Source organism: Paenibacillus sp. FSL R5-0928 (genome assembly GCF_037970385.1).
Classification (GTDB): Bacteria; Bacillota; Bacilli; order Paenibacillales; family Paenibacillaceae; genus Paenibacillus_AQ; species Paenibacillus_AQ odorifer.
In genome coordinates, this window is sequence record NZ_CP150225.1 from 807,398 (window position 1) to 865,068 (window position 57,671).

43 protein-coding genes and 2 pseudogenes (2 of these 45 running past the window's edge) are annotated in these 57,671 nt (G+C 41.5%); 38 read left to right on the plus strand and 7 right to left on the minus strand.

The window, feature by feature from the left end:
- Together scfB and MKZ16_RS03560 are read left to right on the plus strand one after the other, a co-directional pair.
- A protein-coding gene (scfB, locus tag MKZ16_RS03555; protein WP_076104132.1) for a thioether cross-link-forming SCIFF peptide maturase crosses the window boundary here: on the plus strand, nt 1–648 show its end. It extends 747 nt beyond the left edge of the window; 648 of the gene's 1,395 nt are visible here — the last part of the coding sequence; its start codon lies off the left edge, out of view; the stop codon is at nt 646–648.
- A 578-nt stretch (nt 649–1,226) separates the two neighbouring features.
- Nucleotides 1,227–2,792, plus strand: a complete 1,566-nt coding sequence (locus tag MKZ16_RS03560) for a limonene hydroxylase (RefSeq protein WP_076104131.1) — start codon at nt 1,227–1,229, stop codon at nt 2,790–2,792.
- Between the two features lie 357 nt (nt 2,793–3,149).
- Here the strand turns inward: MKZ16_RS03560 and MKZ16_RS03565 are convergent, their stop codons facing one another.
- Nucleotides 3,150–6,128: an AAA domain-containing protein gene (locus MKZ16_RS03565; protein WP_076104130.1), complete on the minus strand. Its 2,979-nt coding sequence runs from the start codon at nt 6,126–6,128 to the stop codon at nt 3,150–3,152.
- A 484-nt stretch (nt 6,129–6,612) separates the two neighbouring features.
- Here MKZ16_RS03565 and MKZ16_RS03570 point away from each other — a divergent pair, with 484 nt between their 5' ends.
- The 14 genes and pseudogenes from MKZ16_RS03570 to MKZ16_RS03635 all read left to right on the plus strand — a co-directional run bounded on the left by MKZ16_RS03570 (nt 6,613) and on the right by MKZ16_RS03635 (nt 25,580).
- On the plus strand, nt 6,613–7,764 hold the full coding sequence (locus tag MKZ16_RS03570; protein WP_060626947.1) for a DNA cytosine methyltransferase: 1,152 nt from the start codon (nt 6,613–6,615) through the stop codon (nt 7,762–7,764).
- Nucleotides 7,742–8,830, plus strand: a complete 1,089-nt coding sequence (locus MKZ16_RS03575) for a hypothetical protein (protein WP_060626948.1) — start codon at nt 7,742–7,744, stop codon at nt 8,828–8,830. Before MKZ16_RS03570 ends, MKZ16_RS03575 begins: the two co-directional genes overlap by 23 nt.
- Before the next feature lie 83 nt (nt 8,831–8,913).
- Complete coding sequence (locus tag MKZ16_RS03580; protein WP_076104129.1) at nt 8,914–9,342, plus strand: very short patch repair endonuclease; 429 nt, start codon at nt 8,914–8,916, stop codon at nt 9,340–9,342.
- Nucleotides 9,343–9,547: 205 nt separating this feature from the next.
- Entirely contained in the window at nt 9,548–10,648 is a 1,101-nt protein-coding gene (locus MKZ16_RS03585) for a DNA cytosine methyltransferase (protein ID WP_076104171.1), read from the plus strand.
- Nucleotides 10,645–13,182, plus strand: coding sequence for an ATP-binding protein (locus MKZ16_RS03590; protein ID WP_076104128.1), 2,538 nt, complete (start codon nt 10,645–10,647; stop codon nt 13,180–13,182). Before MKZ16_RS03585 ends, MKZ16_RS03590 begins: the two co-directional genes overlap by 4 nt.
- Nucleotides 13,179–14,915 carry a DEAD/DEAH box helicase family protein gene (locus tag MKZ16_RS03595; protein WP_060626952.1) on the plus strand — a complete coding sequence of 579 codons (1,737 nt, stop codon included), beginning with the start codon at nt 13,179–13,181 and terminating at the stop codon, nt 14,913–14,915. Before MKZ16_RS03590 ends, MKZ16_RS03595 begins: the two co-directional genes overlap by 4 nt.
- Nucleotides 14,912–15,622, plus strand: coding sequence for a hypothetical protein (locus MKZ16_RS03600; RefSeq protein ID WP_060626953.1), 711 nt, complete (start codon nt 14,912–14,914; stop codon nt 15,620–15,622). The genes MKZ16_RS03595 and MKZ16_RS03600 overlap by 4 nt, the downstream gene beginning before the upstream one ends.
- 198 nt (nt 15,623–15,820) lie before the next feature.
- Nucleotides 15,821–16,293 (plus strand): annotated as a pseudogene (gene tnpA, locus MKZ16_RS03605) (IS200/IS605 family transposase).
- Nucleotides 16,294–16,686: 393 nt separating this feature from the next.
- Complete coding sequence (locus tag MKZ16_RS03610) at nt 16,687–16,896, plus strand: hypothetical protein (protein ID WP_339815348.1); 210 nt, start codon at nt 16,687–16,689, stop codon at nt 16,894–16,896.
- A 231-nt stretch (nt 16,897–17,127) separates the two neighbouring features.
- Nucleotides 17,128–17,421 (plus strand): hypothetical protein, encoded by a 294-nt coding sequence (locus MKZ16_RS03615; RefSeq protein WP_179089989.1) that lies wholly within the window; start codon nt 17,128–17,130, stop codon nt 17,419–17,421.
- Between the two features lie 251 nt (nt 17,422–17,672).
- Nucleotides 17,673–18,656, plus strand: coding sequence for a hypothetical protein (locus MKZ16_RS03620; protein ID WP_060626956.1), 984 nt, complete (start codon nt 17,673–17,675; stop codon nt 18,654–18,656).
- Complete coding sequence (locus MKZ16_RS03625) at nt 18,653–20,182, plus strand: DrmE family protein (protein ID WP_060626957.1); 1,530 nt, start codon at nt 18,653–18,655, stop codon at nt 20,180–20,182. Before MKZ16_RS03620 ends, MKZ16_RS03625 begins: the two co-directional genes overlap by 4 nt.
- Nucleotides 20,183–20,184: 2 nt before the next feature.
- The gene (locus tag MKZ16_RS03630) at nt 20,185–23,694 is read left to right on the plus strand and encodes a helicase-related protein (protein ID WP_060626958.1); all 3,510 of its coding nucleotides are present in this window, start codon (nt 20,185–20,187) and stop codon (nt 23,692–23,694) included.
- Nucleotides 23,691–25,580, plus strand: a complete 1,890-nt coding sequence (locus MKZ16_RS03635; RefSeq protein WP_339815351.1) for a DUF1998 domain-containing protein — start codon at nt 23,691–23,693, stop codon at nt 25,578–25,580. The genes MKZ16_RS03630 and MKZ16_RS03635 overlap by 4 nt, the downstream gene beginning before the upstream one ends.
- A 102-nt stretch (nt 25,581–25,682) precedes the next feature.
- Here the strand turns inward: MKZ16_RS03635 and MKZ16_RS03640 are convergent, their stop codons facing one another.
- A complete protein-coding gene (locus MKZ16_RS03640) occupies nt 25,683–25,928 on the minus strand; it encodes a helix-turn-helix transcriptional regulator (protein ID WP_060626959.1) in 246 nt (81 codons plus the stop codon).
- 151 nt (nt 25,929–26,079) lie between these two features.
- Here MKZ16_RS03640 and MKZ16_RS03645 point away from each other — a divergent pair, with 151 nt between their 5' ends.
- The 11 genes and pseudogenes from MKZ16_RS03645 (at nt 26,080) to MKZ16_RS03695 (ending at nt 39,537) form a co-directional block, all read left to right on the plus strand.
- Nucleotides 26,080–26,577 carry a hypothetical protein gene (locus tag MKZ16_RS03645; protein ID WP_076104124.1) on the plus strand — a complete coding sequence of 166 codons (498 nt, stop codon included), beginning with the start codon at nt 26,080–26,082 and terminating at the stop codon, nt 26,575–26,577.
- Nucleotides 26,578–26,722: 145 nt separating this feature from the next.
- Nucleotides 26,723–27,418, plus strand: a complete 696-nt coding sequence (locus MKZ16_RS03650; RefSeq protein WP_060626961.1) for a nuclease-related domain-containing protein — start codon at nt 26,723–26,725, stop codon at nt 27,416–27,418.
- Nucleotides 27,419–27,435: 17 nt separating this feature from the next.
- On the plus strand, nt 27,436–29,685 hold the full coding sequence (locus MKZ16_RS03655) for a DUF3578 domain-containing protein (RefSeq protein ID WP_076104123.1): 2,250 nt from the start codon (nt 27,436–27,438) through the stop codon (nt 29,683–29,685).
- Nucleotides 29,657–32,071 carry a restriction endonuclease-like protein gene (locus MKZ16_RS03660; RefSeq protein ID WP_076104122.1) on the plus strand — a complete coding sequence of 805 codons (2,415 nt, stop codon included), beginning with the start codon at nt 29,657–29,659 and terminating at the stop codon, nt 32,069–32,071. Before MKZ16_RS03655 ends, MKZ16_RS03660 begins: the two co-directional genes overlap by 29 nt.
- 675 nt (nt 32,072–32,746) lie before the next feature.
- Nucleotides 32,747–33,325 (plus strand): sigma-70 family RNA polymerase sigma factor, encoded by a 579-nt coding sequence (locus tag MKZ16_RS03665; protein WP_081393336.1) that lies wholly within the window; start codon nt 32,747–32,749, stop codon nt 33,323–33,325.
- A complete protein-coding gene (locus MKZ16_RS03670) occupies nt 33,318–34,175 on the plus strand; it encodes a hypothetical protein (protein ID WP_076104121.1) in 858 nt (285 codons plus the stop codon). Before MKZ16_RS03665 ends, MKZ16_RS03670 begins: the two co-directional genes overlap by 8 nt.
- A 213-nt stretch (nt 34,176–34,388) precedes the next feature.
- On the plus strand, nt 34,389–35,501 hold the full coding sequence (locus tag MKZ16_RS03675; protein WP_076104120.1) for a helix-turn-helix domain-containing protein: 1,113 nt from the start codon (nt 34,389–34,391) through the stop codon (nt 35,499–35,501).
- A 112-nt stretch (nt 35,502–35,613) separates the two neighbouring features.
- A complete protein-coding gene (locus MKZ16_RS03680; protein ID WP_076104119.1) occupies nt 35,614–36,630 on the plus strand; it encodes an ABC transporter substrate-binding protein in 1,017 nt (338 codons plus the stop codon).
- On the plus strand, nt 36,627–37,448 hold the full coding sequence (locus tag MKZ16_RS03685) for an alpha/beta hydrolase-fold protein (protein WP_076104118.1): 822 nt from the start codon (nt 36,627–36,629) through the stop codon (nt 37,446–37,448). The genes MKZ16_RS03680 and MKZ16_RS03685 overlap by 4 nt, the downstream gene beginning before the upstream one ends.
- Nucleotides 37,449–37,595: 147 nt before the next feature.
- Nucleotides 37,596–38,555, plus strand: coding sequence for an iron ABC transporter permease (locus MKZ16_RS03690; protein WP_081393341.1), 960 nt, complete (start codon nt 37,596–37,598; stop codon nt 38,553–38,555).
- Nucleotides 38,555–39,537, plus strand: a pseudogene (locus MKZ16_RS03695) (iron ABC transporter permease). The gene MKZ16_RS03690 and the pseudogene MKZ16_RS03695 overlap by 1 nt, the downstream one beginning before the upstream one ends.
- Before the next feature lie 76 nt (nt 39,538–39,613).
- Here MKZ16_RS03695 and MKZ16_RS03700 read toward each other — a convergent pair.
- Nucleotides 39,614–40,153: a helix-turn-helix transcriptional regulator gene (locus tag MKZ16_RS03700; protein ID WP_076104116.1), complete on the minus strand. Its 540-nt coding sequence runs from the start codon at nt 40,151–40,153 to the stop codon at nt 39,614–39,616.
- A gap of 46 nt (nt 40,154–40,199) precedes the next feature.
- Entirely contained in the window at nt 40,200–41,387 is a 1,188-nt protein-coding gene (locus tag MKZ16_RS03705) for an ABC transporter permease (protein WP_076104115.1), read from the minus strand.
- Between the two features lie 168 nt (nt 41,388–41,555).
- Between MKZ16_RS03705 and MKZ16_RS03710 the strand changes: the two genes are divergently transcribed.
- Nucleotides 41,556–42,677, plus strand: coding sequence for an FAD-binding oxidoreductase (locus MKZ16_RS03710; RefSeq protein WP_076104114.1), 1,122 nt, complete (start codon nt 41,556–41,558; stop codon nt 42,675–42,677).
- Between the two features lie 158 nt (nt 42,678–42,835).
- A complete protein-coding gene (locus MKZ16_RS03715) occupies nt 42,836–44,002 on the plus strand; it encodes a DUF4317 domain-containing protein (RefSeq protein ID WP_076104113.1) in 1,167 nt (388 codons plus the stop codon).
- A gap of 73 nt (nt 44,003–44,075) precedes the next feature.
- Here MKZ16_RS03715 and MKZ16_RS03720 read toward each other — a convergent pair whose 3' ends face one another.
- Nucleotides 44,076–44,609, minus strand: coding sequence for an NAD(P)H-dependent oxidoreductase (locus MKZ16_RS03720; protein WP_076098717.1), 534 nt, complete (start codon nt 44,607–44,609; stop codon nt 44,076–44,078).
- 191 nt (nt 44,610–44,800) lie between these two features.
- On the opposite strand from MKZ16_RS03720, the gene MKZ16_RS03725 reads away from it, so the two are divergent.
- The 4 genes from MKZ16_RS03725 to MKZ16_RS03740 all read left to right on the plus strand — a co-directional run bounded on the left by MKZ16_RS03725 (nt 44,801) and on the right by MKZ16_RS03740 (nt 47,570).
- On the plus strand, nt 44,801–45,166 hold the full coding sequence (locus tag MKZ16_RS03725; protein ID WP_076104112.1) for a helix-turn-helix domain-containing protein: 366 nt from the start codon (nt 44,801–44,803) through the stop codon (nt 45,164–45,166).
- Nucleotides 45,148–45,717, plus strand: a complete 570-nt coding sequence (locus MKZ16_RS03730; protein ID WP_076104111.1) for a hypothetical protein — start codon at nt 45,148–45,150, stop codon at nt 45,715–45,717. The genes MKZ16_RS03725 and MKZ16_RS03730 overlap by 19 nt, the downstream gene beginning before the upstream one ends.
- Before the next feature lie 220 nt (nt 45,718–45,937).
- Nucleotides 45,938–46,558: an MBL fold metallo-hydrolase gene (locus MKZ16_RS03735; protein ID WP_179089987.1), complete on the plus strand. Its 621-nt coding sequence runs from the start codon at nt 45,938–45,940 to the stop codon at nt 46,556–46,558.
- A gap of 253 nt (nt 46,559–46,811) precedes the next feature.
- Nucleotides 46,812–47,570, plus strand: coding sequence for a hypothetical protein (locus MKZ16_RS03740; protein WP_076104110.1), 759 nt, complete (start codon nt 46,812–46,814; stop codon nt 47,568–47,570).
- Between the two features lie 22 nt (nt 47,571–47,592).
- On the opposite strand, the gene MKZ16_RS03745 is transcribed toward MKZ16_RS03740, so the two are convergent.
- Entirely contained in the window at nt 47,593–48,534 is a 942-nt protein-coding gene (locus MKZ16_RS03745) for an AraC family transcriptional regulator (protein WP_036684829.1), read from the minus strand.
- 378 nt (nt 48,535–48,912) lie between these two features.
- Between MKZ16_RS03745 and MKZ16_RS03750 the strand changes: the two genes are divergently transcribed.
- Together MKZ16_RS03750 and gnpA are read left to right on the plus strand one after the other, a co-directional pair.
- A complete protein-coding gene (locus tag MKZ16_RS03750) occupies nt 48,913–49,932 on the plus strand; it encodes a glycoside hydrolase family 88 protein (protein ID WP_076104109.1) in 1,020 nt (339 codons plus the stop codon).
- A gap of 12 nt (nt 49,933–49,944) precedes the next feature.
- Nucleotides 49,945–52,107: a 1,3-beta-galactosyl-N-acetylhexosamine phosphorylase gene (gene gnpA / locus MKZ16_RS03755; protein ID WP_076104108.1), complete on the plus strand. Its 2,163-nt coding sequence runs from the start codon at nt 49,945–49,947 to the stop codon at nt 52,105–52,107.
- 83 nt (nt 52,108–52,190) lie between these two features.
- Here gnpA and MKZ16_RS03760 read toward each other — a convergent pair whose 3' ends face one another.
- A complete protein-coding gene (locus tag MKZ16_RS03760) occupies nt 52,191–53,714 on the minus strand; it encodes a flavocytochrome c (protein WP_036684833.1) in 1,524 nt (507 codons plus the stop codon).
- Nucleotides 53,715–54,208: 494 nt separating this feature from the next.
- Between MKZ16_RS03760 and MKZ16_RS03765 the strand changes: the two genes are divergently transcribed.
- From MKZ16_RS03765 to MKZ16_RS03775, 3 genes are all read left to right on the plus strand, one after another.
- Nucleotides 54,209–55,096, plus strand: a complete 888-nt coding sequence (locus MKZ16_RS03765; protein ID WP_256715442.1) for a hypothetical protein — start codon at nt 54,209–54,211, stop codon at nt 55,094–55,096.
- A gap of 99 nt (nt 55,097–55,195) precedes the next feature.
- A complete protein-coding gene (locus MKZ16_RS03770; protein WP_076104168.1) occupies nt 55,196–56,017 on the plus strand; it encodes an aminoglycoside phosphotransferase family protein in 822 nt (273 codons plus the stop codon).
- 293 nt (nt 56,018–56,310) lie between these two features.
- On the plus strand, nt 56,311–57,671 hold the 5' portion of the coding sequence (locus MKZ16_RS03775; protein ID WP_076104107.1) for a glycosyltransferase family 39 protein. The gene runs 196 nt beyond the window's last position; 1,361 of the gene's 1,557 nt are visible here — the first part of the coding sequence; the start codon lies at nt 56,311–56,313; the stop codon falls past the right edge of the window.

Genomic DNA, 57,671 nt, shown 5'->3' on the forward strand with positions numbered 1-57,671 from the left:
CGCGGGGACCAAGAGTACTATGTACGAGGAACCTATACCCGTAACAATGTTGATTTCACCAATGATATATTTCATATCGCAGACCTTGGTTTTGACAAAATCTCGATGGAACCGGTCATCTGTGATCCAAGGGAACCCTATGCACTTACCGAGGAGGACCTCCCGGAGATATATAACCAGTACGAAATTCTCGCGAAGGAAATGATCGGGCGTGGTGAGCAAGGCAAGGGATTTACCTTTTATCATTACATGCTTGACCTCTCGGAAGGACCTTGCATCCAGAAAAGAATCACGGGCTGTGGTTCAGGAACCGAATATCTTGCTGTCACCCCTTGGGGAGAGCTTTTTCCTTGCCACCAGTTCGTAGGGGATGAAGAGTACAGCATGGGAAACCTCTGGGATGGCATCACAAAGCCAGAGCTGCAATGTCAATTCCAAGAGAGCAACTGCTACTCGAAGCCGGAATGCAAGGACTGCTGGGCTAAACTCTACTGCAGCGGCGGTTGTCCTGCCAATGCGCTGCACGCGACAGGTTCCCTGGTCGGAACCTATGACTTCAGCTGTGACGTCTTCCGCAAAAGAGTCGAATGTTCCATGATGGTGAAGGTTGATGAATCTATTAGAGCGATGGAAGGGCAATCTAGCTAGTTAACGTAACGGACGAATAAACTATAACCGAGAAATAGACACTTCAAAATAAGGTGTTATTTCTCGGTTTTTTTGTACGGAGAAGAAGGACTGTAAGACAAGAGAGACTATCAGTTTCTGCAAAGGGCAGATCACTGATTGTCTTTTAATCTGAATCTATGGAATAAATTCTGTGGGTTGCTCGATAAATTTGGAAGCAAGGAGCAGGACGGGCGGAGGAACGTGGAGATTAGGCTGCCAAGTTAGAATAAAGACGTGAAACGATTGAGGATCGGATAAATGGAGAAGGGGCAAACCCGGAGCCAACAAGCCTGTCCTCTGTTTTGTTATGGAAGGTGGAATTACATGTCCTGAAGCAAATTGAAGCAACAACTGGAGAGCTTTCTCAGTCCTGCGCTAGAGGGAATTGGATAAAATGTGAAGAATATATACCCAGTTGTAATACTTTCGCCATGTTCATTACTCCCAAAATAAGCAAATATAGATACAGAAGCTGATACGATTATGCAGCCGCTTAGAAAATTATCGAGCTGCTCCGATTGTTATTGAAGGAATTATAGGATGAGGTGTTGTGAACGATGGTTATTTTCTTCGATAGAGCTAAACGGCCACTTTGGGAGGGCAGACCCTCCATTTACTCCCATATTCAGGGGCAAGGGGAATCCGTGGACGGATCGCTGCCGGATGACGAAGAATTCTGGTCCGGTGATAAAATCAGATGGGTAGCGGGCGGTATGGATGGAGCATTCGGACATCATGCCGAAGCTGCTAAGATGACGGATGAGGCACGAGAGCTGGTTCACCTGCTGGCGAAGCAATCCAGAAAGCCTAAGAATTCAACAAGAAAGGCCCTATATGCTAAGATTGTGAAGACAGATATAGGAGGAATGATGGATGTCGTTCTGGATGAGGTACGCAAGCAGCCCGGGATACAGCCGGACTCCGTATTCCATGAAGCGAAATGGTTAGCGGAGAATGCGGCGCACCGAAATGTCGTCAAATTCGGGATTGCCTTACTGGGCCTTTTTCAAAATGAGCAAGTTAAGGGTTTGCTTCTAACGTTGGGAAGACATGAGGAATTTACGCTTTATGCCGTGGTTGCGATTCATAATGGAATGGAAGACAGCAATCAAGTTCTATTTGAATTGGCTCAACAGGTTCATGGATGGGGGAAAATACATATCGTCGAGAGACTTGACCCTGCTAGTCAGGATATAAAAGATTGGCTGCTGCGGCAAGGATGCCACAACAACGTCATGAACGAATATTTAGCCTGTATTTGTGCTAGAAATGGTGGCTTGAGGGAGGCACTTTCTGCTGACCAGGTAGATAGTGCATTATTGGATGGGGCAGCCGATATCATTGAAGCGCTATTGAATGGCGGGCCTGCTGAGGACATAGATGATTATGAGCATGCTCCACAGGTGTTATTTGATTACGTGAGGCTCACTGGGAAGATAGGGGGAACTGCAAAGCATCTGTCAGCTATATTTAGCATTTACGATTTCCTGGCTGAGGATGAGGAGAAATGGACCGTACGGATGTCTGCAGGCTGGAGCGAGCAGTTAAGAAGCGATATCAGCGATGCTTGCCAATCGATTGTGGCTAACATCAAGTGGATGAGTATCGTTATGGATGCTGTTAACAGCGGTGATTCGCCGGACCGTTACTATGGCGTAGCTTGTGCTGAAAAGCTTGGCATTGATATTTGGGACACTCTCTACAATCAGCTTGCAGCCAACCCGCTACAGGATTTCTATTACTATCAGCTCATGAAATCGAATGATCCAGACCGAATTCATAGGTTCGTACAATTCGCCATCGAACACCTTCCCTTGCAGCAGATCGCCACTGGCCCCGGAAATGAAATGGGATTCGGTGAACAATATGCAGCACATAGGAAGCTGGGCGCAATCTTGCAAAGCTTGGACCGGTTCGAGGGGATAGGGACAGAGTTGATCTTCACTGGCCTGAACAGTCCAGTGACCTCCAACCGGAACATGGCGATTAAGACATTGGAGAGCTGGGACGTTTCATCCTGGGGGGAGAAGCTGGTTCACGCAGTCTCTAATTTATCAGTAGTCGAGCCTGACGACTCGGTAAAAGAACGGCTAGACCAACTCCGTGAGGCAAAAGGGTTGTAAGTATGAGGAATATTCATGATGGAGGAGCTGAATGGTTGTATGGCTTATATAAAAAGAACGTACTATTGTATTGAATATTCTGGCTTTGGTGATCAGAAGAGTTGGTGAGAAGCGGATTTTGAGCATGGCTGAGAAGATAGTGTTGAAGCAACCGGTTGTGTGATGTTTTTATGAGTTGCGGGGTGGGACGTTAAGCAATAAGAGTGAAGTTAAGGACGTGGTATGCTTTCACGCCCTTTTTATTTTAGAGTGAGTATGTTAAACGAAATTGAATAGACGATGTGGTTTTCTTATTTTCGGTAATACAACTTTAACCTACTGTGGTATTCAGATTAAATTAAACACAAGGCGATTATGTCAGCCAATAGATTGTAAATACCCCTTTAGTTCCTCCCATCCCCCGGTTTCATCATTAGATTTGATGCGGATCAACTTGAATTCAGTGTATGAACATAAATCATCTTTCATTTTGTCATTCAAAATTGTTTTTGGATCCCGGCGATGATAACTTCCGTCGTATTCAATAGAGCAGAGCGGCTGCAAAGATTCCCTTTCGTAAATAACAAAGTCCATGTGACTCGAAAAGTAGAAGTTTTTTAAAGAATAGTCTAATGGTAGATTGATTGATAATACATCTTTTATGGGGACTTTAGGAAAGACAAGCAAAGGCATACCGCCAAGGAATATTAGCAGTTTATTATAAATCATCCGCTCACCTTCATGCATGAGCTTAATACGGTTTTCTTGCCGGATAATCTGGTTAAATGCAATGGATAATTCAATTGAGGGGCGATGAAAATTGCTTGCTTCAATTGTATAAATATAACGGCTCAATTTCGTTAAATAACCTTGCCCGTTATCAATTTGTGCAAGATTTCCGACAAGCATGAAATAATCAAGTGCACGGGTAAGGGCTACATTAATTAACCGGTAGCTGTTCTGTACAAAGTTAATCTGAAAAGATGTTGAACCTTGTGAAATCACTGTGCTGAAAATAATAGCCTTACATTCACCGCCTTGAAACGTATGAACAGTTCCTATTTTTATATTAGGTTTTCCGCTGAACATTTTTATGAGATGTTCTTTCTGAGCTGAGAAAGGTGTTACGATACCGATCTGATCAATGCCATTTTGTTCAAGTTTATTCACGATTGTATGGATTTCATTTAATTCATGATGATTGATCGTTCCTGATACAGAACCGTATACATTAGTAGAATATATTCCGGCTGTATAGGGTTGTCTCTCTGGTTCATGACGCATCATCCGTAAGCGGTTATGGTAAAATTGCTGATTGCTGAAGGACGCAATGGATGGAATGCAGCGATAGTGATAGTTGAGGAGGTGTGTACCCCCTTCGCTTAGTTGGCACGCCTGTTCAGCTCTTTCGAATGCAGAATTATTCAGATAACAATAAGGTTCAGGGTCTATTCCTGGCGCATGTGTTTCAAACAAGTTTCTGCTAAAAGTATCCTCAATCGAAACAATATGACTCAATTGATTGGTATCCCCGAATAAACAGGCCTTACGTGCAGACTGGAGCAAGCAAAAAATACTTGGAATCGAACACTGGGATGATTCATCTATGATAGCAAGATCTAAGGACATTCCGGCTGGAATACAGTTGCGTGCAGATAGACTGCTAACGAGGAGTACAGGGAACAGTTTAAGGAAAGAAGGAAAAGCAGACGAGCTGTTTCTAATATTTCCTTTCTCACGCAGCTCTTGAATAAGCCCTTTGATTTTTTGGAGCTCTTTCATATCTTTGAGAACAGGACTGGCACTGTGAAGCCACTGGTACTGCAAAAGGTGCAGGTCAATTTCATTTTTCTTCTTATATAAATTCTTCAGGTCAACTGAGGCATCCTGTTGTTGTTTCTTTATCGAAGCCAGCTCTTCTACAAGTTGAGAGCAGCGTAATTCAAGGTTGATAACTTTGATAATCTCCTCACAGAAGGCCAGGGATTGAACCGGGGTGCTGCTGTCAATATGCTCCCAGAGCTGTATTGCACCAATGGACCTTAGCTGCTTTTTCATACGGAATTTCAAATAGGTATGTATTCTTCCGGCTATGTATGAACGAAACCTTCTGAATATATCATTGCCGTACAGTTGCAGCGGTTTATCTAACAGTTCACGTAAACGAAACTCTATTTTTTCATTGGCGATTGAAATGGACTTTAAATCATTTTTCATAGGGATCAAGTGATTCAGACGTAATCTGTCATTTAGAACATTAATTAGGTCTTGAAGCTGATTAATTGTGCTGGTCATATCAATAATTTGGTTCTCTATTTGTTCAGCACGAGTTATTTCATCCATTAAGGCTTGGCTCTTATTTTTATAATCTGAGTAAGTCTCTGCAGAAAGCACATTATATTGATTGTTGTTCACTATCTCTATCATACGGTCTAAAGCAGACTGAAGCGGTACTGCAGCTTCTTTGTTTTTTGCAATATTTCCTAAACGGACGTAGCCAAAGAAATACTTGCTTATTCCGTTAGCATCGAGTTTCTCCACAATATTATCTACGGCCTGGTTATTTGTACTTGCAATGACACAAGTTTCTTGATGATTGACCTGATTGGCGATTAAGTTCAGAATAGTCTGTGTTTTGCCGGTGCCTGGAGGTCCTTTAACAATATTAATCGTATGATTTATATCATGCAGAACAGTATTTTGAGGGAGATTACCAGGTACAATATGAATTAGCATTTGATCGTCAGACATATTTGGTACAGCATAGCTATGGTTTAGATAACTCTTTAAAACGGGACTCGGTTCAAACTTATCGTTCAAGATCCCCTGAATCTCTTGTGAGATATGGTAATTACTAAAGTCAGAATTCTTTGCCTGGAATACAGTATAGGCTGTTACGATTCTTGTTTCTTCGAGATCTGCAATCTCAAGCAGTTGTGTAATCATAGTATTGTCATCCAAAAAACAGGTAGGATTTGAGGAGAATTGTTCTTTTAGGTTAGTGAGGATGTTTAGAGACTGCTTATCAGCCAATGATTTATACACTTCCTGATGAAATCCGCATTGATCAGCTTTATAAAGATTATGATCTGATAGGAATGTTGAATTACTCCACAGAATTAATGGGAGATAAATAAAGCCGCCTTTCTTATTTACTCTCAATAGAGGGTAGCCAAACATAATTGTTTGATCGTCTTTTAAATCATGGCTTAGTTTTTCATACCGTTCAACGACAAACTCTATGTTTAATGGATCTATTTGAGCCTGGTTTAGATCGGAAGGTTTGAGTTGGGTTGAATAATAGCTTTCATATTTTAAGCATTCTAAATAATACTGGAGCAGGTTCTTGGTAATCATTTAGTTCTCCTTATGGGAAATAAAGTATTTATATTTATATTATCCTATAAAAGTAATGAATTTGATATGCGGTAATCAACATACAGATTAGGAGTTGCGTGTACTACAGGTGATTTTAGAGATAATTGGCGGGAGTTGCCCAGTACGTTATTCTGATAATCTGATGATACCTGTGCCGATATAAAAAGCTGGTGAGTAGCGGGAACAGGATAGTGGAAATTATTCCGATAAAGACCTTCCTGGATTATATTATAGGTGAGGTGAGCTTAGCTTAGCGTAAGCGATTGAAATACAATAATGGGCGTTACTCCTAAAATGTGCAGTTATCTTTTTTGGTACTTTGATAGTAATACAACAGGTGGAAAAGCTTTATAGAACAGCGTAACTTATTCATGCTGGTTAACGCTGTTCTATTTTGTTATTATAAATATACGAACATTAGTTTTTATTAAGGTTAAAATTTGATTGAGGCAGGGTAACAATAATGAATAAAGCACCAACTATTTTTTCATTTTTTTCGGGAGCGGGATTTTTGGATCTTGGCTTTGAAAAAAGTGGATTTAATGTTGCATTTGTGAACGAATATCATCTGCCATTTATGGAGACATATCAGTATTCCCGTAATCACATGGGGATGTCACAGCCGGAGTACGGGTATCACTTAGGAGATATCACCGAGTTTGAGCGTAATCCTAAAAGTGAGCTCTTGTCAAAATTGATTAACCAAACCAAAAGTGAGGATCGGCTTGTTGGATTCATTGGCGGACCTCCATGCCCCGACTTTTCAGTAGGCGGTAAGAACAAAGGGCATGAAGGGGAGAATGGGAAGCTGTCTGCAACTTATATTGACTTAATTTGTAAACAATCCCCTGACTTTTTTTTATTTGAGAATGTTAAAGGGTTATGGCGTACCAAAAAACATAGGGCTTTCTATGAACTGATGAAAGATAAGCTACATTCCCACGACTATGTTACAACTGAACGGTTAATTAATTCCATTGAATATGGTGCACCTCAACTCAGGGAACGTATTATATTAATCGGCTTTAAGAAAAGCTTGTTGAATAAGCTCGGGATTGAGTTAGAAGCAGGTCAGACACTCACTGATGTGTTCCCATGGGAAGATCATCTTAAGTATCACATTGAAGAAATTAATGCAATGCCATGGCCGGGAATGGAACCGTTCGCTGAGAATGGAAAACGTGAAAGACCAGCCGGCATCAGTGAAGAATTAACCGTTGATTTCTGGTTTGAGAAAAATGATGTCGGGAATCATCCTAATGCCCACCAGCATTTTACCCCACAGGCTGGATTGGCCAGGTTTTTAACCATTCCGGAAGGGGATGATTTGAAGAAGTCTTATAAGCGGCTGCATAGATGGAGACCTTCTCCGACTGTGGCTTACGGTAATAATGAAGTACACCTTCATCCCTATAAAGCCCGCAGATTATCTGTTGCTGAAGCATTGGCACTGCAAAGTTTACCAAAGGAATTTCAATTACCTCAAAACATCACGTTATCCAACGCATTCAAAACAGTAGGTAATGGGGTTCCTTATGAAGCATCTAAAGGAATTGCTGTAACTATTCTGGATTTTTTGAAGGTGGGAGAGTATGGAGAAGCTAACCGCAGCTAATCTTGTACATGAAATTGGTATGTTACCAAGGGATGGTATTTTTAATTATATTAATAGCAAAACACCAACTTTGGTTAAGATCATTAATATTGTAAGACCGCAAGGGCCGATTAAAATTCAAAGAATTAGGCCTAACAAAGGTGAAACTTGGGAAAAGGCGAAAGTTCAGTCTATATCTGTTCCAATGATTTGGAGACTAGCTAATGCCTTAATGCCAGATCATCCGATAAATGTAGACAGGATATTTGGCGGCAGCTACAATACCCGGTCTGCTCTAGAAGCTCTACTGGTGCATACACCGCAATTTTATTATTGTTATCCTGGACGCATAGAGAGTATTAGTTCAAAAAATAAGATCAAACCTGGTCATAAACACTTGATGTGGTGTCCGGATCACCCTCATGCTCCCAATATGCTGGTAAAAGCAGAAGTTGAGATGGTTATCTCGGAGGTACCAAGTACTGAGATTGTTTATGATGCTCTAGTTCTTCCGGATGAATATCATAGTCCCGGACTAGACATAGAACTGAAACGCAGACACTCCCAAATGCAAATTGCACTTATAGAAATCGGGCAGCACCTTGGCTTTAAAACATGGGTTGCCCAGAACGATAAAGGAATAATATATAAAAATCAGAAGCTTGGTGAAATGGAAGGCGTAATTGGATCATTGAGAAGAGAAGAAAATTTGATGTCGTCTTTTAATGAAGCTCAAAAAGCGGCTTTACTTATTGATTGTATCTGGTTTAAAAATGGCAGACTAATGCCAGCGGTAATGGAAGTTGAGCATAGTACAGGCGTGACGAGCGGCTTAACCCGTATGAAGGGGTTACAGGATGCACTTCCGCCGTTTCCTACCCGTTATGTTATCATTGCACCGGACGAGGACAGGGAGAAGGTTTTTAGAGAAGCATCACGCCCGCAGTTCCAGTCACTAAATGCAAGGTTCTTTCCTTACAGCGCAGTTGAAGAGATGTATGCCCTTTTTAAACGGCGTAATATTAAAGGTGTTACAGAAGAATTCCTGGATAGTTACATGGAGCCAATTCTGGTCCAGTTAGCTTGATATTGAACAAGCAATGTAAATACTCAGTAAAGTTTTCCCGGGTTTAAGTTTGGATCCATATCCATCATGATGGAAGTGATATTATGGCTGACAAAATAAGCAAGGAAAAACGAAGTGAAAATATGAGGGCAATCCGCTCTGTGTCAATGCTGGAAAATTTGGTTACAAGAGCAGTTTGGGCAAAAGGGTTACGCTTCAGGAAAAATGTTAAAGGTATGCCTGGGAAACCGGATATTGTTATAAAAAAGTATAAAACAGTTATTTTCATAGACTCGTGTTTTTGGCATAACTGTCCTATACATGGAACGATACCTAAGAGCAATACTGAGTTCTGGATTGAAAAATTTATGAAGAATAAACAAAGGGATATTAATATTAGTAACTATTACACTGGAGAAGGCTGGAGTATTCTTCGTGTGTGGGAACATGAAATCAGATCTGATTTTAACACGGCTATAGAAAAAATTACAGACTTTATAAACTTGGCTAAATCAAAGGAGTCCTTTCTGTAGGGACTCTTTTTTATTTATAAAAGAACATGAATTTTAATGTCGATAGAGAACTTATGTTCCTGTATAATCGAATTATTAATAATATCTAATTCATGTATTTAACATGTATTAATAGTAATTAGAGGGAAAACCCAAAAAAATGTCGAAGAATAAATATGGGATTTATGAAAGGGAGCACAAGAATATGCGGATAGATTTTACAATCATGAAACCGGAAATTCCGGTGTTATCCTTTTTTAGCGGTGCAGGCTTTTTAGATATCGGCTTCATGCAAGCTGGCTTTAAGACTGTCTGGTCTAATGAATATGACCGCAATTTTGTGAAGGGATTCGAATATGGTCTTAGCTCTATGACGGGACAACATCACAGAATAATAAATAATACATCAATTATCGGAATTGGGCCCAATCAAATTATGCGGGAAGCATTTCATAATACTGCAGTTCCTGATATTTTTGGAATAATAGGCGGTCCACCTTGCCCGGATTTTTCAATAGGAGGAAAGAACAAAGGGCGTACCGGAGAGAATGGTGTTCTTTCTAAGATCTATGTTGATAAAATAATGGATCTTCAGCCAACCTTTTTTTTATTTGAAAATGTGAAAGGGCTCTTTAAGACAGCAAGGCACCGTGAATTTTTCGATGATTTGAGAAAGCAGTTTTCGGAACACTATATGACTGATGTACGTATTTTGAATGCTCTGGATTTTGGAGTACCGCAGGACAGGGAACGTGTATTTATGGTGGGGTTAAAAAAGAAATGGTTAAAGAAAAAACTTGGTGTCAGAAATATTCCCAAGGATTATGAGTGGTTTCAATGGCCCGAGGATAAACATTTTGCAGGTGCAAAACAGCGGTTTGCATGGCCGCGGGAAGTGCCGTTTGGAATTACTCCTGAGAAGCCTGCCAATATTCCGGAACAATTAATGGTGGGGCCAATTATATGTAATCTGGATGAAACGGCTCTTTTACCCAATGGTCTTGAAGGCCTAAGGCCTATGAGCGATAAATATCATGTTATACATGAAGGTGACGTATCACGGAAAAGTTTTAAACGGCTGCACCGCTGGCGCTATAGCCCCACTGCAGCTTATGGGCATAATGAGGTTCATTTGCATCCGACACAACCGAGAAGGCTGACAGTCCGGGAAGCTCTCCGGATTCAAAGTGTTCCTGATACGTACATATTGCCTGCGGAAATGCCTCTAACATATAAGTTCAAAACAATTAGTAACGGTGTACCTGTAAAACTGGCTCATGCAATGGCGGTTGCGATCAGAAGAATGATAGAGGAGGAACCTAGATGACGCCAACAGTTAAGTTTTTTGATTTTACACCAGATCCCAAAGTGCTGATAGCTCTGACTCATACTCCAATGCTTCCATTAGATGCATTATGCGAATTAATTGATAATGCGATAGATTCATTTCAGGCTGCCAGACTCACAGGTATAAGGATAGAAAATCCTCTAATTTCCATTGAGCTGCCAAGAAATTCAGATCTTAATAAAAATACCGGAATAATACGTATCCGTGACAACGGACCGGGCATGACGGCTGAAATGGCTGAAAAGTCAATCAGGGCGGGATTCTCCGGTAATAATTCATATGATAGTCTCGGGTTATTTGGTATGGGTTTTAATATTTCTACAGGTAAGTTCGGCAGAGTAACCAGGCTGCTGACAGTCCGGGAAAATGAAGAGCAGGCTATAGAGGTGGTAATTGATCTTGAAAGTATTAATCAGTCTAAAAATTATCAGCTGCCTGTAAATCCCGTTGATAAACCAAGGGGAATTAGTCACGGGACAGTTATTGAAATAAGCCAATGGTGGCCTGAGGGAAATGCAAACAGCCAGTTTGTCAAACGTCTCATTCATTACGGACTTCCAAAAGTGCGTTCTGAGCTCGGCCGGCGCTATGCCACAGTATTATCCAAGCGGGAAATCAGAATAATGGTAAACGGAGAACCCTGCGAAGCATTTGAGCATTGTGTCTGGGGCTCTAACAGATATGTTGAACGGAAAGGGCATGGACAGATTCATGCCAGATATGACTTCGACCATATTATTGGGGTGCAGAGAAGATGCGGTAATTGTACAGCTTTAATTCCGGATGAAATGATTGAATGTCCATCATGTAAATCTTCAAACATCCGGAGTGTTGAGGAAAAGGTGAAAGGCTGGGTCGGTATCCAAAGATTCGACGACAGCACTGAATACGGAATTGATTTAATCAGGAATGGCAGGGCGATCCGGATAGCTGAAAAAACAGCTTTTTTTGAATTTGTAGATGAATTTAAGAAAACAATTATGGATTATCCTATTGACGGGCCATTCGGAAGAATATCAGGTGAAGTACATCTAAACCATGTCCCGGTAGACTTTCTAAAACAGGATTTTCAGCGCAGCAGCTCTGAATGGCAACGTGCCATCTCTTATTTAAGAGGGGAGAGCTCATTGCAGCCTAGTCAGCCGGGTGCGGATCAAAACAAAAGCTATATCTACAAACTGTATCAGGGGTACCGCAGAGTCAGAAAGCCGGGGAAGGCCGACTTATATATGGGATATTGGGATAGGGATTCCAATGAACCTAAGCGTATATCAAGGGATGTAGAAAAAGAATATTATCAAAAATTCTTAGAGAAATTGCCCGGATACTATGATGATTCAGAATGGTGGAAGCTGGTAGAACAAGCTGATTCCCCGCCGCTTGAAGAATTGGTTGATTGTCCGGAATGCAGCGCGCAGAATTTGAAGGAACATGATACATGCAATGTTTGCGGCTACATATTAATAGGGAAGCCATGTATTAATCCGGATTGTAAACATGAGATCCCCAAGTCAGCGTATTCTTGCCCGGAGTGTGGCATGTCCCAGGTGCCAAAAATTGAAGAACCATGGACCTGCCATGTTTGCGGTACCAAAAACAGGGCTGCTGAAAAGAGCTGTACATCATGCAGTGAGAAGAAAGGCACTGAGAATACTCTTTCAAAGGAATTCCTCTCACAGAATGCCAACAAATCTGATGATTTATCTATACCAGGCTGTTCAATTATGCTGGCTGACGGTGTTTATAGTTCACCTGTGAATGTAAATGTTTTTATTACTCAATTACCGATAAAGTCAAATCAGCAAACTGACGGGATTCCGCTGATTGTTTTTAAGGAAGAAGAAATAGATGTCTACCTGGACAAAACCCACAAATTGTTTAAATCGTTCCAGATCCGGCCTGAACAGATGATAGCTGCTGAAGTTGCACTTTACATTTATGATATGAACCGGAGACTTTCCGGAAAACAATATCACGGAAGACACGCCCTCTCAACAATTGAATGGCAGATTCTAAACAGCCGATGGTCTGATAAACTTGAGGATAGCCCGGACAAAATCCGGGAAGAAGTTTATAGATTCTTTATCCAGTTAAAAGAGAAACTTCCGGAGCTTTTAAAAGAAACAGCCACCGATATATTTGACGAGATGGACGAAGAACAGAAAAGAGCAATGGTTGATAACATGCTTAATCAAAATGCTGATATCAGCCGGCTTGGAGAGATGAAGGAGACCGGTTTATTTCTATTGTATATTGATGAGGCAGTTATTACTGATATTTTTAAAAAGTATCCGCATGTATTTTTCGATGGAGGGATATGGGAAGTTGCATACTCAAGTCCGGCGGAATTAAACGATACAATATTACACAAAGCGCAAATAAGGATCAGGAATATTTATCTTAACTGTTTAAATGATATGGTGAACTATATTAAATATCGTTCAACTGAGACAGGAATCTCTCAAAAAACAAGACTGTCATTGGAGTTTCTCCAGCAAAAGGTGATAAAGTGAGTACTTTCATCAGTGAAATAATTTTAAAGTCCGGCACATGGCAGGCATTTGAAAGAGTAGTCTCACGTTTACTGGCACATGAAGGATTTGAAGGCATAAGGCTAGTGGGTCAATCCGGTGACCGCGGGGCTGATGTTCTAGCGCACCGGGCTGGTAAACGGTGGCTGTTCCAAATGAAACACTGGAAAAACAGGGTTGGTGTTGATGTTGCTGACCAGACGCTGGAGGCTATGAGAATTTACAGAGCTCAGGTTCCAGTAATTGTAGCTTTAAACGGATTTGATGAAAGGCTGAAGGAGCATCAAAGAACTCTGATGAGCAGAGGAATTCCGCTACAGCTGTGGGATACAAAGGTGCTTATCACCAGGGCGGAAAAACTTCCGGAAATGCCCGTACTTAACAGAAATCCGCGTGAGTATCAGGAGGAGGCCATTCGATCTGCAATACAAACATTTAACGAAAAGAATAAAAAGGCCCTGATTGTGATGGCTACAGGACTAGGTAAGACTTTTGTTGCATGTGAATCTGTCAGGCGGATTAACGCAATATCTCCACTGAAATTTCTTGTAATAGCCCATACGAATGAGCTTGTTTATCAGATAGAGAAAGCTTTCTGGCCGTTTCTGTCTAAGGAACAGGAAACAACGGTATGGAACGGATATGAGCAGCCTGGCGAAGAGCGTCTTGAAAAAAGTAATGCCGTTTTCGCATGTTTAAATACAGTTGCTGATTATGTCCAGAGAGGGAAAGAACTGCCGTTTTTTGATCTCATTATTATAGATGAATGCCACCATGTTGGGGGACAAATGTATAACGCCGTATTACAAGAGACTCTGGCTGGTACGGAATGCGGACCATTTCTTCTGGGGTTGACAGCAACACCGTGGCGTCCGGATGATGTTGATCTTTCAGAATATTTTGGTGAACCTCTTGTTAGTGTGGATATTGTTACCGGTTTACGTAACGGCTTTTTATCTGATGTCGATTACAGAATGTATACTGACAATATAAACTGGGAAGCTCTAGGAGAATTAAAAGGAAGGAATTTTTCGCCGCGGCATATTAACAGGACTCTGTTTATCACTGAGTGGGACGATGCTGTTGTATTTGAGCTGAAAAGGGTGTGGCAGGAACAAAGTAAACCAAGGGCAATTGTTTTCTGCGGTACGATAGATCATGCAGCTACAATGAGAGACCGTATTAATTCACTCGGTTTCTGTAACGCGTCGGCAATATATTCACAGACTACTGCCGGCCGTTTAATGGATCCTGCAGAACGTAACCGTATACTCTGCGACTTTCAAGACGGTGTAATTGATGTTTTATGTGCAGTTGATATTTTAAACGAGGGTGTTGACGTGCCGGATGTGAACATTATTGTATTTCAGAGAGTGACCCACAGCCGGAGAATATTTATTCAGCAGCTGGGCAGAGGTTTAAGGTTGTCAAAAAATAAGGAGAAAGTTATTGTTCTTGATTTCGTATCTGATATACGCAGATTTGCAGCAGGCATTAATTTGAAAGATGGCCTCGCTGAAGATGGGCCGGCTCCGGGGAATCCGGTAAGAATTAGCCTGCCGCATAAAGTGACATTCAGAAAAGCAGGCGGTGAGGATCCGCAAACGGAGTCCTTTTTAAGACAATGGCTTGAGGATGTGGCTGCGGTAGAAGGAGCGGGCGAGGATACAAGCATACTTAAATTTCCGCCGGAATTACGGGGAGGACGAAAATGACATTTGATGAAGTCATCAATGATATTGAGAAGATGATCGGGTTAGAACTGGAAAGTATTAAGGCTGGTGCTAACATTACGCTTACCGGGATAGACAAAAGAGCTAAGAGGATCGAATTAATGACCTCGGCGGGCAAACTTAAAACAAGGCCCTTTAGTGAACTTGAAAAAATATGGAATAAACTCTGTTCTTCATCAGCTGCTCATGTAGATAGTGTTCTTGGAGGCTCCGGATCAAGCCGGAACCAGCCCGAGACTGTGATGGCTAACCTGCCGTATGTTGAATGGTTTTTTATAGATGGTAAAAAGCATCTGGCTATAGTAAAGGAGCCGGCGCATGGTTACGGGACGCTTTTAAAGATGGATGAATTAGCTGCAATTGAAATAAAAGATAAATTATTGAACGTAGCAAATACTGCATGCGAAGTGGTTGTTATTACTGAAGACATTAGGGAAACTGCTTATGCTTATGAGAAGGTTACAGGAATACCATTATACCCGGTTTCTCCCGGCGTTTATGAGCAATATAAAGATAAAGTCAGATTTATTATTGTGTCCAAAAGCAATTTGGATAATCAAGTTAAGCAGGGAACTTATATAGTGGTTTCTGGGGTGGAGAACATGAGTTCTGAGCCGAAAATACATTTAGACGGGCGGGAATTTCAAGTGTTTTCTGAGGGCGGGATTGAGGTTTTCATTTCATTATAATCATTATAACTAGCATTTAGACGCGAAATACACCCGGATTTAGGGTGTATTTTTATTATGGCTTTAGCCAGTTGAGTGCGTGAAACGCGCGAAACAAAAAACCACCCGCTATGCGGGTGGAGGGAACGAGGGTTTGACCACCAAGACCATTCCGATAGAATTGAGATGTTCAGGCTCAATGGAATGGAATGATCAAAGATGGCAAACAAGAGCTATAGTCTAGCTCACACGAAGTGGATGTGCAAATACCATATCGTGTTCACCCCGAAGTATAGACGGAAAGAAATTTATAATCAAGTGAGGAAAGATCTAATCGAAATTTTCATACGTCTATGTAAGTACAAGGGAGTTGAAATTCTAGAGGGCCACATGATGCCCGATCATGTTCACATGCTGGTGCGATCCCACCGAAAATTGCGGTCTCAACGTTCATGGGATATTTAAAGGGAAAAAGTTCGCTCATGATATTCGAAAAGCATGCCCAGTTCAAGTATAAATACGGAAATCGGAAATTTTGGGCAGAAGGATACTATGTAAGCACTGTAGGTCTGAATGAGGCCACCGTAGCTTAATATATACGTGAACAAGAAGCACATGACCAAGCCATAGATAAGCTGAGTGTAAAAGAGTACGTAGATCCATTTAGCGACAAAAGGAACAAAAAGAAATAAACCCGTTTAACGGGTAAGTGAAAATGATAAATTACACTGAGCCTGAACAGAACTGCTGTCAGGCTAGCGTCTTTAGGCGCAGTTTGGCAACAAGGGGTTATACCCCAAGAGCAAACCACCCGTTGGACGGGTGGTCCTGATTTATCGACAAAAAAGAAAGGTATTTGATTTGATTATGTAGAAATATAGGAGTAATTATCTAAAAGTATGAAGGAAGAGTCTTATGTATCAGGTATACGATAAATGGAGTTCGGCGCCATCGTAATCCTGGTCGGCGATTCCCAAAAGTGGTTCTGCTTGCCCTAGTTCATGAATCTACAAGACGGCGTCCAAACCATTCTGGGCTGGAAGAAGTCCAAATGCGAAGTATAAACACCTTCCCATGTCGTTCAGATGATTGAACAGGGCTTCGAAGCCGCGAAAGGTTTCGGTCAAGCGCTGCTGCTTTTGGATCGATACTTCTTGTTGGTTCCGGCCTTGGAACGGCCGAATGCGTGCCATCTTGCTTCCGAAACCCGCATGCACCTGGTGACCAAAGCCAAATCAACGTGGTTGCCTACGAACGTCCCCCTGCAAAAAAAACGAGACGAAACCGACAACTAAAAAAGGAAAGTCAGTCAAATTAAAGGGGATATTCGTGACTCGAGCGGCCGATTCAGTTTCTGTGCATGGATCTGTTTTGGGGCCAGCGCTTGTATCAGGAATTACGTTTCGTGCTGGTGGTACATGAGGGCCACTACTCCGTTTTGGTCAGTACGGATTTGGGCCTAACAGCTACCGACATATCATCCGCTTGTACAGCTATCGCTTCAAAACCGATGTGCGTTTCGGGAAATGAAGCAGGTCACCCATGACTTCGGTTACCGCTTCTGGAGCAAGTCGATGCCGAAGCTGAACCGATATTTGAGAAAAGAGGAAACGCATCCCCTCGAAGCGGTAACGAACGAACAAGACCGTCAGCGCATCCAGAAAACTATTCAAGCTATCGAGGGATTCGTGATGTGCATGTGCATTGCAATGGGACTCCTACAACTTGTCTCCTTGCAGTTTTCAGGCCGGATGTCGGTGCTGTTTTTCCGTTATCTGCGAACGCCCTCCCATGCCGTGTGCGATTCACTGGTTTCATAACGCTTTAGAACTTCTTACTGTTAATTACAATAATGTTCGAATCTACTTTTATTGTGTTTTCCCAGGTGAATTTTAGGAGGAAATAATTTAGTTTTATCGAATATAATCCATTAAATGTAAAAAAACGACAGAAAGGGCGAACGACGATAGGAACTATTAAGCATCTATGAAATCACTCGCTCTTTTGATTATGTATGATAAGTTGTACTCCTCTCTAAGATAATCCAAGGAAATGTGAGAGGTGGAGGGAAATGGAGCTAGAGATGTATTATAAAGAAGATACTGGTGGCTGGTTTCTAATTCCAGATTGGTCTACTTTTTTTATTAATCTTGGGAAAGAACTTGCTTTGAGAAATACAGGGAGTAAAAGATGGACTGCTGCCTTGACATTGCCAGCGAAGGAATATATCGCTCCTTTTATTGGTGTTGGAATCTTGTCTTCAGTATTCATAAAGAGTTCTGCCGATGATTTGCTAGAAGTTCATTTTCAAAGTTTATCCTCGCTTGAGAAATATACTCCTGTCTGGTACAGGAAAAACAAGCGGATATTAAAAGCGGTTTTTCTAGGTGTTACTGATTATCAAGGGGAGCAAAGGCTGCTCATACAAACACAATCAACAAAAGCAGGTGGCTTAACGGAGTATATATCAAAGGAAAATGCATTGGAAATACAACTAAATCCGAATGAAAACCAACGTTTACCGAATAACCAAAAGGGACGAGCTATGACTGTAGAATCTCGCTTAACAGATTCTATTTTTGGAGTGCACTCGCAAGCTTTACTCAAGCAGCCTAAAACCAGAATTTGTTTTGTAGGTGGAAAGGAACAGCTTGAGAGTGAGATTACAACAAGAATGTTTGCAATTTATGAAGATAATCAAATGATTAAAGGTTCATTAAATGATTTACTGCGGGTTAGACAGTTTCAGCACAGCGTTGACCCGTATCAATCACAATTTGTTTCCTCACTTGCGAGAAAAAATGAACCTGACTTAAATCTGACCTCTACTTCTATAATTATATACTCAGGCTCCAATGGTTTTTTAAATTGGAAAGAAGATTTTCAGTATACAAACTCCATTGTGGTTCTTGACCGTTCCGAGCCTCAATTTGAGTTCGCAGTTGAGGAAATCAACAATAAATATATTCAAAGTAATAGGACACCCTTTTCAAAATTGGACCTTGAGGCAATGCCCGGCGGTATTGAATTGTTATATTGGGAGGAGACAAGATGAATACTCTATCCAGCGTGAGCAAATTATTTGAGCTGGCAAGTAATTATAACTTGCGATTTCATGAAGTGTCTTCAAAACCGCTTGCTGAATATTCTTTATCGTTAAAAAAGCTTGAGTATCAAATTCTAAATCAGGATGAGGGCGACATTCTTCTGAATGATTTACTAACACATTTTCGTAAATTCAGATTTATACTCTCTGCTAGTCCTCTTCCTTTCTCCGCGCACAGCGAATTGATAAATAGTAAGGATTTGAACAGGTTGTCACGACAATGTCAGCTGATGTACCAGGATTTGAAAAAGGATATTGATACCGTGCTGGAGACTTATGAAGCTTTACGTAACTCTCCGGAGAAACCTGTATTGGATTTTTTACGTGAAAATTTTAAAGATAAACGTTCCACTGGTTTGGTTTTAAAAACTGCCAATGATTTGAATGCAGTAGAAGAAGTATTAAAGCGTACTTTTTTATGGGACAAGTCTTTTTCAGTGGTTACGCCTTCAAAATTAAAAAAGAGCTTTTTCTTTGACAGACTTATTATTTTGGGGCCAACCTACTGGTATCCAGATTATCTATTTCACTGCCCGCGCTCCTCGAGTATTGAAATTATTCTGTATGACTGGCAGTCATACCACACACCGAGAATGGAATATTTCACAAAATCCCATTCCCCAATTTCATCCTTGCTACAGGGATGCAATATACACATGAGAAATACAAATGATATTGATTACCGGGAATTAATAGAAGTCAGTGATCAAATTATTGATTACAAAAAAATCGAAAAAAGTATAGCAAACAGGCCTGCCCTTACTGCAACGGAATATGTCAGTGCGAAATTAATTGGTTTGGCAGATGCTAAAGGCATATTTTTTGAGGATCATTCAATAAAAAATATATGGACGATATCAATGCAGTCAAAGGAACCGATATTAAAATGTTCTGTTAATGAATTGGATACAGACAGTTACTTACTTATAAGAACTGGTACTGGGCGTGATTATATACAGATCAAAGCTGATGAATTTATCGGAAACCGTGCTGAAAAAATGCGCCACCGTCATTATGTCTGGAAAAAAAGGCTGCGCAAATATACGGCTAAATACCCGGCGGAAAAAATCTGTTTCTACCTCCGGAAGCATGGGGGAACCCGGGTAAATAAGATAAACCTTAGAAACTGGGCTTCAGACGATAATATTAAGCCGAGGGAATATAATGATTTTTTAGCCCTCATGAAACTTGTTAAATTTGAAGATCATGCAGAAAAGTTGTGGAAGGAAGCAGAAGACTTATTTCGTGCGCATCATAGGGCTGGAATGGTTATACGAAAATTACTGATTCAAGAAATTAAGAAATCGAACCTTGGGAAATTGGAACTTGAACAAAAAATGACCTTTCATTTGCCAGATTCTGAAGATGCAACATTTACGGCATATAAGATCGAATACATAAGTCAAAATGTTTTCCAGGTTGAGCCTCACCAGTTAAGAGCATTAATTGATTTCAACCATTTGGGGGGACAGTAAAGATGAATAAGAATTTACTTGCAAATTTAAAAAATCGTGAGGCACTCTATAAGAGTTTAAAAGAAGAATTTATCGGTCCTTGCGTATCAGATAAAAGCATAACTCTAAATAGCAATAAAACCGTCTTCTTCGATCGAGCTGATGACTTATATAAGCCATATAAAGATCAATTAACTGGAGAAGAAATTTTACAGCAACCACCCACACGCCGTTACGGGACAGCAGTTCTTCATCCGCTAAAAACCGAGAAAGAGGACTTTATAGAAGAAAAAGAAAATGATCCGGACCATACTGAACCTATTATTCTTGGAGATGCTTCAAAGGATTTGGAAAACATTGATAGTCGTAATGAAGTGGACGATGAAGATCCAGACCTGGATATGGTTTCAGCAAATGCCTACCAGCAAAGCAGTATGGCAGTTAGTTTTAAGGCGGATTTTCCGCATGGCAGCGAACTGAATGTCCATGTAGATGGAGGAAGATATTATCCGTTTTCCGTTAAGTTTAAAGGGGGAGATGAAGGAAGGACGTATAGATGGTGGGTGCGTGTTCCGGTACATTTTGTTGTGAAGATAAAGGCTGAAAAACTATTAGGTCCAGAAGAGGTATTGGAACACGGAGAAACTACAGATGTAATTAGTATGGAAGGGTTGGATATTCAAGCGGATATACTTTCACGCCCGATCAAAGACACTGAACGACTTATTACGGTTAGTCTGATCAACCGGACTCAAGCATTTGGGCATATTCCTTTAGACAGCATTTGTCTTTTTCAGGCTTCATTTAAAACTGAAATTATTTCTCCAGACTTTAGCCCGTCAATTTTGCCCTATCCTGAAATGGCGGATCTGGATGCTTTAGATGAAGAAGAGCTTTCCATTACTTTATTGTACCGGAAAACTAAAACATATGCTGTTGGTCATGGATGTTCAGCTGATTGGAGCGAAGTTATAGACGACAAAGCCGCTTTTGTACAAACCAGTTTTTTACCATCTTATGAAACAAAAAGTATGACACCAGATATAACAAGAGATGACGGGACAGATATAGTAGTATCCATGCGAGATTTGGCGGGCATAGATTCGACAAATAATGGAATGAATCAATTGGAGGAAATTGTCCGCCTTTATGAGAAATGGATAAAAAAACGATGGGAAGAAGCAAGGAAACTAGACTCAACATTGACTCCTGCAGCTGAAAGGAATTTGCAGGAATGCGACAAATGTGTAAAGCGAATGAAACAGGGGCTGGAGTATTTAAAAGATCCGATTGTATTAAGTGCATTCAAGTTAGCCAATGAAGCAATGCTTTTGCAACAAGTGACAGGGGGCGCTATCCGGGAAGCTGAAATAGCAGATGAGACTATTTCTTTTTCTTTACCTTACAGGACACCTGATTTGACCGTAATCCCGGAGAGTAGAGGTAAATGGCGTGCTTTTCAGATTGCATTTATCCTGATGACAATGGAATCAGCTGCTGAGTCTGATTGCCCAGAGCGTGAAACGGTGGAACTCATTTTCTTTCCTACAGGTGGGGGCAAAACAGAAGCCTATTTGGGGTTGTCCGCATTCTCCATCTTTATGCGAAGATTAAAGAACAAAAATGATTCAGGTGTACATGTACTGATGCGCTACACATTGCGTTTGCTTACGGCTGATCAATTCCAGAGAGCTTCTAGATTAATTTGTGCTATGGAATCAATCCGGCGTCGGCATCAAGAACAACTAGGTAGTGATGAGTTTTCTATTGGGATTTGGCTTGGCGGTGATACAACACCAAATAACCATGTAATTGCCAAAAAACAATTAATGGAATTGAGAAGCGGCAAGAGTAATGTCAATCCCTTTTTGATTAACTCTTGTCCTTGGTGCGGTGCGAAAATGGGGAAACTTCGATTGAAAGAGATTAAGTCTGTTGCAGTAAAAGGAAAAAAAGCAAACACTAAAGCTAGATCACAGCCTAATTTCAGTGTACATGGGTACAGGCTGGCGGATGGCAAGGTGGAGATTCATTGTACGGATAATAAATGCCTATTTAGTGAAAAGTTACCCGTTTATGTTGTAGATGAAGACATTTATGATAAACGACCAACATTTATTATCGGCACTGTAGATAAATTTGCTCAACTCGCCTGGAACTCCCGGCCGCGTTCTATTTTTGGAATCGGCAGAGATGGAACCAGGGACAGTTCTCCTCCAGGCTTAATTATACAAGATGAACTGCATCTAATATCAGGTCCTTTGGGTTCTATGTCCGGAATATTTGAAGTTCTAATAGAAGAATTGTGTACCGATTATCGGACAAGCAATGGAGTAAAACCGAAAATTGTTTGTTCAACTGCTACGATTAGGAGGTATCAGAAACAAATTCAAGATATCTACGACCGTACGAATGTAGCGTTATTCCCGGCATCCGGATTAGATGCAGATGACTCGTTCTTTGCAACTTATGCACGTGATAAAGAAGGGAAGCTACTGCCAGGAAGAAAATATGTAGGACTGAATGCACCAGGTCTTGGGTCTATGCAGACATTACAGGTACGTTCATTAACATCCCTTCTGCAAGCCCCAATGAAAATGGACGAAAAAGAAAGAGATCCATGGTGGACGCTGCTTATCTTTTTTAACAGTTTGAGGGAGCTTGGCACGACAGTGTCTTTGCTTCAATCAGACATACCTAACCATCTAAAAGTAATTAAAAACCGAGGAAATCTGGATTTTAAAGAATTAAGGCATTTGAATAAGATTAAGGAGCTTACCTCACGGTTATCTAGTGACGAAGTTGCCTCAGCAATCAATGAACTAAAAATACAAAAAGGTGTAGGGACTGTGACAGACGTTTGCCTAGCCTCAAACATCATTGAGGTTGGGGTTGACATTGATCGTCTTTCATTAATGACTGTTATAGGCCAACCTAAAACCACAGCTCAATATATCCAAGTTACAGGACGTATAGGTCGGCGTTGGTATGAAAGGCCGGGGTTGGTCGTAACTTTGTACAGCGCATCAAAACCCAGAGATCGCTCTCACTTTGAGAAATTCCGGAGTTACCATGAAAAACTGTATGCCCAGGTGGAGCCGACGAGCGTCACGCCATTCTCTCCTACAGTAGTAGACCGAATGCTGCACGCTGTTATGGTAGGTTATGTGCGTCAGTTTGGCCATTTGAATGAGGTTGATTCTCCTTCACCAGTGCCAGAAGAACTTTTGTCTCAGCTATGGCAAAGAATCTGTGAACGAGTTAAATCAATTGACCAGGAAGAAATGAATAACGTTCAGAAGGTTTTTGAACGCCGTATATCACAATGGAAAACATTACGCCCGTCCGAATGGTCCAAAAAGAGTACTACTGATGAGTATCCGTTGCTTTATTCAGCCGGTTCTTATGTGGACCCAACAACCAAAAGAATATCCTGGGCTACACCGAATTCCATGCGGAACGTGGATTCTTCATGTTTAGGTGAAATCAGCACGTTATACGTACTTCAAGATATAGAGGAGTTGGAATCATGAAGTATCCGATACGCAGAGCCCAATTAATCTCACCGTTCGGTCCTGGAGCAATGTCAATTTCTAAGAATGGAATCTCGTCTGTATGTAGCGGACTGGATCATTGGTTTAAAGATCGACATGGGAAAATGGATTCTACAGATTTGTCCCAGTATAAAATTAAAGAGTGGCGTTTAGAACGGTTGCTAGGCGTGGATCATTTCCGGCTACCGCCAGACTTTCGGACAAGAAGTAGCGGTGATGAGGATATGAATATGTTCTTAACTGTACCTTTTCTGCGCTTTCCAAAATGGCATTATTGTACTTTTTGCGGCCAAATGAATGAATTGCAATATTATGAAAAAAAGAATGAATTGTGCAAAGGTTGTGAACAGAAAGGATATAAAAACTATTTAGTACAAGCACCATTCATTGCTATATGTGAAAGAGGCCATTTGCAAGACTTCCCTTGGAGGGAGTGGGTCCATAAACAAAAGACCCCTTCATGCAAAAAAACAATGTACTTGGTAAGCACGGGAGGAGGGGCGCTCACCTCTATGCAAGTAAAGTGTGAATGCGGAGTTGAGCCTCGAATGCTGTACGGTATAACGTCTGCAAATGACGAAGGTAAAACAGAACTAAGTGAATCATTATGTGAAGATGGAACAGTTTTCTTATGCCAGGGTAAGCGTCCGTGGCTTGGTACTGACGAAGGGGTAGATTGTACCTGCCATCTTAGGGCTTCTTTGAGAAGTGCCTCTAATGTTTATTTTGCACAAGTACGCAGTGCCATTTACATTCCTGGAAACAGCAATAAACAAATATCTGAATTACTATCATATTTTGAACACCACCAGGTTTTAAGTATTATAAATTTAACCAAACGTGCAAGTTTGAGCTTAGACGAAACAGTCCAACAGTTAAAAGGTCAATTTCTGGTTGAACTAAATGGATATTCTGATTCTGATATCCGTCGGGCATTACTTGTGAGAGAGTCACGAGATGAAGATCCAGGTAGTGAAGAGGAACTGCCTATTGACATAGAAGCAGTCCTTCGACAAGAGGAGTATGAAGTATTAAATGGTGAAATAAATCAGGAAGAATTAAAAATCAAACCTGTTCCCGTCGGCTTATACAAAAATAACTTATTCGAGATATCAAAGTATTTTTCCAATATTCACTTAGTAGAAAAATTAAAAGAAACACGCGTTTTAACCGGATTTACCCGAGTTTTCAACGACCAACAAAATGATATTGAGGATTTAAAATCTATGCTCTGGCGCAAACAACCGGAAAATAAAAATGACGAATGGCTACCGGGCTATGTGGTATTTGGGGAAGGGGTTTTCTTTAATTTCAATGAGGAGTTTGTAAGGGAATGGGAAGGAAGAATACAAGTATCTGAAAGAAGTAAGCCCTTAAGTTTACGATATAGGCATTTAGTAGCTAACCGCCGAACCAAGGAGAAAAAAATAACACCGCGCTTCATTATGGCCCATACTTTTGCGCATTTACTTATCAATCAGCTCGTGTTCGAATGTGGATACAGCTCGTCTTCGTTAAGGGAACGACTGTATGTTTCCGACAACGAATCTAATCCGATGTGCGGTGTCCTTATTTATACAGCTGCAGGTGATTCCGATGGGACCATGGGCGGATTGGTACGAATGGGAAAGCCAGGTTATCTGGAGGCAGTTATTCGTAAAGCATTTAGTAATGCGGGATGGTGCTCTGCCGACCCGGTTTGTACTGAAATTGGCTTGCAAGGGCCTGATTCATGTAATTTATCCGCTTGCCACAGCTGCTCGTTGATACCAGAAACAGCTTGTGAAGAATTCAATCGTTTTTTAGATAGAGGACTAGTTGTTCCATTGTATGGGGTAGATCCGTCAACGGCTTTCTTTAATTAATATTAGATAAATGAAGGAGGGGAAGCCCCTCCTTTTATCCTTTGTAGGATGAAGCAAGCTAATAATGGAGAGCTAAACAAAAAATCAACTTATAAATATGTATTAATCCTGACCCAACAAATCCCCAACAGAAACCTCCAGCGCTTTTGCAATAGCCACCACCTCATAGTCCTGCACAAGCCTATATTGACCCTCCAATCTCGATAAACTAGTCGGACTAATATCTAAACCGAAGGTTTGCAACCTGGCAAGGAAATCCTTTTGCTTCATTCGTTTAGCTTTTCGAATAGCTATAACTCGGGTCCCGATGATGTTTTTGTCACCTGGGGGCTCTTTGCGATGTCTCATTTCCGTGTCACCTCACAATTTAACCAAATTGTATGCGAGGTAACTGTTGTTTTAATGCGAATATCGAATTAAAATAAAATAAACCGATAAACGCATTAAAAATTCAATACATCGTCTACAGACATAGCTTTGCCAGGAAGGAGGGGATGTAATGCAGCATCTGACGCAGAAATATGAGGAGGAAAAACGTAAGCTGAATGAACTTGGTCAGAGATCACTTGAGCAGGGGATTTCACTCAGTGGAAATGAAGCCGTTCAAGCCCAGAGTCGTAAAGTAGATGAACTCATTAACCAGATGTATCAAGAGAAGAACGAATATCCAGAGGCTTTTCGTTTATACTTCTGTCTTGGGGGAGATATAGTGAGCTTTCCAGCGTGGTTTACACAAACGATTCAGGGTCGATTAAATGAGGTAACTGCACAGATAGAATATCAATCTGAGTCTAGACATGCTTTTGAAGAAGAGAGCAAGGCGTTTGAGGCATTGTTTGACTCCATGGATATTGCACGCATGCCAGAGTTCGAGTATTGGGAGGATAAGCTTCAAATGAAGCAATCCATTCTTAATGAACGTCTGTATCTGCAAGGACTACAAGACGGTATGCAGCTTGCAAATGCCTTAACTACTCCTTCTGGTCCCTCAGAGTAAATCTTAATCAAAGAGCATATGTATACTCCTGTTTAGGCTGTCAGCACGACAGTCTTTTTTCTTGTGTTTATTTTTGGAAGGGATACATTCCCATATTGTCGAATTACCATACATATTGTAAATCCAGTTGATACGAGGTTTTGCTATGTTTAAAGCCCTAATGTCTCTCTTCAAAAAATCAGATCCTAAGCAGCCGCTGGCGGTGCAAAAGGTACAGACTTCTAAGCCAAAGCCTAAAGTTGCCTCCACACGAATTGGAGAGCTAGGCGAACATAAAATCAATATTCAACTTGATCAACTCCCCAAGGAGTGTAAATCGTTAAGCGATCTGCTGCTCCCTAATCCCAAGTCTCGAACAGGATATGCCCAGATTGATCATATTGTTATTTCTCCGTATTGCTTATTTGTCATTGAAACGAAGAACTACAATGGGGAAATTAAGGGTGGGCGGACGGATCAGCAATGGTCGGTGAGCAATCGTTACAAGATGTACAATCCGCTGAAGCAAAATTATGGACACATAAAGGCCGTTGAAAGTCTTCTTAAGGGCATTCCTAAAGTGAAATCTGTATCGATTATTTCATTTACTATGAGATGCCGCTTTAGCATAGATCCAGAGCTGCGGCAAATTAAATCAGATGAGCTTGTTATTTATGATGTGGAGTTGAGTGAGTTTATCTCTAGAAAACTACTTCGACTAAAGGCGGAGAATCCTGAACCACTATTTTCACAAATACAAATTCAATCTATTTATGACCAACTGAGCCAAGCTAATATTACAGACCTAGCGATCCGAAAGCTTCATGTAGAGAAAATTACTTCGAATACTAAAAATCGTTAACGACCTTGGAGGACTCCATGCCATTACTAGATACAATCAAACAGATTTTCAAGCGTAAACAAAAATCATATAAGATGGTCCTAATCCTATCTTTAATCGAAGAGCTACGAGGCTCTCATCGGGAGCGTGTATCGTTTGATCGCATTAAGGAACGGTTTCTTAACTATTTCGTCACTGAGCAAGATAGAGGAAACCGGGTAGATCATCCTCCAGGACGGGAAAGCTGGGCAGAGGTTACTCCGAGCCAACTTAAGGATATTATTAGTAGTCCAGTTAATGCGCTATCAAGTATTATTTTCTTTAACACACAAGATAACTCAATGGGTTTTCAAAGCACTATTATTAGTCAGCTAGGTGAAGAAGGATTAGTTGAACTTAAAGAGTTAGCACAACAAGAATTAGAAAACTATAACACAGCATTAAAAGAATTCTCTATAAAGCAATATTTAGACGAAATTATGGATAGGTATGTTCTGGCTAAAAAAGATAGCTCAGCCAGCCATCCTTTAGGTTTCCTGTTACGTCAGGCAATCCCTAATGAGTTGAAAGCCTTGCCGTTCCTATCAGAAGATTATTATATTATTGAAGGTTCTATTGGAAAAGGAAGATGGGCTGCCATCCCTTGGCTAGCAATTTTGGACAAGCGTGTCACGCAAACTATTCAACACGGAGAATATGTCGTTTATCTTTTTGCAGAAGATATGAGTACTGTGTATTTAACACTCGCTCAAGGAGTGACGGCTCCAATAAGAGAAAAAGGCCGTAAAGAAGCATACGTGTATCTTCGCGCAAAAACGAAAGAAGTTCGAGAGTTCATACCGCTTGAAAACATGAATAAGGATGAAAATATTCATCTAATGGGTCGAGAACTGGGAAACGATTATCAAGCATCGACGATTGCCTATGTGAAGTATGAGCGTGGAAAAGTTCCGTCTGACGAACAATTAGTAAGAGATCTTCAAAATGTAATGGAAAACTACCGTTTGTATGTGGAACGGCGTGTGCTTAACGAAACGGCAAGCACCTTGGAGGTAGAGCCAGTGACAGAGTATATGGAATCGGTACCTGAGCCAATTAACGACGTCGAAATCCCCTCTATCCTCCACCAAATCCAATCCCACATCCGCCGCAAAGGCTTCTTCTTCCCTGAGCACCTTATCGAGAATTTTTACCTCTCGCTAAAGACAAAGCCTTTTGTCATCCTGGCAGGGATATCGGGTACAGGGAAGACTCGGTTGGTGAAGCTGTTTGCAGAGGCTCTTGGTGCAACGGGGAATAACGGCCAGTTTACCTTGATCCCAGTGCGGCCAGATTGGAGTGATCCTGCGGATCTGTTGGGGTACAAGGATCTTTCGGGCAGGTTCAAACCGGGTCCGCTCACGGAAGTATTAGTAGAGGCGCGGAAACCGGAGAATCAGTATAAACCTTATTTTATCTGTATGGATGAGATGAATCTGGCGCGGGTAGAGCATTATTTCAGTGATCTGCTAAGTGTGCTGGAAACACAGGACTGGCAGGAGGGGAAGATCCAGACACAGGATCTCATATCTTCTATCATGCTGGATACGCCTGAGGATCAAGGGAAGTTTGGCAGCCTCGGTATCCCGGAGAATGTGTTCTTAATCGGGACTGTGAATATGGACGAAACGACACATCCCTTTAGCAAAAAGGTACTGGACCGAGCCAACACACTGGAGTTCAATTACATCAATCTGCAGCAGTACCCGGACATGAGTGAGCAGGAAGAGACGGATGATCCCGCTGATCTTGCCGAACTGAATCATCTTTTTCTGCGCTCCGATTATTTGCAGCTAGTGGATGCCTATGATACCAACAAAGAGCTTGTTGTCCGGACGACAGAGAGATTGGTTAAGATCAATGCTTTGCTTGAGGACATCCATGCTCATGTGGGCTTTCGGGTACGGGATGCGATTTGCTTCTATATGATCTATAACGAGCGGTATAAGCTGATGAGTGAGGAAGAAGCTTTTGACTGGCAACTGCTGCAAAAGATACTGCCGCGCATCCAAGGGAGCCATTCTTCGGTTCGCCGGGTATTGTTGAACTTGATGAAAGGGGCTCTTGGTACCGAATCTGGTGTTACAGTAGACTTCCAAGCTTTTATGGATGATGCTTCTCCACTCTACCTGAAATGGGCTGCTGGACAAACTCCACCTACGGCCAAACATCCACAAAGTGCACGGAAATTGGCTTTTATGCTTAGGAGGCTAGAGGAAGATGGATTCACCTCATACTGGCTCTCTTAATCAGGCGGTAGAATTGCTCCGTGTAGAAACGGAGCTTTTTACGCTTTTTCTTCAAGGAAGGCCATATCATCCTACTGTGGAGACCTTGCAGCTTCATCGTTCTTCTAGTCAGGAGTGGGTGAATGCGCAGCTTGGGCTTGTTTGCTCCGAACGGCTTGGTAATGTTCAGATTAAAGTGTTTTCCCCTGAAGTCCACGGGATGGTGGACTGGCAGCCGGGGGAGTCTGTTTTTCCTTGTTTTTATGAGACACAGTCGTATGAGCTGGTGATCCAGAGGAAGACCGCTGCTAACCTCTCTTTTTATCATGACAATGTGCTGCTTCGGCAGGCAATTAAGCCTCTAGGTGAGTCTATTCTTGCGGGTGTGCTGAACTTTGGGAATGAGGTCGGTTTGACGGAATGGGAGATCCGCAGTTCGGGACAGGCTTTGCTGCGGGTAGAGATGGAGATCTTCCCCTCTAAAATGGATTACAAGCTGGATTACCAGAATATTTTAAATGAAGTGAATGAGCAGATTTATAACTTGGCTTTTGATTTTTTGCGCAAAACCTACCAACTAACAGGCTTGCGGGAGACGCAGCATCAGAGCCTGACGGAGTTTTTCACCATACTTCAGCATGTGTTTAGACAGCTCTTGGATGCCGTTGAGCGGATTAACAAGAATCCCAATTACGCTCTGCTTCAGGACCGCCGACTAGTGGATGCCAATCGGGTCAAAAAGGCAGGAAGAGAGAACATCCGCGAGCTCGCGAAGCATCCCGAACGATTAAGAGAAGACATGAACCATGGATTCTTGACCATCGGCAGCCGAAATTACACAGCCACACATTTAATGGAGACACGAAGACGCCTCGCCTATGATACTAATGAAAACCGGTTCATCCGCTGGATGCTGGAACGCATTCATGGAAAGCTGAAAGAGTTAAAGGGTCGCTGGAAGATTAAAAATCGAACCCCAGATCCATTACTTATAAAAAGGTTAGACACCATGCTCACTCAACTAGAGCGGGTGCTCAAGATGGATTTTTTGCGTGAGGTTGGAGTACTGAGGCAGATGTCCGTTACACTGGTGCTGCAGATGGCCCATGGATACCGCGAGGTCTATCGCTGTTATCTCATGCTGCTCAAAGGCTTGTCGATCCAAGGTGATCTGCTGCGCCTGTCTATGAAGGATGTCGCGCAGCTCTATGAATACTGGTGCTTCCTCAAGTTGAATCAGCTTCTGGGTCAGAAGTATAAGCTGGTGAAGCAGGATATTATTAAGGTGAATCGGAATGGTATTTTTGTTACACTTGACCGCTCGCAGAGCGCTAAGATGGTGTACGAGAATCCAGTTAATGGAGAGCAGTTCATCCTGTATTATAATGCGATTCCTAGCTCGGATAAGGCACCGACGCTCAATCAGCGTCCAGATAATGTGCTGACACTGAAGAAGAAGGATGCTGGCAAAATCAAAGAGTATAAGTATGTTTTTGATGCGAAATATCGGTTAAATCCGGCTTATGAAGGGACTTCCTATCACCGCACTTATAGGCAGCCTGGACCGGAAGAGGATGACATCAACACCATGCACCGTTATCGGGATGCCATTGTGTATCAGGAGAAGGGATCGGGAGAGTATGAGCGAAGCATGTTTGGCGCCTATGTGTTATTCCCCTACCCGGATGAGGATCGGTATAAGACCCACCGATTCTACAAGAGCATCGAGCTATTGAATATTGGCGCTTTGCCATTCCTACCGAATTCTACAAGCCTGGTGGAGCGATTCTTGGATGAGATTATTCAGGATAGTCCGGAAAAAGCTTATGAACGCTCGACTCGTCCATGCGGCACGAAAGAATACTATGCCAACCAACTCGCGGGTAAAAATGTTCTTGTTGGTTCTGTCCGGGGACCCGAACAAGTGGAAGTTGCGCTGCAGAAATCTTTTTATCATATGCCGTTAAAGAATCTTGCAAATCAGAAGATACTAACGCAAATTGAATACGTAGCGATGTGCCAATCCCGTAAAAAGTTCATGGATCCTGCAAAAACGGGGATTCACTGGGTAGGGAAAGTAGCGGATTGGAAGGTGCTGCGGCGTAATGAGATTAAAGAGGTTGCTTGTCGCCCGGGTACTGAAGAAGATCTGTATGTACGATTTACGGTTGAGGAATGGAAAGCAATTACGTCTCCTATCATGCTAGGTGGTCAAAGAATACAAACGGTGCTCTATACGAGTAAATATATTCTGGATCGTGCCTTGGAAATCGCGGAGCTTCGCTTAGAAACGGAGGGAGATCTTCGTGAATGGCGTGAGAAACGCCGAAGGGGCAGAGTGAAGGTGAAGTTGGATCATGAGCAGTATGTGGACTTAGGGAAGGTTGTTGAAGTTCGGAATATTTAAGGTTAGTGAACATGAAGTAAGGTGAACGAAAACATCATCGAACTCAAGCTGAATCATACAAAAGTGGATTTGGCTATAGTGTAGCTAGCGCGGATACTTTAATTATTCGTGCTAGCTTCTGGTTTTGAAGTGATGGTGTATAATTCAGAAAATGTGCTAAAAGAGGTATACTCCGGTGAATTATTGTTTTTTTTGGTTCGTGAGAGATTAAATTGGAAGATTAGTACTGTGGAAATTATTAATGAAATGAAAGGAAATTTCACTTGAACAATTGAAGTACATAAATTATGAAATTAATTGTAACGCAGAGATTCTCCCCTTTTTCACCTCCCTATATCCACCCCGCAACTCTAGTATCAACGCTTTCGCGGATAACACTCTTTTACCGCCATTGTTTCGTCCAATTGCCTATAAGCTCGCCGAAACATCGGCTGACCTTGTTCATAATAGAATTCCCCTTATCACACAAATTGGGCTCGAAGTTGCTGTATCTTCTATTGAATGAATGTTGAAAAAAGCCGCTGGCTTCCGCGTATTTTCTCACTATCCACAATTATCAAAACATTTTGTTAATGCTCCGCTCGTTTCTCCGTATTAACATATGTAAGTTTCTTCACAACAAATTGCGCAATTTGTTTAGCTTTTCGATGAAGGTGAGGTGGAAGGAGGGTGGAGATGGAGGTTATCCAGGGTAAAGTGGAGCGTTACATGAATACCGAAAGATCACGTGAAGTTATCATGTCCAAAGAGGAATTTACCCGGATGTATGATACGTACTACCAACGTGTTTACAAATATATCTGTTATCGGATTAATAACCACCACACGGCAGAGGACATATGCAGTCAGGTGTTTGAGACTGTGATGTGTAAGTATTATAGTTTTTCACAAGAAAAATCCAATTTTGAGGTGTGGCTGTTTGCCATTGTAAGAAACGCTGTAACGGATTATTTTCGGGCGCAGAAGAAAAGAAGCTATACCTCACTGGATTCGTTGCTGGAACTTATATTTCCCAAGCCGTCTCCTGAGGAGCTGGCGATCCGTGAGGATAATAATCAAGCACTGTTCAAGGCGCTCTCCAAGCTGCGTGAGAAGGAACGAAATATCATTGCAATGAAATATGGGGCTGGGCTGAAAAATTCCGAAATTGCACAGATCATGGGAGTTAGTGAGTCCAATATCGGTGTCGTAGTATATAGAAGCTTGAAAAAACTGCATATTTCCTTAAAGGCAGGAGGGTTCAAAAATGAATAAGAAAGATGATCTCACCAAATTCAGCAAAACCATAGAACTGCTTGAGAATGCCGAACAGGGCAGCACTACCGCCAAAGAAAGAATCTATAACCGCTTGATATACAAATTGGACCATGGGGCACTTAACCCCCAATCAGAGATAAAGGACGGGATAACGATGAAAAAAAGCAGCTGGAGAAATGCAATAGTGATTGGCAGTGCAGTAATTTGTCTGGGTGGAGCATTCTCTGCAACCTCCTATGCACAGGATATGTTCCAGTCGATCATGGCAAAGTTTGAAGTGGGAAATCTCGAAATCACACAATACGATAAGGAAATCCCATCGGCTGCACAGTCAATGACTCCATCTGAAGATGCCCAAGGCGGGGAGAATGCGGTCATTGAATTGCCGGTTGCAGCTAAGTTGAGCCTAGATGAAGCACGTGCAGCACTTGGCATGAACTTCCCGGCACCCGATTGGATGGGAGACTATGAGTTTGTGAATTGTGTTCTTCAGGGGACCAGCATGGTTGAAGTGCAGTATAATTCCGGTGAGAATGCTGTGAATTTTCTAGTCTCCAAGGGCGGGGACAATGGGATCAGCACTACGGAAGAAGTGAAGACAGAAGTAATTAACGGGACTAAGGTTTATTATGCAAATGGAATTGTGATATGGGAAGAGGATGGCTATACAGTAGAGTTGTATTCCCAAGTAGATTTTGACCAAGCTACACTAGGGAAAATCATTGATAGTTTTAACATTGGTGCGCCTGTTCAGCCTTTAGAGCAAGGTCAAGTGAAGGAGAACTTGCAAAAGAATGGAGCAGCGGTTGCAGCTCCGGCTCCGGCTCCGGCTGTAGATTCGGAATAAAAGACTTACTCCGGGCAGCAGCAGCCTATAGTTACACACAGAAGACGCGAGGGGATTAGTCCCCTGAGCGTCTTCTTTTTTGAGCACACTTTTATAGAACATTCCCCAACCATTGCCACCCCCCAAAAACAAAAGTATAATTGATAATGATTATCAATTAATGAATGAATAAAGAGTTAAGTGTATTTATATAAGCAGTAAAGAGGTGACAGAATGCAAAAACAATCGCAAAAGACGGATTTAACTGAGGTTAGAAAATATATAGAAGAGAATTTCACGAAGCACCTGTCTTTAGCACATTTAGCTAATCTTTCTGGTCTTAGCTCCAGTTATTTTTCCTCGGCGTTTAAACAGGAATATATACAAAGTCCAATGGAGTATGTTACCCAGCTGCGGATTCAAAAGGCTAAACAATTATTGCAAAAGGAAGATGTTCGCTTAAAATTTATAGCAGAGGCTGTTGGATATAGTGATGAGTTTTATTTTAGCCGAGTGTTCAAAAAGGTCGAAGGGATATCCCCAACGATGTATTCCAGCCAGCAAAAATCAAATATCGGTGTTGTAACTGGGAATATGATGGGGTATCTACATGCGGCAGGAATCATCCCGTTTGCTGCACCTTTAAGTGCAAAGTGGACACCGTACTACTATAATTTGTGGGCGCAAGAAATCGAGCATAAGGTAACCTTGACGCAAAATAAAAATTATTGCAGCCCAAATGAGCTATTGCATTTGCCAATTGATCTTCTTATTTCTCCAAAAGATTTGTCGTCAGAGCTGGTAAAACAGATAGAGGATCATTTTCCAATCTATTGGCTGGATGATAAGCAAGATTGTTTAGTAGCCTTAACTGAACTTGCTGCCCGATTAAATAAACAAGAAGAAGCGAAACAGTGGATCACTCAGTATAGGGCAAGATTGGAAGACGTTCGGCGCAGGTTAGACTGGGCCACTAAACCACCCAGAGTTCTAGTTATACGTATCTATCAGCAGCAAATCTTTGCTTATTGTAATACAGGTATTCAACATCTTTTATTTCAGGATTTGGGTGCAGAATCTAGTTATGAGCAGCCTGGTCTATATAATGCCGAGATTACTTTTGAAGAGTTAAGTAGATTGAAGGTAGATAAGCTATTTACGATTATATGCCCCGATGATGAGTCCCGCGCAACATGGCATCATTTGCAGAGAGACGCTGGATTCAGACAGTTAGAGGCTATCGAACAGGGACAAATCTATGTTATTCACTCCGATCCTTGGTTTGAATACTCTCCTGTGGCTTTAAAACGAATGCTAGAGGAAGTTGCAGTAATGATGATACCTTGAAAATGTACATGTCTAATCATAAGATGTTACATGGTCAATGCGTCCTATCTCTTATACACTCAATACTGAGAATGATTATTATTGAGAATATAGGAAAGAGGGAAGGTCTATCATGAAGGGGTTTAATACAAAAACAATAAGTTATGTTGTAATGGTTGCTTTATTATCCATTCTACTGACAGCTTGCGGGGGCAATAATACAGCTAATCAGCAAGCAACAGATACTCCAGTAACAACCAGTGAAACGAGTGCAACTGCAACGGATGAACCAGTTGTACAAGAAACGGAAGTAGCGGCTAGAGAAGCGTTTGTAGTAACTGACCAAGTAGGCAATACAGTAAATATTCCGGGGACTGTACAAAAGGTGTATGCCCCTGGTTTAGAGGATTACTTAGTTACGCTTGGTGTAACCCCAGTAGCCCAATGGTCCACGGGTGAAAGACCGCAGCAGTATCTACAGGATACGTTAAGTGGTGTAAAAGAAATCAGCTTCGCTAATGGTGTTCCCTCTCCAGAATCTGTAGTAGATTTGGAACCGGAATTAATTATATTCCCCACTGCTTTTTATGCACAAAATGGTGTTTATGAAAACTACTCGCAAATTGCTCCAACTTACGTGTTTAAGAATGCACTCGGCAATGTAGTGGAAGCGACAGAAACGATTGCGAAATTGCTAGGTTTAGAGGATAAAGCAACAGAAGCTATTGCTGCTTATAATACAAAGCTGGAAGCAACTAAAGCACAGTTAGCCAGCGTATCTGCCGGTAAAAAAGCAATTTATATTAATGCGAATGCCCGTGCGATCTTTTTAGTGGGCAACTTCCATTACGGGGGTTATGTGCTGAGTGAGCTAGGCTTTGCTCAAAGTGCTCTTGTAGAAGGTGAAATGTCCGCTGATATTTCGCTGGAGATGCTGTCTGATTTAGACGCGGATTATATCTTTATTAACGATAATGATGGTCTGGGAGATGCCTTCCTGGCAGACATTAAAGCTAGTCCTTTATGGAAGGCGCTGCCGGCAGTTCAAGCAGGTAAAGTGTTCGAGGTGGATGGCGATCACTGGAGATCCAGTGGATTAATTGCTTATCAAAAAACGATGGACGATATTGTAGCGTTCCTGCTGCCATGATTATCAAACCGTACGTAAAACCAAACTATGAAACGATGCTGATCAGGAGTAAAGCTAATAATCTAGACTACGAAATCTTTATTGCTAAACCTTTAGATGAGCCTGCAAAGGATGGCTACGGTGTCATTTATGTTCTTGACGGTAATGGGCTTTTTGAAACCGCTGCTGAAATCACAAGATTGCTGACGCGTAAGCCTAAAGGCTATCCACCCGCGATTGTTGTTGGCATTGGTTATCCTGGAGGTGAGGCGTTTGATACCGTGCGTCGAACCTATGATTTAACCATGCCAGCCGAGCTTGCGAATTTACCGAAACGTCCCAACGGGGAGCCTTGGCCAGCATTTGGCGGGGCAGATGAGCTGCTAGCCTTTTTTGAAAAAGAGTTAATGCCAGCCATTGCCCAGCGGTTCGTTATCAATAAGCAGAAGCAAGCATTATATGGTCATTCCTTTGGCGGATTATTTGTTCTGCATGCCTTATTTACACAACCTACCTTGTTTTCGCATTATATTGCAAGCAGTGCTTCCATCTGGTGGAATGATTACGCACTTTTAAAGGAGTATGAGAGTTTTAAAGCTGATTTACACAGTAATACGCTAAGTCAGTTACCTAAAACGCTTATGATTGCCGGTGGAGAAGAGCTGGATTATATGGTCAAGGATAGCTTGGATTTATGTAACAGTATGATGGCCTTACACCTTCCAAGCTTTGAAGTAAGCTGGGCATTGCTTGAGCAAGAGGAGCATGTGAGCGTAATCTCCGGTGCGATTAGTCGGGCCGTCAAATTTTTGCTTACCACATCCTCTGACTTGCGTTAGAAATCATATTATTTTGCATCTGAGCTGGCCCTTGGCTGGCTCTTTTTGTAAAGTGAAGGAAAAGGGTTGGAAACATTGGCCGCAAATGTTCAGAAATCATCACTAGCAGGAGAAAAAAAGTTCTCCTTTTTAATATTGCTAATCTTCATGCTCCTCCTATTAATAGGCGTATTAGTGCTTGCTATGGCCCTTGGCGCGAAAAAAATACCCTTCGCAGATGTATTCATGTCGATCATCGCTTTTGATGATAAGGCTTCTACTCACCAGGTGATCCAATCCATTCGTTTGCCCCGGGAACTTGCCGCTATGGCAACGGGCGCTGGATTTGCAGTAAGTGGAGCAATTATTCAAGGGATTAGTCGCAATCCTTTAGCCGATTCGGGGATTCTTGGGTTAAATGCTGGGGCCGGGGTCACGTTAGTCATTGCTATGGTTTTCCTGCCGACGCTTACATTTACAGGTACACTTTGGCTCTGTATTCTAGGTGCGGGATTAGGAGCGGGTTTAGTTTTTAGTGTTGGCCTATTAAGTAAACGAGGCATGACGCCTATTCGGCTTGTACTGGCGGGTGCTGCCATCTCTGCTATGCTAACTGCCCTAAGTGAAGGAATAAGTATCTTTTTTTCAGTGGCTCAGCAGGTGGCTTTTTGGTATGGAGGAGGTTTAAGTGGCATTAACATGGCCCATCTACAGCAAATGTTGCCTTGGATGCTTCTTGCGCTATTACTTGCCATCGTAATTTCAAAGTCGATTACTATACTATCTGTAGGGGATGAGACAGCGGAAGGGTTAGGCGTTAATATTAAGCTTATCAAAAATCTTTCGCTTTTAGCCGCATTCATGTTAGCTGGGATTTCATGTGCTTTAGCCGGATCTGTAAGCTTTGTGGGCTTAATTGCTCCGCATTTGGTACGTTACATAGTGGGTGTGGATTATCGTTATATTATTCCATTATCCGCAGTTCTGGGGGCCATCCTTGTTGTGCTTGCTGATTTAGTGGCACGTATCGTAAATGCCCCTTATGAAATCCCTGTAGGTGCTGTAATTGCGGTTATTGGTGTTCCGTTCTTTCTGTATTTGGCACGTAAAGAAAGGCGGGAACTATAGTGAAGCTAAGATGGAAGTTTATAATTATAGCAATCATTTTACTGCTAGGCTTTATATATAGTGTATCTACTGGTCAAAGCAGCTTAAGCTTACAAGAGTTATGGCAAACCGTATTAGGAAAGGGAACACCGAGGCAGGAGCTTGTACTTTTTCAGTTCCGTATTCCACGTATGATCTTGGGTTTTCTAGTAGGTGGCGCGTTGGCAATAGCAGGAATGCTGCTGCAAGCTATAAGCCGAAATGCTTTAGCAGACCCGGGCATACTGGGGATAAATGCTGGTGCTGGATTATCCATGATGTTATTTTTACTGTTACAAAATAGCTCTACCGGCTTACATACTTATGTTCAGCCCTTGTACGCCCTATTGGGCGGATTTATCGTTGTGGCGCTCTTATTTATGCTTTCCTATGATCGCAATCAAGGCATTATTCCCATTCGATTAATTTATACAGGTATTGCTGTTGCGGCTGCGATTAGTGCATTTATGATTGTGTTAACCTTCGTACTAGATCCTTCGCAATATCAGATGATTAAGGTGTGGCTGGCAGGGAACATAGGGAATAGTAATTGGAGTCACGTGTATGCTATGCTGCCTTGGTTACTTCTTATTGTGCCTTTATTAATTCGGAATCATCTTATATTGGATGTACTAAGGCTTAACGATCCTGTAGTCATTAGTTTAGGGGTATCTCTAAATAAATATCGTGTTTGGTTTTTAGTGTGTAGTGTCTTATTGGCGGCACCAGCGGTTGCTGTTAGTGGGAGTATTGGATTTGTAGGACTAGTAGTTCCACATTTAGTTAGACGACTCTTTCGTGGCCATAAAATAATGATTCCCGCATGTTTATCGGTGGCGGATTAGTTGTTATTGCAGATGCGCTTGGTAAAATGGTGGTAGCCAATACTGAAATACCAGCAGGAGTGATCGTGGCTTTAATCGGTGCTCCATACTTTTTATATTTATTGATTAAAAGTGAATAATTGAAAAAAACTTTGCGATTGGTGCTGGATATAAAAAAGAATGCCTTGATTATGCTATAATCCAAGGCATTCTTTTTTATATAGTTTTCGTTTTCAGCTTTTCTAAAAGATCTTTCCACCAGTAAATAGATTGCTCTAGTTGAGATGCGTAGTAGCTTTCCATGAAATCTACGACGTCACGGGTGGAGCTATCTACATCTATTTGCTGGTAAATTTGATTTAATTGATCTTTTTTTATAAGTGACTGTTCAATTTTCTTCTCGATAATCGGGATCACTTTATCAGTCTCTACAAAACGAAGATTCACAAGAGCAACAATCATATCTGAAATAGATTCTGCATCTTCTATTACCTTATAAATTTTGAGCGGGAGCTGCCTGCGCCCTTTATCGGTAATGGAAAACACCTGTTTGTCTGGGCGATGTTCTTCTTTGATAATCTCTACCTGTTCAACTAAGCCCTGTTTCGTAAGGGATTCAAAATGATAATATAGTTTGCTTTCAGATAGATTTAGCAATGTATCAAATGGAATAGGGGTGGATAGTTCTTTTTTTAATTTATAAGGATAATTATTTTCATCCATTAACTTACTTAAGATATAAATTTGAATTGACATCACAGAACCCACTCCTAATTGTTGGCTAAACTCTATCTTACCAAACCTAGGCGGTTATTTCAGCTGTATTTTTAACTTCAACGGGCAGTATAGTTTCTTTAGTCAGAGGTACAGATTTATGAACAAACCGGACGATAACAATGTTAATCATCATAGCCCCGGCAAATACGCCTGCTAATCCCCATAAGAAGGGTGCTGGACTAATAGAACCAAACATTTGTGCCAAATAAGCTTGCACAGAATAATACATCGGGGTGATGCGGCCGAACCAATCGTATGGTGTATACATCATATCACGAGGCATGGTAGCACCATTGGCGATGGTTTGCATGAGCAGGATCGGAATATTTAAGACCATACCGCCTTCGCCAACTAGGAAGACCATAATCGCACACACGTTAAATGCAGCCATATACATTAGAATTTGCTGAGCAGCAACTGGTAACAGTAAGGATAGGTCTACATCTGCAACAGAGAAGGCAATGGTTAAAGCAACGACTGTTGATAATACAGCGATTAATAAAGCTGTGAGTTGAACGAACATAAACAGTTTTGTCTTGCTTGCCTTCCCGCGGTTCGCTTTAAAAGAAGCAACTAATTGCATGGAGGCAATCATTGCCCCAACATAACCAGCCATAGTTAAGAACATAGGTAGCATGTTGTTGTGCATGCCGTCCGGAACATCATTGATGACAACATAATTCCCGACATAACTATTTTCAATTTGTGTAGCCATTGCGGTGGCTTGTTCTTCTGGTACGTTAAAGTTCATTAACACACCTTTTGCGGTTTGCTCTGAGAAGTCCGCGCTTAATTGTTTGTTAATTTCCCCTACAACGGAAGACATGGCTGAAGATACCATGGTGGCAGAAGCTTCGTTGACTGTGAAATCAATACTTGCGGATACCTTACCGCTTTGAACGTTGGCGGAAAATTCTTCTGGAATATGAACAACTAGAGCTAACTTATTATGTTCTAATTCATCCATCGCCTTTTTATTCGATACATCGGTTTTTATCGTTTTGAATGGTAAGCTCTCCGTGAACTGACTCGAAATCTGAGCCCCATATTGACCGGCATCATCATTGACGATAGCAATTTTTAAATCATCCATGTTCCCTGGAAGTGCTGTATACCCTGGTAAGAAAATACCAAGCATCGCAATGGCATAGAACACACCCATAAAAATAGAACCAATGGCCCCTTTGGACTTCAAAAACTGTGAAAACTTCAACGCTATACCTTCTTTCTTCTGAATAACACTTTTATTTTAGTACTCCAATTAAAGTACTTTTAACTGAGTGAGATTTATAGTACGATAATTCATTATAAATGTCAAATTTAAGATACAATGGGTAAGTAGTGAATGATTAAAAAATGAATAACTGAAGGGACTTCGAATATGAGCAAGGTTATTGTAATTGGTGCAGGGATATTAGGGGCTTCAGCAGCTTATCAGCTAAGTAAGTTAGGTGCTGAGGTCATCATTATAGATCGTAAGGATGTTGGACAAGCAACGGATGCAGCAGCAGGGATTATTTGTCCATGGTTGTCTCAACGCAGAAACAAAGCATGGTATCGTCTTGCTAAAGCGGGTGCAAGCTTTTATCCGGCACTTATTCAAGAGTTGGAAGAGGCTGGAGAAACCGAGACTGGATACGCAAAAGTAGGAGCGATATGTATTCATGAGGATTTGAAAAAGTTACTCGCGATGAAAGAAAGAGCGGAGCTGCGCAGAGAGGACGCCCCTGAAATAGGGGAACTTACGATGCTGACGGATCTTGAAGCGCAAGAGAAGTTTCCATTATTGTCGGAAGGTTATCATGCGCTGCATGTATCTGGTGCAGCAAGAGTGAACGGACGTGAATTACGTGATGCTTTGCTAAGAGCGGCACAGCGTAACGGTGCGCAAATGATTGAGGGCGATGCTATTTTAGAGCATGCTGATCATGCAATTAAAGGGGTTAGCGTAGGAGAACAGACATTCACAGCGGATGAAGTGATTGTGTGCGCAGGGGCTTGGTCTAACGCTTTGCTTCATCCGCTTGGGATCATGCTCCAGGTGCGTTATCAAAAAGCTCAAATTATGCATTTGAAGCTTGCTCAACAAGCGAGTACAGAGCAATGGCCTGTGGTAATGCCGCCTACAGATCAATATATACTTGCGTTTGCGGATCGAAATATCGTGGTAGGTGCTACTCACGAAAATGATGTCGTAGGTTATGATACTGCTGTAACCGCAGGAGGAATGCAAGAAATATTAAATAAAGGTCTGCAAACGGCTTCCGGTCTTGCGGATTGTAGCCTAAATGAGATAAGAGTAGGGTTCCGTCCTTTTACTGCAGATTTTCTTCCCGTGTTAGGCAGGGTTCAAGGATGGAATAAACTAATTGTTGCTAATGGACTAGGGTCATCCGGATTAACGATGGGACCCTTTCTTGGTGAGCAGCTAGCCAAGCTGGCCATGAATCAACAGGTAGATATTCCGCTTGAAGACTATGCATTAGAGCATGCGATAAATTGATGAGTACGAGCACGAATGGAGGGGAAGTCCAAACATTCACCTCAGTCACGCACTTACCTTAATAGAAAAATCTTAACTTCAACTAATATAGCGAAGGTTTTTTTTATCCTTTATACTGAAAAGACCAATTAATCTTCCTAGGAGTTGTCTAACGAATCATGATAAAGAAAGAAGTCGCGCATATACGCAAGCAATTTAAGCTGGATCACGATTTAATGAGTATTTACGATATTCTCAACGTGTATATTATGAAGGAAAGCAACGAGATCTATCATTGGGAGCGCCAGCCGTTTGGAATGGTGGACAGAGAGAAGCAGGAGCTGTATATGGGCAATTTCAAAAAACTCCTGACCGGTGAATTGGATCAGAAATTGTTCGAGTTGAAGTTTCAAGCGGAAGCGGAGGAGCCAGCGCAGGTGATGCTTCATCAAGCTTTGGTGACAGGGGATCCGGATGAATGGCAGGACCTGATGCTGCTGTTGGTGGACAGAATGATGGCGGATACTCATTATGAACGGGATACGGTGATCACTTTCGTTCGCGGACAGTATTTCCGCCCGACTAAAGATAGAAACGATGAAGCCGAGGAAAGTGAGAAAAACGAACTATTCGCGCATCCTTTTATCCTATGCAGCGTGAATTCCACGGAGAAACAACGGAAAGCTCTCTTGTTTGATTACGTGGAGCGGGAGTTCAAGTACAATATCATTGTAGATCCGATCGTCAAGTTAAGTACGCCGGAGCAAGGTTTCTTTTACCCAAGCGTGACGGACAATTATTCCGATGTGAACCGCATTCTGTATTGTACGGGGAAATCGAACTTCCCGGATCCGCATTTTGTCGGAGAGGTCTTGAATGCCGAAAGATCCAATACGGCTCTGGAAGAGAGAGCTATATTCGAAGACATCGTGAAGGAAGTGGCGGGCGAACAGCTTGATGCAACCACTCTCGCACAGGTGTACGAGGAGATCCATCAGGTCATCGAAACCAACGACGATAAGGAAGAACCTCCAATGCTCGATTATAGAGATCTGGAACGTGTACTGACGGTAAGTGGCGTAGAGAACGTGACAATGGAAAAAGTGGAACGGGCGTTTGAAACGATCGTTGACGATAAGCATTATGAGATGAAGGCGAGCAGCGTAATGCCGAAATTCACTACCAAATCGATAAAGATCGATACAAAGGTAGCTACGATTTCGGTCAGCCCGCAGGATTTAAAATATGTGAAGCAAGTGAATTATCATGGGAGACGCTGCATTTTGATTGAGGTTGACGAAGATGCCGTGATCGAAGGATTCACACTTACTACAGAGAATCTTTAGACCGCTTCAACAATGTTATGGGCTATCCTTAAAGTCTTTGAACAAGACTAAGGATAGCCCAATTTGTTTTGTGTCAAATACGGTGATTAAAGATATATTCGATATATTCTTTTGCGCTAGTATTAATTTCTTCATCGCTGGCTTGGAATGAAGCTCCAAAAACAGCAAAGTACGGTAGGGCTTCTGCGCCTACATGTTTGGCACTGGCTTTAAAGGGTGCGATCACTTCGTCTACGGTAAAAGAAACAGAGCCCTCTGGCTGATAATTTTCCTTTTTATCACCGATAGATAGGGCCAGCCCTAGCTTTTTCCCGTTAAGCTTGTCACCGTTTGATCCATAAGCCCATCCGTAAGCCAACACATCGTCAAACCATTTTTTTAATAGCGGCGGATAACTGTACCAATACAACGGGAATTGAAAGATCACATGGTCATATGCTTCCATTAGATTTTGCTCTCTAGGAACATTAATATTCCAGTCAGGGTACTCCTTATAAATCTCATGAAGGGTAATATCGTTGGGATATAATAGCAGTTCTTCTTTCCAGCGCTGGTTGACCCTCGAATTCTCAAGGCCCGGATGCGCCAAAATCACTAGTGTTTTCATGATGAATCTCCATTCTCAGGCCTATATTATTTATGAATATTATTATTATCTTGCAGGTTGTAAAAAAAGAAAATACACACAATAAAGTAAGATGGTTACTTCGAGGTGTGTACTGGACTCAGAAAAAAATATATGCAACAATGAAGTTTTGAGTAAGCTTAATTTGATCAGTATGAACGAGGTGTTAGTCTATGAAACAATATAATCTAGGGATAGAGGCAACACTAGAAATCATCGGCGGAAAGTGGAAGGCTTTGATCATTTGCTTTTTGATGTCCGGTGCCAAAAGAACAAGTGAATTACAGCGTAATATTCAGGGCATCTCACAAAAGGTTCTGATCCAGCAGCTTCGTGAACTTGAGAGGGATGGGCTTGTCAAAAGATTCGTGTACCAGCAGATGCCGCCAAAAGTTGAATACAGCCTCACGGAATATGGCGTTACAGCCAATAAGATCGTGGATGTTATGTGTTCTTGGGGAAAAGAAAATATAAAAATAAGACAAAGACGAGGAGAAGAGATCGTCTTGTTGGAGGATACATGTCCTGGAGCAAATTAAAGCAACAACTGGAGAGTTTTCTATGTCCTGCGTTATCCGGCAAGGTTGAATATCGCGCAAGCAGTTACCGTTATTTACCTGATAAATCAGGGAGCTGTTATATTTCGGTAGATAAAAAGAACGTACTCAATATGAATGATAGAACTAACTCAATCAGATGGTATCAGACGGAGCAGGAGATTAAGAATGATTCGGAACTCCAAATTCCTGTCCACCCTGAAGACATTGAAGCGGTTAGAAAAGATAGTAAAGGGAACATCCCAGAGGATCGTCTAATAGTCATTGCAAGAAGCAGAAAGATATCAGAAGTTGCAAAGGAGCTTTTGTCAGCACAGACCTCATTAAGTAAATCGAATTTTATCGTTGTAGCTAATAAGTTTTTATCTACTTCTATAGAGGAAAGCATAGAGAGTGATGATATCTTATTGAATATTCTGGCTTTAGTGGACAGAAGGGTTGGGAAAAAGCGGATTTTAAACATGAGCGAGAAGATGCAGTTGAAGCATCCGATTGTGCAATATTTTTATGAACTACGGCGTAGTACATTGTGAATATAACTAAACTCTCCCTTGCTCAATGGCACCTGCTTCATCCATTATAAATAGGTAATCATCTCCCCCATAGAGCGTATCTTTACCTGTATCCATAAAGGAGAGAAAATAGGATGGAACTCAAAAAAATAAATGACTCTATTTATTATTTGGAAAGTGTCCGAGAAACAGACAGACCTGTTTTGGGATATGTTTTAGGTGACAGCTTTTCATTTCAATTGTGATTGATTGTGGCAATTCAAAATCGCATTTAGATGCCTTTATAAAGTGTTTAGATGATAACAATCTGCCACGTCCCAAATATGCTTTGATCACGCACTGGCATTGGGATCATACCTTTGGTATGCATGCTTTTGACGGGGAAACTATAGTCTCTTCAGCAACGAATGAGGCACTAAAGCGCCTGAAAGAATGGGAATGGGATGAAGAAGCTGTGGTAAAACGTTTAGAGACCAAAGAAGAAATAGCATTCGCCTATAACTGTATGAAAAAAGAATATGATACGTTTGATAAGATTAAGGTTAGCACAGGAAATATTATTTTCGAGGATGCTTTAACGCTGGATTTAGGGGGCACCACTTGCCAGATTATAAAGGTAGGAGGGCCACATGAAGCGGATTCTTGTGTTGTATATATAAAAGAAGCGGGAGTTTTATTCGCAGGTGATGCACATAGCGGGGATTATTATCATGGAGAAGGTAAAATTGATCCGATTAAAATGAAAAAATATATTGAGTTTTTATCGACTCTTTCATTTACTACGTATATCCCGGGGCACGACGCCCCTATGAGCAAGGAACAAATCATTCCCTTGTTAAATAGATTTTGTGAGGTAAAGTAAAGGCTAGCCTTATCACATAACAGCTTATTTTATTAGGTGAATTGTTAGGTATGAATTCGGTAGTGTACCGGACGCATGCCTTTTTGTTGTGCCTGATGGGGCAGTTCATAGGGGGTGGCTTATTTGCGTTTATTGGGAAGCAGCGTTACGATTAATCATAAGCAGCCTTGCTTCAAACCCCTCCTGAGCTATTAGAAATCTTAGACGAATTATACATCGATGGCTGGGGACATGTACAGAAAGGGAAACAGAAATGGATAAGAAAATAAGCGTAGAGAATCTAAAACTGACACCACAAAATGATACTTATTATATTGCTTGGAGTATCGGAGTCGATAAGAAGTATAAAAAGCATATGAAAAAAGAAATAAAGAGCCAACTCACAGACGTTCTAGGATCCATGACTCAAAATAATGCTGTGGAGGATATTTCAGTTTACAGTCATAACAAAACAGCCGAAAAACATGGAGAATTCATTATATGGGATTATCTTATCCTAATGCAGATCAAGGAAAAAGAAGATGCCGAAATCATTTTACCTAACTTAAAAAATGTGAATATACCTTTCGTGCTCGAAACAATCCGTATGGAGTTACTTGTAACTACACCAAACAGTACGTACCCTACACCAGGGGAAGGCGCGAGAAAACGGCATGTAAAGCCATTTTATGCAATTGAATATGTCGATGTTCAGCCTAATCATTTAGATGAATTCCGGGACATAATGATTAACAATAACGGACCGGCAATGAAGTACATAATGGAGGAAGCGAGATGGTGTCATAATTTTTATGCATTAGAAACGCTGACTGTCTTCTATCATAATTCAAGTTATCCTACTTGGAATCAGATTCATGTCATAGGTTTGTATTTGGAATCAATTTTTCTATATAAAAAAGATTTCTCAAAAGGGCTGGCACTGACCCACAGCATTTCATTTGAAGAAAACTTTGCGCAGTTAAAGAAGATAAGAACCATGTTATATAAAACGATCGGGAGAAAGATGATCTAGAATAGACCAATGGATCAATGGATCAAACCCACCCCGTAAACTCCAATATAGACGCTTTAGCGGATTGTGCTTCGGATTGTGCGCCTTTACGCCATTGTTTAGGTGACTCACCCATAAGCTTGGAGAAACATCGGTTGAAGCTGGATATGGACTGAAAACCGACTTGCTCAGAGATGGAGAGAATGGAATCGTCCGTACTTTTTAACTGCTTGCAGGCCTCTTCAATACGGGTACTGTTTAGGAAGTCGAGAGGTGCGGACCCCATAATCTCATGGAATTTCCTGCGGAAATGAGTGGTACTTAGGTGGCACAGATCAGCTAAAAAATCGATGGTAATCGGCATCATGTAGTTTTTAGTGATGTATTCCAGAACGGGTGAGATGACAAAATCGCCCTTCAGGCTATGCTCTGTGTCTTGATTAATCAAGGGTTCATTCCGGGAATGAATTCTAAGAAGCTCTATATAAAGCGATAACAATAAGCCGTAGGCACTTTCTTGATAGTAAGGATTTTTTTGCTTCAATTCCTCTAAGACCGATGTCGCAAGGGTATAAACCTTGGGATGTTCCTCTTTGTTCAAAATACAGTTTGTTCCCTTAATTGCCCACAGATTCGGCTCAAAGTTGCTGTAAGCGCTCTTGAAGGATTGCTGAAAAAGATCCTCAGGCGAAAAAAAGATATAAGACCACAGACTGGCTTCATTCGGCGAACTATAAGTTGTATGAGGGAGATACCTAGGGATGAAGGTCACATCTCCGGCTTTAAAAGGCACAGATTCTCCTTTGATCTCCATGATGCCGCTATCCGAATGGCAAATGCCAATCTCCAAATGATTATGGAAATGCAGATGTTCACTTTTAATATCAGAAATCTTCCAACGTTCACCGCTTAACAGCAGGATAGGAAAGTTTATCGGTAAGCTGTAGTGGCGGTATTCAATGATGGGCTTCTTTTTTCTGGGCATATTGGGTCCTCTGCTCCCATTCCGTTGATTTGTGAAGAGTATAGGTGAAAGTGATTTCGAGTTCAACTATAGAGAAGTTTGGAACTGTAGGAGCGTTAGCGTCCGCCTTTGTCAGCAGATTTCCACCGCGAAGAGCGGTATAAAATCAAGAAATTCTTACGACAACAGCGGCCGGAAGTCCAAACATTCTCTGTAGTCACGGCCAATCCCGAAATATAAGAACTACTAGTTAATGGTTGAAATTGCACAGTTTAGTTATGAATATGCTTAGAATCAGACCATTTTACTACTTACAATAGAGTTAGTAAAGCGTTTACAATATGGGCGGACAGCTCTCAAGCGCCTTTGGGGGCGTGTGCGAAAGAGAGGAGAAACAAGATGCTTCAATTAACTTATGACAGAGAAGAGATTTTAAGGGTCACCGACAAAGTGGTCAGAAAAACAATGGCGATGGATTTAACATGGGACTGGCCTTGTGGTGTGGCTTATTATGGGGTAACCAGAGCTTATGAAACTACAGGAAATAAAGAGTATTTGGATATGCTTGTCCAGTGGGCAGATGAATATATCGAGCTGGGTCTGCCGGATTGGACAGTTAACACCTGTGCTATGGGCCATATGCTGATCACCTTGTATGAAGAAACAGGTAACCAGAAGTATTGGGATATTGTGATGAGCAAAGTGGATTATCTGCAGAACAATGCGCTTAGATTCGGAGATCATGTGTTGCAGCATACCGTCTCTATTTCTAATGATTTTCCAGAACAGGCATGGGCGGATACCTTGTTTATGGCGGCATTTTTTCTGCTTCGTGTAGGAAGCAAATTAAAGGATCAGGAAATGATCCAAGATGCCTTGAATCAATATTATTGGCATATCAAATACCTGCAAGATCCTAGCAGCGGGTTTTGGTACCACGGCTACAATAATGTGAAGCAGGATCACATGTCTGGACTATTCTGGGGCAGAGCGAATGCTTGGGGCGCATACACTATGTCGCAAGTTAAAAAGCTTTTGAAAGAATGGTATTTGTATCCGCAGTGTATGGACGTGGAGTGTTCGCTGCGCGATCAGCTGGCCGCACTCAAGCTGGTGCAAACGGAGAACGGCCTGTGGCGGACAGTACTAGATGATGAGGAGTCTTATGAAGAAGTATCCGCGTCTTGCGGCATTGCGGCTGCTATGATCAATAACGGCAATCCGCTGCATACCAAATATGTGCAAAAGGCCCTGAAAGGCATTTTGAACAATATCAGTGAAGATGGACGGGTACTGGGTGTCTCTGGCGGAACAGCGGTTATGAAGGATCGGGAAGGATACCGCAATATTCCAAAAGACTGGATTCAAGGCTGGGGTCAAGGCTTAGCATTAGCTTTTCTATCCGATATGCTTAAATAGGAGGGATCCAAGTTGTCCAAAAAAACAACGGGGGCCTTTACACTGCCGGGAGAATCCGGTTATGAGGCATTGACCCTGGAATTAGCTGAACGTTGGGGTGCCGATGTCATTCGTGACAGTGACGGCACACAGTTGTCCGATGAGATTATCAACGCAGGATACGGCATTTATTCTACAATCTGCATCATCAGAGATCATAACGAATGGGCGTCCCAGAATTCAGACAAGCTGCAGCAGAGCTTTTTAATAACAAATCCTAAGGTAGCGGTACAAGATTATTTATCCATCTATCTGATGGAGGATTTTTTTGCTGAACAATTCCGAGTGAATGATTCCAAAGAGGCGTTTAAGTACTGGCAGGTTTTTGACCGAACGACGGGCGAAGAGGTTCCAAGAGAACTGTGGAATTATGAGCGGGAATCGGGAAATGTAGTCATTACTGGAATTGCACCTTGGCATAAATACACAGTCAGCTTCATGGTCTACCGGATTTGGGAAGAGATCTCCATGTACAATCACACCACGAATCACTGGGAAAAAGAGCATCTGATGCAGATTGATCCCATCTATGTAGAAACGCAAAAATATTTACTCCATTGGATAGAAGATTGGTGTCATAAGCATAAGGAAACAACAGTGGTTCGGTTTACCTCCCTCTTTTATAATTTCGCCTGGATCTGGGGCAGTGATGAGCGCAATCGCCATTTGTTCTCGGACTGGGGTTCATATGATTTTACGGTAAGCTCAAGAGCGCTTGATCTGTTTGCCAAAAAATATGGGTATTCGCTCACGGCCGAGGATTTTGTGAATGGTGGGAAATATCGGGTCAGTCATATCCCGGCGCAGCAGCGGAAGCTGGACTATATGGCATTTATCAATGATTTTGTCATCGAATTTGGTAAGCAATTAATTGATATTGTGCATAAGCACGATAAGCTGGCGTATGTCTTCTATGATGATAGTTGGGTTGGCATGGAGCCTTACAATGACCGTTTTGAGGAGTTTGGTTTTGACGGGATGATTAAATGTGTGTTCTCAGGGTTTGAGGCAAGGCTTTGTTCTGGTGTAAAAGTAGATACCCATGAGATTCGGCTGCATCCCTATTTATTTCCGGTTGGATTGGGAGGGCTCCCTACGTTTATGGAGGGAGGTAACCCTACGCTCGATGCCAAAAAGTATTGGATTAATATCCGGCGCGCCTTGCTCAGAGAGCCTATAGATCGGATTGGACTGGGCGGATATTTGCATCTTGTAGAGCCTTATCCGGATTTTTGTGATTATATCGAAAAGATCGCGGATGAATTCAGAGAAATTAAAGAGCTGCATCATAAAGGCAAACCGTATCACATTAAGACGAAGGTAGCCATTTTACACGCTTGGGGTAAATTGAGATCGTGGACTTTGTCCGGGCATTTCCATGAAACGTATATGCATGATCTGATTCATATCAATGAGGCTTTGTCCGGATTGCCGATTGAAGTCCAGTTCATTGATTTTGAAGATATCCGTCAGGGAGTATTACAAGAGTGTGATGTAGTGATTAATGCCGGCTCGGCAGGTTCAGCATGGAGTGGCGGAGAATACTGGAGTGACCATAAGTGCGTGGACTTACTGACAGCGTGGGTTTATGAGGGCGGTACTTTTATAGGTGTCAATCAGCCTTCGGCGCTTGAAGGTTATGACAGTTTTTTCAGAATGGCCCATGTGCTTGGTCTCGATGAGGATACAGGCTCCAAGGTAGCTCATGGAAGATGGACATTTGAGGCTAGAGATGAGCAAGGTTTAGTGCCTGAAGGAGCCAGTATAACACCTAAAAATAACATTTATCTTACGGATGGCTCGGCAGCGGTATTGTGTGAAAAGAGTGGGATGATAACATTGTCTGCCCATGCCTTTGGTAAAGGAAATGGGATCTACCTGCCTTCTTTCACCTTAAGCTTTGAAAATACAAGATTGCTGTTAAATGTGATTCGTTATGCCGGGAATGAGTTAAAGGACACAAAGTATATTACGGATAATTTATATACAGAGTGTGCGTATTATCCAGAAAGTAAAATACTCGTCGTGATTAACAATAGCGACCAGCTTCAAAAAACTACGATTGATACAGAATATGGACAACAAACGTTGGAAATAGATCCGTTTGATACTATTATCCGAACTATTGGCGATTAATTACATTAAAAAAGCTCAAGCCAGCGGCTAACTTGCCGATGCTTGAGCTTTTTGCTGTGAGGCCTATAGTATCTATTATCTACTTATTTTGCTTTTATGAATTCAGCAGATTTGATCCCAGCTTGACGGCCGAAAATAATGATTTCTGCAACAGAGTTGCCGCCGATCCGGTTTTGTCCGTGTAAGCCGCCTGTAACTTCACCTGCCGCAAACAGACCAGGAATAGCTTCACCATCTTTATTCAGAACTTCTGTGTTCGTATTGATCTTCACGCCACCCATGGTGTAGTGAATCCCAGGAGCAATTTTAATAGCGTAGAAAGGACCAGTGGACAGGTCATTGTCCATTCCTGTAGTTCTGCCAAATTCGGCATCCTTTTTATTCTTAACGGCGCTGTTCCAAGTATCAAGCGTTGTTGCCAGCTTATCCTCTGGAACACCGATTTCTTTGGCCAAAGCTTCGATGGAATCCGCCTGAATCACGAAACCCATTTTGTCATATTGTTCAATAGCCTTCACACGGGATTTAACACCGGAATCAAAGACCAGCGTAGCTGCTTTTTCAGGTAGTGTATTGATGGAAGCTGTTACTTTATCACGGGTATCCAATTCGTTGGTGAAGCGTGTGCCTTCACTGGAAACAAGGATAGCGCCTTCCCCACGAACAGCTTCGCCAATGAGGTAGGATTTTTCTTGCTGCACAGTCGGGTGAACTTGGATTTGATCCATATCGACGGTTGTGCCGCCGAGTTTCTCAATCATCTTGATGCCGTCTCCGGTACTGCCGATTTGGTTAGTAGTAACGTAGCCTTCCAAGTCAGGTCTTACTTCGGAGATCAAATCCATATTGGCACCGAACCCGCCAGTGGTTACAACGACAGCATCTGCCGTAATTGTTTTTTCCTCTGTTTGGTTAAAAAGGACTTTGACGCCATTTACTTTGCCATCTTTTTCAGTGATTTCTTTGACATCAGCATTCACAAAAAGTGGGATTTCTTTCTCTTGTACGTTTTTCACTAAACCTTTGACAAGGTATTGACCCACAGCAGAGCCATCTTCAGGACGGTGTGTACGTTTTTCGTTCATGCCGCCTGTAATGGTGATATTGTTCAAGCGGATTCCGATGGAATCCAGCCAATCGATCGCACTCGCGGAATTATCAACGAAGAAACGAAGCATTTCTTTGTCGTTAGTGTCATGGCCACCTTTTAATGACTCTTCATAAAATAAATCATTGCTGTCTTCAATGTTTTGTTCTTTTTGAAATTTCGTTTCAGAAGCGTTCATTCCCGAAGAGGATTTGGTTGTGTTCCCGCCGGCAACCGGCATTTTTTCCAAAATAACAGGGTTCATGCCTTTCTCTTTGGCCTCAAGCGCTGCGGACATTCCCGCACCACCCGCACCGACAATGATGATATCATATTTATCTTTTAATTGATCGAATGGTGTGTAGCTTGCTTCAGATGCCCCGGAGACGGCTTCAACTTCTTTTTTCTCGTTGTTATTACTCTTGCTCTCGTTCACCTTGTCGTTTCCATTACCGCAACCTGCGGTAACGAGCATGACAGAGAGGACGAGACTCAGAGCACCAGCTGCTTTCTTTTTCATTGTTAACCCTCCACTTTTATATTTCTCTATTAAGATGTACTTAAGATGTACCAAAAGAACCCGACAAAAAAGAAAGGAAGTATCAGAGGGAGTTGGAAGTGGAGAAGCGCGCGCGTCGCTGTTATTCTCCTAACTTCAAATCTTCTACGGTTACGTCCACAGTTTCCATCGTTATTCTCTTTAGTTCATCTTCTTATTAAGTATACCATCAATCATGACTATTAGTGAAAGTTTTCACAAATTATACAAGTCGTCTATTCTAACATAGGGTAACGAAATATTGAGCAGATTAGGCGCGATATAGGCCATAAACCTTGTAATTAGAAGATTTTGGCGTAAGATTTTCTTACTGTAGGAGCGGAACTGTCACGGATTAGTAAAGTGGTTTTTGTTCTTCTGGATTTTTAAATGGTAAAATGAGAGTATTGCCTACTAGTCAATCCGGAAAGACTAACATGAGACATAGAAACAAATTCTAATTAATAGGTGAGAATATGGAATTTAATAATGTAATAAAAGAAAAGGTAAAAGAAGATAACTATAAAGTGTTTGCTTTACTAAGCCGCTATTTGAATAATACCCCCGACTTTATTAACAAAGAAGAAATTGAAGAAATCGTAAACTGTGGTGTATCTTATGAATACGCTTTTGGTTTAATGCTGGCTGCTGCTTTTGGGATGGATACGGTTGATAATGTTGATGATAAGGAATTGTTTAACCAATATTTTAGCAATATGCTTCATAAGCTTGATGCAAATGAATATTATGACAATCCATATTATAAAAATATCAAGATTCCTACTATAAAGATTAATAATAGTGAATTAAAATATGAAAAATATAAACCTTTTGAAGGTTTTGTTTGCAATGATATCATCCGGACAGAAGAGGGAAGACAAATTCCTCAGGTTGGTTTTTTTCAAAATGAATTCATGTTCCCGGCCGTCTTGGAGAATGATAGAATCTGGATGACCATCACGCCAAATGAAATAGAAACAATGAAAGAAGCTGTAGATAAAGCGTTTGGGAATGTTCTTACGTTTGGGCTTGGGCTTGGCTATTATGCTTATATGGTTTCTGAAAAAGATAATGTTGAAAGCATAACGGTTGTTGAAAAAAATCAAGATGTCATTGATCTATTTAATAAATATGTACTGCCCCAATTCAGTAATGCTCACAAGATCAGGCTTATCCAAGCAGATGCTTTCGAATATGCAGAACAACATATGTCTAAGGAAAAATATGATTTTGTATTTACGGATTTATGGCATGATGTTTCTGATGGAATGGACATGTATTTAAAAATGAAAAAGTTTGAAAAGAAAAGCCCGGATACTGTATTTATGTACTGGATAGAACAATCTATTTTATGTTATTTGTAATTTTGGGTTGCGTAAATCCGTAGTAGCTGACTCCGAAAGGAAGAACCATTTTTGAAAACTCCTATATCTCTCATAAATTGGCTAGAGCACAACGAAATCATGAACGACTTATTAAATCAGGAAGACAGCTTAACTGCGCATACAATGGATCAAGGATTTGAAGCTGAGGTCATAAGGATTAATTCTGATCAAGAGAGCTATGTACTGAAAACATGGAATAAGGAATCCAGACCGGATGTCCAGTTTCAATATCGTTTATTGGATGTTCTATCCGAACGAGGAGTAGCCGTCTCTAAACCAGTGGGCTGGGGAATCAATCCGGAGGGATATAAGGTGTTGTTAACAGGTTTTGACGGAACCCCTATTCATAAAATGAATACCAGGAAAATGAAGGAACTCGCAAGCCTATTAGCAAAAATACATAAAATTCGCGTTGAAGAGATTGGAAATATACAACTGCCAAAATACAATTTCATCGGCTACTTTTTCCCTGAAGCCAAAGAACAATCTGATATTTTTAATGTATTGACTACTCTTGTTGAGCAAACTCCAATGAAGCAAGATTGTATCATTCATGGGGATTTTCATATCGGAAATATAGTGGAGGATAAAGAGCGATATACCATAATCGATTGGACGAACGGCCAGTTGGGAGACTCTAGATATGATTTTGCCTGGTCACTTATTCTGCTGAAAATATATATCTCCGTGCGTTATGCTGATGTGTTCCGAACTGCTTATCTATTGGAAAATGATATGGATCAGGAAGAACTTGAGATCTTTGAAGCTTGGGCATGTCTACGGTGGGTTTTGCTGAATAGAAGAGGTAGCACACCGAAAGGGCCTAATACAACGAAGAGAGTGAAAAGTTTAATCGCTGATAATCGGTTTTTAAAAAAGATGGATAGTAAATTCTTCTGATGTACGCAAGGATGGATGGATTTTCTGGGAGATTGGGTATATAATATAACCCGATTCCCAAGGCAATAGCCGCTTTTAAGGGCGGTAGGCTTCAGCAAATAGGACACGACAGATAGACCGCATACCTTTGTGAGTGGGCGGTCTATTTGCGTACCCCTCTTTCTAAATCTCTTCCTTGCGAATTCCCAAACATCCGATTTTCATTGGATTTTCAGTTTGGGTGTTTATAATGCTTTTTATGAATCGGGGCAGCGGATTGTAAAGGGCTTTCGATTGCGTAAAGGAGGTTTTCCATGATAAGAGGAATTCAAAAAACATTGTATCTCATACTTGCATTCTTTATCGGTCTTTTTATCGCGTCCTCTTTTTTTATTAGGGCGAAATATAATTATTTCGTATATGGGGATACGCCAATTTTGGAGAGACAACAGCTGGGTCTTTTTATTCTAGTGATCGCAGTGGTGCTGGCATTAAGCGTTATTTTGTATAAAATGTGCCTGAAGCTTAATAAGTACAGTTGGAAAATAGTCATTCCAGCCACACTGCTATTTTCTTTTGCAATCCAGATGGTGATTATCTTTCTGTTTCCACGCTTGCCGACGGATGATTCGCAGACAGTGCTTTCATTGGCACTCGACATGCTGTACAGGAATGATTATTCGTCGTTTGACACGAGCGGCTATCTGCATATGTTCCCGTTTAATTTTTCGATTGTTTTATATTTAAAGACGTTGTTGTTGATCTTTCCGGATAATTATCTGGTAATCAAAATATTTAATATTCTGTTTACACTGTTAACCTCATTAATGATTTACATGCTGTATAAAGAGCTTAATTATAAGTCCAAGGATAAGGATTATGGCATCCTCGTGTTTGCCGCAACCTATATCCCTTCATTGTTTATGAGTAATTTTATCTATAACGATGTGATCGCTACCGCTTTCCTGACAAGTGCTTTATATTTTGCCATAAGATTTATCAAAAGAAGGTCCATTAAGGATATTCTCTTCGCAGCTCTCTTACTGGCAATAGGCAACTATTTCCGCAGTATCGGTGTTATTTTTCTGATTACCGTGGTGGCGGGTCTTTTATTTAACATACGTTCTATCGGGGTGAAAAAGGTTTTTAGCGCTTTGTTTATCACGGTCATATTGTTTAATGTTCCCGGCTGGACGCAAAATGCTGTGCTGCAGGCGACGAATGTTGTAGATGAACCGATGAACGAAAATTCCGCACCTGTCTACATGTGGCTGAATATGGGGATCAATCTGGAGACGTTTGGGTTCTGGGACAACCGGGAGAGCTACGCTATCTATCAGCAGGATGCAAATTATAATAAGGCAGAAAGTACGGAGTTATTTAAAGAGGAAATCCGTAATAAACTCTCCGAGGCGGGCCTAAGTGACTTAGTGAAGATGTATTATAAAAAAATCGTTTGGACTTGGACGGAAGGAACCTACCAGATGGAACGATATGGGCTCGGAAACGACGGATCATCCAGTAACGGGGGAAGAATGGGCTTTGTCATGGACCGTTATAGCTACACTAATGCTGCTACGGATTTGTTTAAGGCAGACTCCAATTATAGAAGCGGAATGTTGTGGCTGCTGTATGTCCTGAATTTTCTGATGTATGTATTTATACTCGTTCGCTT

Excerpts from the sequence above, each read along its gene's own strand:
- MKZ16_RS03700 (WP_076104116.1), bottom strand. The coding sequence starts at position 40,153 with ATGTCAATTCAAATTTATATCTTAAGTAAGTTAATGGATGAAAATAAT.
- MKZ16_RS03575 (WP_060626948.1), top strand. The coding sequence starts at position 7,742 with ATGGAGAAGCTAACCGCAGCTAATCTTGTACATGAAATTGGTATGTTA.
- MKZ16_RS03565 (WP_076104130.1), bottom strand. The coding sequence starts at position 6,128 with ATGATTACCAAGAACCTGCTCCAGTATTATTTAGAATGCTTAAAATAT.
- MKZ16_RS03665 (WP_081393336.1), top strand. The coding sequence starts at position 32,747 with ATGGAGGTTATCCAGGGTAAAGTGGAGCGTTACATGAATACCGAAAGA.
- MKZ16_RS03745 (WP_036684829.1), bottom strand. The coding sequence starts at position 48,534 with ATGCCCAGAAAAAAGAAGCCCATCATTGAATACCGCCACTACAGCTTA.
- MKZ16_RS03610 (WP_339815348.1), top strand. The coding sequence starts at position 16,687 with ATGATTGAACAGGGCTTCGAAGCCGCGAAAGGTTTCGGTCAAGCGCTG.
- MKZ16_RS03640 (WP_060626959.1), bottom strand. The coding sequence starts at position 25,928 with ATGAGACATCGCAAAGAGCCCCCAGGTGACAAAAACATCATCGGGACC.
- MKZ16_RS03760 (WP_036684833.1), bottom strand. The coding sequence starts at position 53,714 with ATGAAAAAGAAAGCAGCTGGTGCTCTGAGTCTCGTCCTCTCTGTCATG.
- MKZ16_RS03710 (WP_076104114.1), top strand. The coding sequence starts at position 41,556 with ATGAGCAAGGTTATTGTAATTGGTGCAGGGATATTAGGGGCTTCAGCA.
- MKZ16_RS03765 (WP_256715442.1), top strand. The coding sequence starts at position 54,209 with ATGGAATTTAATAATGTAATAAAAGAAAAGGTAAAAGAAGATAACTAT.
- MKZ16_RS03740 (WP_076104110.1), top strand. The coding sequence starts at position 46,812 with ATGGATAAGAAAATAAGCGTAGAGAATCTAAAACTGACACCACAAAAT.
- MKZ16_RS03590 (WP_076104128.1), top strand. The coding sequence starts at position 10,645 with ATGACGCCAACAGTTAAGTTTTTTGATTTTACACCAGATCCCAAAGTG.
- MKZ16_RS03725 (WP_076104112.1), top strand. The coding sequence starts at position 44,801 with ATGAAACAATATAATCTAGGGATAGAGGCAACACTAGAAATCATCGGC.
- MKZ16_RS03600 (WP_060626953.1), top strand. The coding sequence starts at position 14,912 with ATGACATTTGATGAAGTCATCAATGATATTGAGAAGATGATCGGGTTA.
- MKZ16_RS03690 (WP_081393341.1), top strand. The coding sequence starts at position 37,596 with ATGCTCCTCCTATTAATAGGCGTATTAGTGCTTGCTATGGCCCTTGGC.
- MKZ16_RS03770 (WP_076104168.1), top strand. The coding sequence starts at position 55,196 with ATGAACGACTTATTAAATCAGGAAGACAGCTTAACTGCGCATACAATG.
- MKZ16_RS03615 (WP_179089989.1), top strand. The coding sequence starts at position 17,128 with ATGAAGCAGGTCACCCATGACTTCGGTTACCGCTTCTGGAGCAAGTCG.
- MKZ16_RS03660 (WP_076104122.1), top strand. The coding sequence starts at position 29,657 with ATGGATTCACCTCATACTGGCTCTCTTAATCAGGCGGTAGAATTGCTC.
- MKZ16_RS03730 (WP_076104111.1), top strand. The coding sequence starts at position 45,148 with ATGTCCTGGAGCAAATTAAAGCAACAACTGGAGAGTTTTCTATGTCCT.
- MKZ16_RS03750 (WP_076104109.1), top strand. The coding sequence starts at position 48,913 with ATGCTTCAATTAACTTATGACAGAGAAGAGATTTTAAGGGTCACCGAC.
- MKZ16_RS03675 (WP_076104120.1), top strand. The coding sequence starts at position 34,389 with ATGCAAAAACAATCGCAAAAGACGGATTTAACTGAGGTTAGAAAATAT.
- MKZ16_RS03570 (WP_060626947.1), top strand. The coding sequence starts at position 6,613 with ATGAATAAAGCACCAACTATTTTTTCATTTTTTTCGGGAGCGGGATTT.
- MKZ16_RS03720 (WP_076098717.1), bottom strand. The coding sequence starts at position 44,609 with ATGAAAACACTAGTGATTTTGGCGCATCCGGGCCTTGAGAATTCGAGG.
- MKZ16_RS03715 (WP_076104113.1), top strand. The coding sequence starts at position 42,836 with ATGATAAAGAAAGAAGTCGCGCATATACGCAAGCAATTTAAGCTGGAT.
- MKZ16_RS03645 (WP_076104124.1), top strand. The coding sequence starts at position 26,080 with ATGCAGCATCTGACGCAGAAATATGAGGAGGAAAAACGTAAGCTGAAT.
- MKZ16_RS03635 (WP_339815351.1), top strand. The coding sequence starts at position 23,691 with ATGAAGTATCCGATACGCAGAGCCCAATTAATCTCACCGTTCGGTCCT.
- MKZ16_RS03670 (WP_076104121.1), top strand. The coding sequence starts at position 33,318 with ATGAATAAGAAAGATGATCTCACCAAATTCAGCAAAACCATAGAACTG.
- MKZ16_RS03655 (WP_076104123.1), top strand. The coding sequence starts at position 27,436 with ATGCCATTACTAGATACAATCAAACAGATTTTCAAGCGTAAACAAAAA.
- MKZ16_RS03680 (WP_076104119.1), top strand. The coding sequence starts at position 35,614 with ATGAAGGGGTTTAATACAAAAACAATAAGTTATGTTGTAATGGTTGCT.
- MKZ16_RS03560 (WP_076104131.1), top strand. The coding sequence starts at position 1,227 with ATGGTTATTTTCTTCGATAGAGCTAAACGGCCACTTTGGGAGGGCAGA.
- MKZ16_RS03625 (WP_060626957.1), top strand. The coding sequence starts at position 18,653 with ATGAATACTCTATCCAGCGTGAGCAAATTATTTGAGCTGGCAAGTAAT.
- MKZ16_RS03620 (WP_060626956.1), top strand. The coding sequence starts at position 17,673 with ATGGAGCTAGAGATGTATTATAAAGAAGATACTGGTGGCTGGTTTCTA.
- MKZ16_RS03580 (WP_076104129.1), top strand. The coding sequence starts at position 8,914 with ATGGCTGACAAAATAAGCAAGGAAAAACGAAGTGAAAATATGAGGGCA.
- MKZ16_RS03650 (WP_060626961.1), top strand. The coding sequence starts at position 26,723 with ATGTTTAAAGCCCTAATGTCTCTCTTCAAAAAATCAGATCCTAAGCAG.
- MKZ16_RS03630 (WP_060626958.1), top strand. The coding sequence starts at position 20,185 with ATGAATAAGAATTTACTTGCAAATTTAAAAAATCGTGAGGCACTCTAT.
- MKZ16_RS03585 (WP_076104171.1), top strand. The coding sequence starts at position 9,548 with ATGAAACCGGAAATTCCGGTGTTATCCTTTTTTAGCGGTGCAGGCTTT.
- MKZ16_RS03685 (WP_076104118.1), top strand. The coding sequence starts at position 36,627 with ATGATTATCAAACCGTACGTAAAACCAAACTATGAAACGATGCTGATC.